The sequence below is a fragment of the Pseudomonas sp. Eth.TT006 genome, from assembly GCF_054456575.1.
In genome coordinates this window covers 516,781-572,463 of record NZ_JBTJEN010000002.1, presented here as the reverse complement: position 1 = coordinate 572,463, position 55,683 = coordinate 516,781, and the positions used below count along the sequence as shown (strand labels likewise).

Below are 55,683 nucleotides of genomic sequence, written 5' to 3'. Positions count from 1 at the left end.
GCGGCAGCGGTTTTCAGTTGTTCATCGCTGCTGACTTTTTCCGGCCATTTGCTGCGGGTCGATTGACCGTAAGCGTCGACGAGATTGCCGTACACCGCGCGGGTCACCGCTTCGCCGTCCTGTACGCCGAAACGTTCGAGCAGCAGGCTCTGCGCCGCTTTCGGCTGATCCATCCACAGACTCACCGACACCACCTGGCTGCGATCCAGTTCACCGCTGCTGCTGGCCAGCAGAATGCGCTGGCCGTCGACGGTCATTGGCATCGGCGGTCCGGCCTTCATGCCCTGGCTCAATGGCGAGGTGGCCACCAGCGGCACCAAAAGGGTTTGCGCAGGACCGGCCGGCAGGTCGACGCGGCTGGTCAGGGTCTGGCCGTTATTGCTCTGGATTTGCACGTAAACCGTGACGGCCCAGTTCATCGCGCTTTGCAGACGCAGGCTCATCATGTCCGACTGCGACCAGTCCCAGGCACCGGTCTGCGGGGTCAGGCGCAGGGTCGGGCGGGCCACCGGGTTGAAGGTCACCCGGCGCAGCACTTCGCCTTCCGGGGTTTGCTCGGCGTTGGCTTGCGGCAGGTCAGTGTTGTCGGTGACGACTTTCACCACGTCGGCCGGGCGAACGAAATTGAACAGGGTCTGCTGCCCGGCAGGCGCCGCCAGCAACGGGGCGGCGAAGATCAAGGCAAACACGGCAGGCAACGAGCGGCGAATCATAAGAACGGAGTTCTCCCTAACGACCAAAGGGCCAATGGAAAAGCATGGCAGAGAGATAGACAACGCGGCGGGCAAAACTGCCCACCGTTGTCTCAGGATATTTCACGACGGAAAGGCGGCAACGCATTGAGGATCGCCTTGCCGTAGCGCTGGGTGACCAGCCGCCGATCGAGCAAGGTGATGGTGCCGCGGTCTTCTTCGGTGCGCAGCAGACGGCCGCAGGCCTGGACCAGTTTCAGCGAGGCGTCGGGCACCGAGATTTCCATGAACGGATTGCCGCCACGGGCTTCGATCCATTCCGACAGCGCGGCCTCAACCGGATCGTCCGGCACCGAGAACGGGATCTTGGCGATCACCACGTGTTCGCAGTACGCCCCCGGCAAATCCACGCCCTCGGCGAAGCTGGCGAGACCGAACAACACGCTGGAATCGCCGCCATCAACGCGCGCCTTGTGCTTGTTCAGGGTTTCCTGTTTCGACAGGTTGCCTTGAATGAACACTTGCTTGCGCCAGTCGCGGTCAAGACCGTCGAACACGTCCTGCATCTGTTTGCGCGAAGAGAACAACACCAACGTACCGCGCGAACCTTCGACCAGATCCGGCAGTTCACGAATGATCGCGGCGGTGTGAGCGGCTGCATCGCGCGGGTCGGCGTTCAGGTCCGGGACCCGCAGCACGCCGGCGTCGGCGTGATGGAACGGGCTCGGCACCACGGCGGTGACGGCTTTTTTCGGCAGGCCGGCGCGCATTCGGAAGCGGTCGAAGGTGCCCAGCGCGGTCAGCGTCGCCGACGTCACCAGACAGCCATAGGCCACGTTCCACAGGCTGCGGCGCAAGGTTTCGGCGGCGAGAATCGGGCTGGCGTTGACCTCGATGTCGAACAGAGAACCGCTTTCCGCCAGCGTCAGCCAGCGGGCCATCGGCGGGCTGTCTTCCGGGTCTTCGGCGGTAAACGCGGTCCACAGTTCCCAGTTGCCCGAAGCACGCGACAACAGGCTGCCGAACAGCGGGTACCACTCTTCGGCCTGATTGCTGGCAATGCCGATGTTGACCTCGCCGTCCATGCCTTCCTTGAGCAGGTCGGTCAGCCGGGTGAACAAATCGTTGAGCCGCGAATAGCCCTTTTTCAGCTCGATGCCCATTTCGCGCATGTGCTCGGGAATCACCCCGCCGACAAAACGATGCCGCGGCCGTTCGCGCCCTTCGACGTCTTCACCGGGTTTGAAATCGGCGATCTGCTCACACGCGGTGAACATGAACTGCTGCTGGGTCTTGATCTCCCGCGCCAGCTCCGGCACCTGCTCGATCAGCTTGCCGAGATCCCCCGGCAACGGATGCTGGGCCAGCAGTTTGGTGAGGTTCTTGGCGGTGGTTTCCAGCCAGTCGGCGGTGGAACGCAGGCGCGTGTAATGGGCGAAATGGCCGATGGCCTTGTCCGGCAGGTGATGGCCTTCGTCGAACACGTAAATGGTGTCGCGCGGATCGGGCAAAACGGCGCCGCCGCCCAAGGCCAGGTCAGCCAGCACCATGTCGTGGTTGGTGACGATCACGTCAACCTTGCCCATGCCTTCGCGCGCCTTATAGAACGCGCATTGGCCGAAGTTCGGGCAATGCCGGTTGGTGCATTGACTGTGATCGGTGGTCAGGCGCGCCCAGTCGGCGTCTTCCAGCGCATTGGGCCAGCTGTCGCGGTCGCCGTCCCATTTATTGCCGGCGAGCTTCTCGATCATGCTGGTGAACAGCTTCTGACTGGCCTCATCGACCTCGATCTTGAAGCCTTCTTCTTCGAACAGCTGTGCGGTGGCGGTTTGCGCGTGGCCTTCCTGCAGCAGCATGTCGAGCTTGGACAGGCACATGTAGCGGCCACGGCCCTTGGCCAGGGCGAAACTGAAGTTCAGCCCGCTGTTGCGCATCAGGTCGGGCAAGTCCTTGTAGACGATCTGCTCTTGCAGGGCGACGGTCGCGGTGGCGATGACCAGACGTTTGCCGGCCAGCTTCGCCGTCGGAATCGCCGCCAGGCTGTAGGCCACGGTCTTGCCGGTACCGGTGCCGGCTTCCACCGCGACAATCGCGGGGTCGCCACTGCGCCGGCCTTCGTCGTCGGTGTCGATATCCCCAAGGACTTTGGCGACTTCGGCGATCATCAGACGCTGGCCGTAGCGCGGTTTGAGGCTCTTGGCTTCAAGAAAACGCGAATAGGCGCCCTGGATCGTGGTTTTGAGTTCAGTGCTGATCATTAAGTGTCGGGGCGCAAAAACGCTGGATAAATTTTCAGTGGTTTCGGATGGCGGCTATCATACCCCGCTAATCAATCCCGCGCAGAACGGAGTGACCCAATGACACCTTTTAGCCTCGTTTATCCACTGCATGTGCTGTCTGCCCTGGTCTGGGTCGGCGGCATGTTTTTCGCCTGGATGGTCCTGCGCCCCGCGGCGGTAAAGGCCCTCGACGGCCCTGCCCGCCTGACCCTGTGGGTGGAAGTGTTTCAAGGTTTTTTTCGCTGGGTCTGGGTCGCGGTGATCCTGTTGCCGATCAGCGGCGTGGGCATGCTGCATTTGCAGCAGATCGGTTTCGAGACCGCGCCGAAGTATGTGCAGGTGATGATGGGGCTCTACGTGGTGATGACCGCGCTGTTTATCCGCATTCAGGGCTTGATGCTGCCGGAATTGCGCAAGGCTGTTGAAGCCAAGGACTGGCCGACGGGTGCGGCGGTGCTGGGGCGGATTCGTCGGGTGGTGGGGATTAATCTGATTGTCGGGCTGGTGTTGGTGGCGATTGCGGCGGCGAGGCCGATGTTCTGACCCAAACCATTTCTAATGCTGTAAACGCTGTTGTGGTGAGGGGATTTATCCCCGATGGGCTGCGGAGCAGCCCCACTTTTGAATAAAAAACGGGACCGCTGCGCAGTCCATCGGGGATAAATCCCCTCACCACAATTGAGAAGTGTCGTGTTTTACAGACGCTGGATGGTCACCGCCCCCGCCGCCCCCACTGGCCCAGGCTGACCATCAGCCCCGGCCTTGCCGTTCTTGCCGCCATCGGCGCGATACACCAGGCATCCTTTGGATTTGCCGCCCTTGCCAGCCTTGCCGCCAACCCCCGCCGGGCCACCGGCACCGCCGGCGACGTTGACCTTGATCAGCTCGGCCGGAAACTCGCGCGGCACTTCCAGGCGCACCAGCGCGCCGGGCGCACCGGGTTGGCCGTCGCTGCCGTTACTGCCGTCAAAACCGTGTCCGGCCGAACCATAGGTGCAGCCCGGGTCTTCACCGTTACCGCCATCGAGGCCGACGAAACCCGGCGCACCGGTACCGCCGCGAGCATCCACAAACAGTTTTGGCGCGTTCAACGCCTTGAACTGCAAATTCAGATTGCGCCCGGCACGGGCGGCTTTTTCATAGGTGCCCGGCGCGCCGCGAGCGGTGATCAGGCTGCCTTCGGACAGTTCGGCACGGCTGACTTTCATGTCCAGCGCCTGTTCGCTCGGAACAATCGCAATGCGCGCTTCATGGCCCAGACGCAATTCGCCGACGCTCAGCTCGGTGACATTGGCCGGAATCAACAAGGTGCCATAGTCGGCCACTTCCAGCCGTTCCAGTTGCAAGGTGCTGGCGGTGTTGGGCAGACGCATCAGCGAGTTGGGTTCGACGCTGACCACTTGGGCACAGGCCAGGGGACTGATGAATGCAGCGAGCAGGCAAAGTTTACGCATGGGAAGTAGCCTCCGGAGCGGCCGGGGCCGGGATGGTTTGCAGGTGGAAAACGCCGAACAGCAGGATTCGCAGACGGTCACGCCACGGATTGGGACGTCCCTTGAGGCGGCAGAACAACATCTCCAGCACGTGCAGCGCCAGCAACAGAGCGCCGGCCAGATTGACCAGAGCATGCAACGGATGCACAAACGGCAGCAGCAGATTGACCACCACCACGCACCAGAACAGCAGGGTCAGCAAACGCCCCAGCCCCCAGAAAACCTTCATACGCTCCCCCGTCTCGGAATTATTCTTTGGGCGCACAGTAACGGCTTAAGCGGGGGATAAGCCAGAGGGGCAAAAGAAAAAACTTTTGTCAGTCGTCGGATGGCTGCCGGTTCGACGATGATCGTCGCCCGGCAGCTCTAGCCTGCGGACTACAGACAAGTCCTAGCGATTGATATGCAACTCCACCCGACGGTTTTTCGCCCGTCCTTCATCCGTCGCGTTGTCGGCTACCGGCTCGCTCTCGCCGCGCCCTTCGCTGGTCAGTTTGCCCGGTTCCAGGCCCTGGCTCAGCAGATAGGCGGCGACGCTGCTGGCGCGGCGCTCGGACAATGCCTGGTTATAGGCATCGGAACCTTTGCTGTCGGTATGACCGATGACCTTGATGCTGACCACATCGGCGTTGCGCAATTTGTCCATCAGCGTATCGAGCTGGGCCTTGGCGGCAGGGGTCAAGTCCGACTTGTCGAAATCGAACAACACATTGCCGGCATCGCTGAGGGTGATGACTTCCGATTGTGGCGCCGGTTCGGGGGCTTTGACGCTGGCCGGATATTGCGGCAACGGGCAACCGCGATGATCGACCGGGGTATTGGCCGGGGTGTCCGGGCAACGGTCGCGGCGGTCGAACACGCCATCGCCGTCCTCATCGCCGTCCTGGGCATAGCAGATCAGCCCGCCAGTCAGAATCCCCAGCGCCGCGCCGCCGCCGGCCCAGCCACCACTTTCAATGGCGCCAAGACCGCCGCCGACCAGCCCGCCGATCAGGCTGCAGATTGGCCACGTACGTTGATTGAGGGGTGCAGTGCCATCGCTGTGCGTGGCGCAGCCGGTGAGCAAGCTGCCCAGCAGCAGCACCGGCAAGACGGACCTTGAGAAAACAGTCATTGTGAAAGCTCCTGTGTCACCGGCCCATACCGGTTACACAGGAGTAAAGACCCGCATCCGCGACTGCACAAGCCGCGGATGCGAGAGGGGCTAGCGGACGATTTTGATTTCGGTACGACGGTTCTGTGCGCGACCGTCAGCGGTTTTGTTATCTGCCACTGGCTGGCTTTCACCCATGCCCGATACCGAGACGAAGCTGGCATGCGGCACACCTTGCTGGATCAGGTATTCCACCACCGAGTGCGCACGACGATCCGACAGTTTCTTGTTGTAGGCATCGCTGCCGACGCTGTCGGTGTGGCCGGTCACAGTCAGTTGCGCCGTGGACGACTCTTGTTTCAGGCGCGTGGCAACTTTATCCAGCACCTGTTTGTCGGAGCCGGTCAGGGTGGCCTTGTCGAACTGGAAGTGCACATCGCGGATCACGATGGTTTCTTCCTTGACCACCACCGCCTCTTCTACCACCGGCGCCGGGGCGGGTGGAGGGCAACCGTTGGCGTCGACCTGCACGCCTTTAGGCGTGTGCGGGCACTTGTCGCGACTGTCCGGCACACCGTCGCCATCTTCGTCGCCATCACCGTGCACCCAGCAATAGGCCGCTGCGGTACCACCGACCAGCAGTGCGCCATAACCGGCCCACGCCGAACTTTCCGTCGCGCCGAGACCGGCACCGACGACACCACCGACCGCCGCACAGGTCGGCCAGTCGGTTTTCTGCAAACCTGCGCAACCAGTCAACACACTGGTTAGCAGAATCAAAGGTAATGCTGTCCGAACTATGCTCATCTGGTTTTCTCCTGAGGGATCGGCTTAGAACCGATTCACGGAGTAAAGACCGGAGTTTTAATCTCCGCCAGCGATAGGCCATCGGCATTTGAGAGCATGTTCACAGTGCTTCGGCACTTTTGCTGCACGCGGCAAATCGGGGTCTAGGCCGGATCCGTCTGGCGCGCTAGTCTTGGCGATCTGATTGAGGAGCTTCGATGAACGTCGCCATTTCTTCGCGCACGCCGCAACAGGCGCTGGCTGCTTTACTGGATCGCTATGCCCCGGCGCGTCTGCTGCTGATCGGCGCCAGCGAATTTCCGGCGCTCGCCGCCTTCAAGCAGGCGCACCCGGACTGCTGCGTCGCCCACGCCGCGCCCGGTGCGCTGCCCGCCGAACTGGCGGCGCGGCGCTTTGACCTGGCGCTGGTGGTCGATTGCCTGGAGCATCTGCCCAAGCGCGACGGTCTGAACCTGCTGGGCGGGATCCGCAACCTCAACGCCAGCCGCATCGCGGTGCTGGCGGACCTGGCGGCCAGCGGTTGGGAGGCCACCGATTTCTACTCGCTGGCGCTGCAGGCCAGCGAGCGCTTCCAGCGCGACGAGCAGGTGCTGACCCTGTTCACCTACGATCTGCTTGATTACAAACAAGTCCCCGACTGGCTCAACTCGCGGTTCTGGGCCAATCCGGAAAACTTCGGGAAATACTGGTGGTAATGCAATGAGTACAGCCATTTGCCCGTGCGGCAGCGGCAACCTGCTGGAAGCCTGCTGCGGCCATTATCACGCCGGCCATCCGGCCCCCTGCGCCGAAGCACTGATGCGTTCGCGCTACAGCGCCTACGTGCTGGGACTGATCGATTATCTGGTGGCCACCACCCTGCCCGCGCAGCAGGCGGGGCTGGATCGCCAATCGATCAGCGCCTGGAGCGCGCAGAGCACCTGGCTCGGCCTTGCCGTGGAAAGTTCGGAAGTGTTCGGCGGCCAGCCCGAGCACGCCTTCGTCACCTTCACCGCACGCTGGCACGACAGCCAGGGCGAACACAGTCACCGCGAGCGTTCGTCGTTTGTGCAGAACAGCGGGCGCTGGTACTTCATTGATCCGACCGTGCAGTTGAAGCTCGGGCGCAATGATGCGTGCCCTTGTACGAGCGGGCAGAAGTTCAAGAAGTGCTGTGCCGGGTATTTCGGCGGGTAAGATCAAAAGATCGCAGCCTGCGGCAGCCCCTACACCGATCCCCTGTAGGAGCTGCCGCAGGCTGCGATCTTTTTAGCGTCTAGACTGGCTGCAAAAGGAGTTCAACCATGCTCGGTCGTTGGCGCACTTTCCAGCTCTTCACCCTGATGCTGATCCTGAACCTCGGCGGTTGCGCCTCATGGTTCAGCGATGACAGCGTCGAGCCGGCCGTGCACCTGGTGAAAGTCGAGGTGGTGCGAGCCAAGCTGCTCGAGCAGAAATTCATCCTGCACTTTCGCATCGACAACCCCAACGACAGCGACCTGACCGTGCGCGGCATGGAGTACCGCGTGCAGCTGGCGGACTTGCTGCTGGCCGAGGGCGAGCATGAGCACTGGATCACCGTGGGCCCGAAAAGCAGCGCGTTCTACCGGATACCGATCCGCACCAATCTTTGGCCGCGTGTGAAAGACGTGGTGAAAATGCTGAAAAGTCCGCAGCAGCAGGTGCCCTATCGACTGCAAGGCGAGATGGAAACCGGTTTATTCATCGCTCACTACGTGCACCTGGAGCGCAATGGCGTGATAATCCCCGCCGATTTAATTCCGGAGCACAACCGATGACTCAGCAACCTCATGTCCATGGCCCTGACTGCAACCACGATCATGACCATCATCACGATCACGACCATGGTCATGTCCACGGCCCGAACTGCGGCCACGCCCACCAGGAACCGGTGCGCAACGCCCTGAAAGACGTCGGCCGCAACGACCCTTGCCCATGCGGCAACGGCAAGAAATTCAAGAAGTGCCACGGCGCCTGATGCGTCGGGCGAAGTTCTTCTTCGCCTGACAGACCGCCATCGCGAGCAGGCTCGCTCCTACAGTTGACCGCGTTCTCCACGTTGAAATGCGCTTAAATTGTAGGAGTGAGCCTGCTCGCGATGGCGGCGGCACATTCATCCCAAAATGCTCAGATCGCCGCCAGAATCTGCTTCGCGCTGACCACCGTCGCATACTCCCCGTGCAAATTCCCCAGCGACATCCCGTGCACTTCCTCAGCCGTACGCGGCGTGCCGAAATATTCAGCCTTGTCAAAGGTGAAGCACGCATCCTCCGCCACCCACGCCTCGAACCCCAGATTGCCCGCCGTGCGCGCGGTGGACTCCACCGAATTGTTGGTTGCCACGCCGACAATGATCAATTGCCTGATCCCCGCTTCACCCAAGCGTGCTTCGAGACCGGTGGCGCAAAACGCATCCGGCACCTGTTTCTTGATCAGCCATTCGCCGGCCTGCGGCAAAAACCGTTGCTGAAACTCCACCCCTGACTGTTCGGGCCAGAACACCGAATCCGGTTCACGCGAAAGGTGCTGCACATGAATCACCGGCCGCCCACTGCGACGCCATGCTCTGAGTAAATCGAGCATGCGCTCCTCAGCCTGCGGGTTATTCCGCCGACCCAGGCGCGGTTCGAGAATCCCTTGTTGCTGGTCGATGATGATCAGTGCGGCGTTGGCCTGGAGCTCCATGGCGATTGTTCTCGAGCGGGGGCAGTGGTTTTTTCGCAGTTCAGCATCACCAGCACTTATTAAGCAAGCCATCAAACACGCCTGATTAAAGCGCTTTGTGGCGAGGGGATTTATCCCCGATGGGCAGCGAAGCGGCCCCAAACCTGCCATCTCGGTGGGTCAGCCCTGTCTCGATTGCAGGAATCAGGGCCGCTTCGCTGCCCATCGGGGATAAATCCCCTCACCACAGGTTCTGTCACACCTCACAAATAAGTGTGCCCCCCGCTTGCGCGGCCACCTCCCGCTCACTAACGTAGCGCCTTTATTGCGCCCCCAGCCTCTACCCCCGCAGGAGCTTTGCCATGGCCTCGCCAGCCCTTACACATTTTTTTCCCCGGTTCGGCGTTGCCGCAGCAGTGACCGGTGTCTTGAGCCTGTCCGGGTGCCAGACCTGGAACGCTCAGGACACCCTCCCGCCGACCTCCGGCGTGCAAGCGCTCAAGGGCCTGGCGCAGAACGTTTCGGTGCGGCGCAATGCCATGGGCATGCCGTTGATCGAAAGCAACAGCTTCCACGACGCGCTGTTCACCCTCGGCTACGTCCACGCCAGCGACCGCATCAACCAGATGGTCACCCTGCGCCTGCTGGCTCAGGGGCGTCTGGCGGAAATGTCCGGTGCGTCGATGCTCGACGCCGACCGCTACATGCGTGCGGTCAACCTGAAGAAAAGCGCCGACGAGCTGTACAAGGCCTCGTCGCCACGCCTCAAGCGTTTCTTTGAAGTCTATGCGCGGGGCGTCAACGCCTACCTGTTCCGCTACGCCGACAAACTGCCGGGCGACCTCGCCGCCAGTGGCTACAAGCCGGAATACTGGAAACCAGAAGATTCGGCGCTGATCTTCGCGCTGCTGAATTTCAGCCAGTCGGCCAACCTGCCGGAAGAGATTTCTTCGCTGGTGCTGGCGCAAACCGTGAACAGCGACAAACTCGCCTGGCTGACACCGTCCGCTCCCGATGAAAACCTGCCGCTGGCCGAGGCCGACAAGCTGCAAGGCCTCAAGCTCAACGGGCAGATCCCCGGCTTGAGCGAACTGAGCAACGCCAGCCAGCAATTGGCGACGCTGAATCCGCTCGGCAGCAGCACGTCGAACAACTGGGCCATCGCCCCGCAACGCAGCCGCAGCGGCAAGAGCCTTCTCGCCAGCGACAGCCACGGCCCACTGACCGCGCCGTCGTTGTGGACTTTCGTGCAGATCCGCGCGCCGAAATATCAGGCCGCCGGCGTCACCGTTGCCGGTTTGCCGATGGTCCTTGGCGGTTTCAACGGCAAAGTCGCGTGGAGCGCCACCAGCGTGCTCGGCGACAACCAGGACCTGTTCCTGGAAAAAATCCGTCGCCAGGGCAGCAGCCTGACCTACGAGGTCAACGGCAAATGGCAGCCACTGGGCGTGCGCAACGAAACCTATTTCGTCAAAGGCCAGCGGCCGATTCGCGAAGCGGTGTACGAAACCCGCCACGGTGCGCTGCTCAACAGCGCCCAGGCCGCAGCGCAAGGCAACGGTTTTGGCCTGGCCTTGCAGACCCCGAGTTTCACTGACGACAAATCGCTGGACGCGTTTTTTGATCTGACCCGCGCGCAGAACGTTGAACGCGCTTCGGACGCCAGTCGTGAGATCCGCGCCATCGCCCTGAACATGGTGTTCGCCGACGCCAGCAATATCGGCTGGCAGGTCACCGGGCGCTTCCCCAATCGTCGCGAAGGCGAAGGCTTGCTGCCATCGCCGGGCTGGGAAGGTCGCTACGACTGGGACGGTTACGCCGACCCGATGCTGCATCCATACGATCAGGACCCGAGCCAGGGCTGGCTCGGCACCGCCAACCAGCGAGTCATTCCTCACGGCTACGGCATGCAGTTGTCCAACTCGTGGGCCGCGCCGGAGCGTGGCGAGCGTCTGGCCGAACTGGCCGGCAGCGGCAAACAGGACGGTCGCAGCGTGATCGCCATGCAGTACGACCAGACCACCACCTTCGCTGCCAAGCTGAAGAAAATGTTCGAAGCGCCGGGCATGAAGCAGCCGCTGAAACAGGCAATCGACGCCTTGCCGGACGCTGACCGCAGCAAGGCGCGCGAGGCGTTCACCCGGTTGATGGCGTTCGACGGCAAGCTCAGCCCGAGCTCCGCCGACGCGGCGATCTATGAGCTGTTCCTGCAGGAAAGCATGAAGCAGATCTTCCTCGACGAACTTGGTCCCGAGTCGAGCCCGGCGTGGAAAGCCTTTATCGCCAATGGCGACTTGTCCTACGCGGCGCAAGCCGACCACCTGCTCGGCCGCGAGGACAGCCCGTTCTGGGATGACTTGCGCACGCCGCAGAAAGAAGACAAAGCGGTGATACTCGCGCGCAGTCTGGCCGCGGCGATCAGCGCCGGCGACAGCCAGTTGGGTGGCGATCACAAGGCCTGGCAGTGGGGCAAACTGCACAGCTACACCTGGACCAACGCCAATGGCCAGAGCGTTCGCGGACCACTCGCCGCCGGCGGCGATCACACCACGCTCAACACCGCAGCGTTCGCCTGGGGCAAGGACTTCACCACCACCCGCGCGCCGTCGATGCGTTTCATCGTCGACTTCAGCCAGAGCGAGCCGCTGATGGGGCAGAACGGCAGCGGCCAGTCCGGCAACCCGGCCAGCCCGAACTACCTCAACGGCATCGATGCCTGGCTCAAGGGCCAGTACATCGGCTTGCCGATGCAGCCGCAGAATTTTGACCGGGTGTATGGCAAGACGCGGTTGACCCTGACACCGGGCAAATAAACACAGCCCCCCTGTAGGAGCGAGCCTGCTCGCGATCGCGGTACAGCAGTGACATTTTCCGTCACTGACACACCGATATCGCGAGCAGGCTCACTCCTACAGGGGCTTTGTATCGTGCTGAAAAAATCGATAGAACTTCCAGACTCGCCCCAGCCTCATAGCTAACAAGCCCTCCATTCTGGTAACGACATGGACCTTGTTATCGCCCGCCCCGAAGGTCTGTATTGCCCTGCCGGGGATTTCTATATTGATCCGTGGCGCCCGGTCGAGCGCTCGGTGATCACCCATGCCCACGGCGACCATGCCCGTACCGGCAACCAGCATTATCTGGCCAGCAGCGCCAGCGAAGGGATCTTGCGCGCACGTCTGGGTCAGGACATCAATCTGCAAACCCTCGCCTACGGTCAGCGTCTGACCCATCACGGTGTCACCCTGAGTTTTCATCCCGCCGGCCATGTGCTCGGCTCGGCGCAAGTGCGCCTGGAATACGGCGGCGAGGTCTGGGTCGCGTCCGGTGACTACAAGGTCGAACCCGATGGCACCTGCGCGCCATTCGAACCGGTGCGCTGCCACACCTTCATCACCGAATCGACGTTCGGCCTGCCGATCTATCGCTGGCAGCCGCAAGCGCAGATCTTCAGCGAGATCAACCAGTGGTGGCAGGCAAACATCGCCGCCGGCAAGGCCAGCGTGTTGTTCTGTTATTCGTTCGGCAAGGCCCAGCGCATCCTGCATGGCATCGACGCCAGCCTCGGGCCGATCCTCAGTCATGGCGCGGTGGAGCCGCTGAATCGGGTCTACCGCGAGGCCGGGGTGTACCTGCCACCAACGATCTACGCCGGCGATGTGAAGAAGTCCGACCCGATCATGCGTCAGGCACTGGTGATCGCCCCGCCCTCGGCCGGCGGCAGCACCTGGATGCGCCGCTTCGGCGACTTCAGCGACGCGTTTGCCAGTGGCTGGATGCGTTTGCGCGGGACTCGTCGGCGGCGTGGCGTCGATCGCGGCTTCGTGCTGTCGGACCACGCCGACTGGCCCGGCCTGCTCTGGGCCATCAACCAGACCGGCGCCGAACGGGTGATGGTCACCCACGGCTCAATCGGCGTACTGGTGCGCCATCTGCGTGAACAAGGTCTGGATGCCCAGGGGTTCAACACCGAATACGGCGACGACGAAGAGGAAAACATCGACGCCCAACCCGTGATCGCCGAGGTGCACGCATGAAAGCCTTCGCCGAGTTGTACGCCGAACTCGACGCCACCACCTCGAGCAACGCCAAACTGGCGGCGATGCAAAACTACTTCGCCCAGGCGGCACCGCAGGACGCGGCGTGGGCGGTGTACTTTCTGTCCGGTGGCCGCCCGCGGCAACTGGTGCCGGTGCGCATCCTGCGCGAATTGGCGGTCGAGGTGTCCGGCCTTGAGCCTTGGCTGTTCGAGGAGAGTTATCAGGCGGTCGGCGATCTGGCGGAAACCATTTCGCTGGTGCTGGCGGAAAATCCGCACAGCTCCGAGGCCGGTCTGGCCGAATGGATCGAAGACAAACTGCTGCCGCTGCGCGGGGAAACCCCGGAATACCTTGCTCGCCAGTTGCCTGCACTATGGGCGCAACTGGACCGGCCAAGCCTGATGCTGTGCATCAAATTGATCACCGGCAGTTTCCGCGTCGGCGTGTCGAAACTGCTGGTCACCCGCGCCCTGGCGTCGATGGCCGGCCTCGACAGCAAACGCGTGGCGCAGCGGCTGGTGGGCTACACCGACCTGTCGAACCGGCCGAACGCCGCCAGTTACCTGAAACTGATCGCGGCGGAATCCGCCGACGAACATGCGCAGCGTGGCGGCCAGCCCTACCCGTTTTTCCTGGCGCATGCCTTGGCGCAGCCGGTCGAAGAGTTCGAAGGGCTGTTGGGGCCAGCGAGTAACTGGCAGGTGGAATGGAAGTGGGACGGCATTCGCGCGCAGGTGGTCAAGCGCGACGGGCGACTGTGGGTCTGGTCGCGCGGTGAAGAACTGGTGACCGAACGCTTTCCCGAGTTCGACACGTTGGTGCACAGTTTGCCTGACGGCACGGTGATCGACGGCGAGATCGTAGTCTGGAAAAGCACCCACCCGACTACCGAAGACGCCTTCGATCCGCAATCCACCGAACCACCCGCCGTGCAACCGTTCGCCCTGCTGCAACAACGCATCGGCCGCAAGACCCTCGATAAAAAGATCCTCGAAGAGGTGCCGGTTGTGCTGCTCGCCTACGACTTGCTGGAATGGCAAGGCGAGGACTGGCGCAACCACCCCCAGGCCGAACGGCGGGCGCAACTGGAAGACGTCATTGCCCGCAGTAACAACCCGGTGTTACTGCCCTCGCCAGTGCTCACCGGCAGCGACTGGTTCGACCTCGCCCGCCAGCGCGAGGCATCCCGGCGACTGGGGGTCGAGGGCATGATGCTCAAGGCCCGCGATGCCTTGTATGGCGTGGGCCGGACCAAGGACATGGGCGTGTGGTGGAAGTGGAAGGTCGATCCGTTCAGCGTCGATGCGGTGCTGATCTATGCCCAGCGCGGGCATGGCCGGCGTGCCAGCCTGTACAGCGATTACACCTTCGCGGTGTGGGACGGTCCGCCCGAGTCCAGCCAACGCACCCTGGTGCCGTTCGCCAAGGCCTATTCGGGGCTGACCGATGAGGAAATGCGCCAGGTCGACAGCATCGTGCGCAAGACCACCGTGGAAAAATTCGGCCCGGTCAGCAGCGTCAAGCCGAGTCTGGTGTTCGAACTGGGTTTCGAAGGCATCGCCCTGTCGCGCCGGCACAAAAGCGGCATCGCCGTGCGCTTCCCGCGCATGCTGCGCTGGCGGCAGGACAAGAGCGTGGATGAGGCCGATAGCCTGGCGACCCTGCAGGATCTGCTGGCCTGACCGGGTTTTCCGGGACACAACACCTTCATTGGATGCCCCCCTGTGGTGAGGGGATTCATCCCCGATCGGCTGCGCAGCAGCCGCAAAACCTCACCTGCCATTTACCCGCAAGATGGCTTAGGGACAGCTTCGCTATCCATCGGGGATAAATCCCCTCACTACAGGCTCTTTCAGCCACGAGGATCAACTGCCCCGAACCAACTTGGTGCACTCTACTTCACCCATACATCTCCACGCACCAATCCCTCTCACCGCTCCCGCCCCCAACCTTTTAAAACACTTGTTCGGGACTCTGGTTCGGAAATTGCTACTTTCTATAGGTCGTACGCGTTGCAGTAACAATAATTCTGCGCCACAAGCGCTCATATTGGTTCTTAGGGATTGAATAATGAAAAAAGCATTGCTTACCCTTTCTGCACTGGCGTTGTGCATGGCCGCCGGCTCCGCGCTGGCCAAGGAATATAAAGAGCTGCGCTTTGGCGTTGACCCTTCCTACGCACCGTTCGAGTCGAAAGCGGCCGACGGCAGCCTGGTGGGCTTCGACATCGACCTGGGCAACGCGATCTGCGCCGAGCTGAAGGTCAAGTGCAAATGGGTTGAAAGCGACTTCGACGGCATGATTCCGGGCCTCAAGGCCAATAAATTCGATGGCGTGATCTCGTCGATGACCGTGACCCCGGCCCGTGAAAAAGTCATCGACTTTTCCAGCGAGCTGTTCTCCGGCCCGACCGCCTACGTGTCGAAAAAAGGTTCTGGCATCACCGCAGACGTCGCGTCGCTGAAAGGCAAAACCGTCGGCTACGAGCAAGGCACCATTCAGGAAGCCTACGCCAAAGCCGTACTCGACAAGGCCGGCGTGAAAACCCAAGCCTATCAAAACCAGGATCAGGTGTACTCCGACCTGACTTCCGGCCGTCTCGACGCCGGTATACAAGACATGCTGCAAGCCGAACTGGGCTTTTTGAAGTCGCCACAGGGCGCTGACTATGACGTGAGCAAGCCGGTCGACAACGAGTTGCTGCCAGCCAAAACCGCTGTCGGTATTAAGAAAGGTAACACTGAGCTGAAAGCGCTTTTAGATAAAGGTATCAAAGCGTTACACGATGACGGCAAATACGCCGAGATTCAAAAGAAACACTTTGGCGATCTGAATCTGTACAGCGGCAAATAATGTCCCGGCGCCCATCCTCGATGGGCGCCTTTTCCATCCGCTCAGGTTGCTGATTTATGTTCGAAAACCTCTTACAAAATCTGGGGCTCTCCGCCTTCAGCCTAAAGGGCTTCGGTCCTTTGCTGCTGGAGGGCACCTGGATGACCATCAAATTGTCGGCGTTGTCGCTTCTGGTGGCCGTGTTGCTCGGTCTGCTCGGCGCCAGTGCCAAACTGTCAAAAATCAAATTGCTGCGCCTGCCCGCCCAGCTCTACACCACGCTGATTCGCGGGGTGCCGGATCTGGTGCTGATGCTGTTGATCTTTTACAGCCTGCAAACCTGGCTGACGAGCCTGACCGATTACATGGAATGGGAATACATCGAAATCGACCCGTTCAGCGCCGGGGTACTGACCCTCGGTTTTATCTATGGTGCTTACTTCACCGAAACCTTCCGTGGCGCAATCCTTGCCGTGCCGCGCGGACAGGTTGAAGCCGCCACCGCGTATGGCCTCAAACGCGGCCAGCGCTTTCGCTTTGTGGTGTTTCCGCAAATGATGCGTTTCGCCCTGCCGGGCATTGGCAACAACTGGATGGTGATGCTCAAGGCCACCGCGCTGGTGTCTATCATTGGCCTGGCCGACCTGGTCAAAGCTGCGCAGGACGCCGGCAAAAGTACCTATCAGCTGTTTTACTTTCTGGTCCTCGCCGCGTTGATCTATCTACTGATTACCAGTGCTTCGAACTTCATTCTGCGCCGGCTCGAACGCCGCTACGCCGCTGGTGCCCGGGAGGCCGTACGATGATCGAACTTCTGCAGGAATACTGGCGCGCCTTCCTTTATACCGACGGCCAGAACATCACCGGTCTGGCGATGACGATGTGGCTGCTCAGTGCCTCGATCTTCTTTGGTTTCCTTGTCTCGATTCCGTTGTCGATCGCACGCGTCTCGAGCCACTTTTACATTCGCTGGCCGGTGCAGTTCTATACCTATCTGTTCCGTGGCACGCCGCTATATATCCAGTTGCTGATTTGCTACACCGGAATCTACAGCCTCGCCGCCGTACGCGCCCAGCCGTTGCTCGACAGCTTCTTTCGCGATGCGATGAACTGCACGATCCTCGCGTTTGCCTTGAACACCTGCGCTTACACTACGGAGATTTTCGCCGGGGCGATCCGCAGCATGAACCATGGCGAAGTCGAAGCGGCCAAGGCCTATGGCCTGACGGGCTGGAAGCTGTACACCTACGTGATCATGCCCTCGGCGCTGCGCCGTTCGTTGCCGTATTACAGCAACGAAGTGATCCTGATGCTGCACTCGACCACCGTAGCGTTCACCGCGACCATCCCCGACATCCTGAAAGTCGCGCGGGACGCCAACTCGGCGACCTTCCTGACCTTTCAGTCGTTCGGCATCGCCGCGCTGATCTACCTGACCATCACCTTTGCGCTGGTCGGTCTGTTCCGCCTCGCCGAACGCCGATGGCTGGCCTTCCTCGGGCCGTCCCACTAGGAATTTTGTAATGCGACACCAGATCCATGACCTGCTGGCCCCGGTGCCGGGGACCGCACGCCAGATCCACAGCTTCCACTTCGGCCCGGAGCAGGCCCAAGGCAAGGTCTACATCCAGTCCTCGCTGCATGCCGACGAACTGCCCGGCATGCTCGTGGCCTGGCACCTCAAGCAGCGCCTGGCGGAGCTGGAAGCCGCCGGGCGCCTGCGCAGCCAGATCGTGCTGGTGCCGGTGGCCAACCCGGTCGGCCTCGAACAAGTGCTGATGGATGTACCGCTGGGCCGCTATGAGATGGAGAGCGGGCAGAATTTCAATCGCTGGTTCATCGACCTCAGCGAAGAGATCGGCAACGACATCGAAGGCCAGCTTGGCGATGACCCGCAACGCAATCTTGAGCTGATCCGCGCCAGCCTGCGCAGCGCCCTCGCCCGCCAGACACCCGCCACGCAACTGCAATCGCAGCGCCTGGCCCTGCAACGGCTGGCGTGCGATGCCGACATGGTGCTGGATCTGCACTGTGATTTCGAATCCGTGGTGCACCTTTACACCACCCCGGAGGCGTGGCCGCAGGTCGAGCCGCTGGCGCGTTACCTCGAGTCCCAGGCCAGCCTGCTGGCCACCGACTCCGGCGGCCAGTCGTTCGACGAATGCTTCACCCTGCTCTGGTGGCAATTGAAGGAGCGCTTTGGCGACCACTTCGAGATTCCACTGGGCAGTTTCTCGGTGACCGTGGAGTTGCGCGGTCAGGGTGACGTCAATCACCCGCTGGCCAGCCGCGACTGCCAGGCACTGATCGATTACCTGATCCAGTTCGACGCCATCGTCGGCGAGACCAAGCCGCAGCCACCCTTGCCGTACCCCGCCACGCCGCTGGCCGGGGTTGAACCGGTGACCACCCCGGTGGGCGGCTTGCTGGTGTACAGCGCCACGGCCGGGCAATACCTGCAGGCCGGGCAACAGATTGCCGAAATCATCGACCCGATCCACGACCGGGTCACCCCCATTTATTGCACTGCCGCCGGCCTGCTGTACGCCCGCTCGCTGCGGCGCATGGCCACTGCTGGCATGGTGATCGCCCACGTGGCGGGCGCCGAAGCCTATCGCAGCGGCTACCTACTTTCGCCTTGAGGATGTCTGTCCCATGTACAAATTGACCGTTGAAGGCCTGCACAAAAGCTATGGCGACCATCAGGTGCTCAAAGGCGTTTCGCTCAAGGCCAAGACCGGCGACGTGATCAGCCTGATCGGCGCCAGCGGCTCGGGCAAAAGCACGTTTCTGCGTTGCATCAACTTCCTCGAACAACCCAACGACGGCGCCATGAGCCTCGACGGCCAGCCGATCCGCATGGCCACCGACCGCCACGGCATGCATGTCGCCGATCCGAATGAGCTGCAGCGCCTGCGTACGCGCCTGGCGATGGTGTTCCAGCATTTCAATCTGTGGAGCCACATGACCGTGCTGGAAAACATCACCATGGCCCCGCGCCGGGTGCTGGGTTGCAGCAAGCAGGAAGCCGAAGAGCGCGCCCGGCGTTATCTGGACAAGGTCGGCCTGCCGGCGCGGGTCGCCGATCAGTACCCGGCGTTTCTCTCCGGCGGCCAGCAACAGCGGGTGGCGATTGCCCGCGCGCTGGCGATGGAACCGGAAGTGATGCTGTTCGACGAACCGACCTCGGCCCTCGACCCGGAACTGGTGGGTGAAGTGCTGCGAGTGATTCAGGGCCTGGCCGAGGAAGGCCGGACGATGATCATGGTCACCCACGAAATGAGCTTTGCGCGCAAAGTCTCCAGCCAGGTGCTGTTCCTGCATCAGGGCCTGGTGGAAGAAGAAGGCGCGCCGGAAGACGTGCTGGGCAATCCGAAAAGCGAACGGCTGAAGCAGTTCCTCAGCGGCAACCTCAAGTAACGCTAATCCCTGTAGGAGCTGCCGCAGGCTGCGATCTTTTGATCTTGGGTTCTATAACCAAAATCAAGATCAAAAGATCGCAGCCTGCGGCAGCTCCTACATTGATTGCGGTGTTTTTAAACCTTTCGCATGTCCGCGTGGTCACTGGAAGAACCCTTCCAGAGCGTGCGCAGCAGGCATGGCGACATCCCCCGACCTCGCAAAAACCTGGTTCAGCGCACGCGGCTGGAAGCCGTTCGCCTTTCAAAAGCAGGTGTGGAGCGCGGTCAAACGCGGTGAATCGGGGCTGCTGCATGCCAGCACCGGTGCCGGTAAAACCTACGCGGTGTGGTTCGCGGCGCTCAACCGCTTCGCACGCCTTAAGCCTCCAGTCGCAGCCCCCAAAAAACGCAAAGCCCCCGCCGAACCGTTGACTGTGTTGTGGATCACCCCGATGCGCGCGCTCGCCGCCGACACCGCCCGCGCCTTGCAAGGGCCGGTCAGCGATTTACAGCTTCCGTGGAGCATCGGCCTGCGCACCGGCGACACCAGCAGCGCCGAACGCGCGCGTCAGGGCCGGCGCCTGCCAACCACGTTGATCACCACCCCGGAAAGCCTGACCCTGCTGCTGGCCCGCGCCGACGCCAAAACCGCGCTGGCGAGCCTGCGCATGATCGTCGTGGATGAATGGCACGAATTGCTCGGCAACAAGCGCGGCGTGCAACTGCAACTGGCATTGGCGCGCCTGCGTCATTGGCAACCCGAGCTGATCGTGTGGGGCGTGTCCGCCACCCTCGGTAATCAATCCCACGCCGAACAGGTGCTGATCCCACAGGGCGGCGGCGTCACCGTGCAGGGCCAAAGCGACAAAACCCTGCAGGTCGACACCTTGATCCCACCGGCCATCGAACGTTTTCCGTGGGCCGGGCATATCGGTCTGAAGATGCTGCCGCAAGTGGTCGCCGAACTGGACACCTGCGCCAGCAGCCTGGTGTTCACCAATACCCGGGCGCAGTCGGAAATCTGGTATCAGGCGTTGCTTGAAGCCCGGCCGGACTGGGCCGGACTGATCGCGCTGCACCACAGCTCACTGTCCCGCGAGACCCGCGACTGGGTGGAACAGGCGTTGAAGGACGGGCTGCTGAAAGCGGTGGTCTGCACCTCGAGTCTGGATCTGGGCGTGGACTTTCTGCCGGTGGAGCGCGTGCTGCAAATCGGCTCAGCAAAAGGCGTGGCGCGGCTGATGCAGCGGGCCGGGCGCTCCGGTCACGCGCCCGGGCGCAGCTCGCGGGTGACGCTGGTGCCGACCCACAGCCTGGAGCTGCTGGAGGCCGTCGCCGCGCGCGATGCCGTGGAGCAAAGGCGCATCGAACCGCGCCTGTCACCGTACAAGCCGCTGGACGTGCTAGTGCAGCATCTGGTCAGCATGGCCTTGGGCGGTGGCTTTATTCCCGAAGATCTGTACGAAGAAGTCCGTGGCGCCTGGGCTTATCGTGACCTGACGCCGGCGGATTGGGCCTGGGCGCTGGCGTTCGTACGCCACGGCGGGTTTTCGCTGACGGCGTATCCGGACTACCGAAGGGTCGAACCGGACGAACACGGCGTGTGGCGTGTCCCCGATGCGCGGCTCGCGCGCCGTCACCGGATGAGCATCGGCACCATCGTCAGCGATGCGAGCATCAATCTGAAGTTCTGGAGCAAGGGTGGCGGCGGCAAGCAATTGGGCAGCGTCGAGGAAGGCTTTATTGCGCGACTGAAGCCGGGCGACGGCTTTCTGTTTGCCGGGCGTCTGCTGGAGCTGGTGCGGGTGGAAAACATGACCGCTTACGTCAAACGCAGCACCGCGAAAAAAGCCGCTGTGCCGCGCTGGAATGGCGGGCGCATGCCACTTTCCAATGAGCTGGCCGCTGCGGTGGTCAGCCGCTTCAGCGCCGCTGCGCAAGGTGAGTTCAGCGGGCCGGAAATGCACGCGCTGCAACCGTTGCTGCACACTCAGGCGCGCTGGTCGGGACTGCCCACCACCGAGAACCTGCTGGCAGAAGTGCTGAAGTCGCGCGAGGGCTGGCACCTGTTTCTCTACCCGTTCGCCGGACGCCAAGTGCACTTGGGGCTCGCCAGTCTGTTGGCATGGCGGGTGAGTCAGCGCCAGCCGCTGACGTTCTCGATCGCGGTCAACGACTACGGCCTGGAACTGCTGAGCGCCACGCCAGTCGATTGGTCCGAACAACTTGATGCCGCGCTGCTCAGCCCGGAGCATTTGCTGGCCGATGTGCTGGCCAGCCTGAATGCAGGAGAGTTGGCGCTGCGGCGCTTTCGTGAAATCGCCCGAATCGCCGGGCTGGTGTTCGCCGGTTACCCCGGCGCGCCGAAAAGCACCCGTCAGGTTCAGGCCTCCAGCGGGCTGTTTTTCGAGGTGTTCAAACAATATGACGCCGACAACCTGCTGCTAGCCCAGGCCGGGGAAGAAGTCCTACGGGAAGAGCTGGATATTCGTCGACTGGAACAGACCCTGGAACGGATCAACCACATGAAACTGGACCTGCACCTGATCAAACGCCCAACACCGCTGGGCTTTCCGCTGCTGGTAGAGCGCATGCGCGAAAGCATGAGCTCGGAAAAGCTCGCCGACCGGATCAGACGGATGGTCGGCGATCTGGAGCAATCCGCCGACAAGGGTAGCGCCTGATGAGCAGCGGTTACCCGGTGCGGCTGGCGGGCGAAGAACTCTGGCTGCTGCCGGAAAAAGCCCTGTACTGGCCGGCACAGGAGGCACTGCTGATTGCCGACGTGCATTTCGGCAAAGCCGCGGCCTATCGCAGTCTCGGCCAGCCGGTGCCGCTGGGGACCACGGCGGCAAACATCGCGGTACTCGACCGTCTGCTGGAGAAATTGCCTTGTCGCCTACTGATATTCCTCGGCGACTTCCTGCACGGCCCCGGCTCGCATGCCCCTGGCACCTTGAATGCGCTGGCGCAATGGCGCGCCCGCCACGCCAATCTGCCGATGACGCTGATTCGCGGCAACCACGACAAACGCGCCGGTGACCCACCCGCCTCGCTGAATATCCGCGTGGTGCCGGAGCCGCTATTGCTGGGGCCATTCGCCTTGCAACACGAACCTGACCCGCATCCCGAACGCCATGTACTGGCAGGCCACGTACATCCGGTCTATCGGCTGCATGGCCGCGGGCGGCAGAGTTTGCGTCTGGCCTGCTTCAGACTCGGCGAGCGCCTGAGTCTGCTGCCGGCGTTTGGCGCTTTCACTGGCGGCTATCAGGTCGAAAAGGATGCGCAGTGCAGGATTTTCGTCATCGGCGATGGCGAAATATGGCCTGTCAGCTGAGGTTTTGCGCAACCACAGCGGACAGGCCATTCATTCAGACGGGATCAGGCGACAGGCGCCGGTGGCGGTTCGTCCGGTAGCACCGGTTCGCCCGGCTCGGTGGGTTGTTCGTTGGGAGTATCGGGATCAGGTTGACCGGGAATTCCGCCGGCCATCTGCATGGCCGGATGCGCCAGCAGGGACCAGGCCAGGACGCCCACCTGATTGGGCTCAAGCCTTGCCAGCTCGGCGGTGATATGCGGATCGATCTTCATGGAACCTCCTCGGCGAAGGCCCGCTTTTGCACAAACAAAAAACGGGCAGTACACCCTCATAGAGTGTCTGCCCGCCAAAGAATTCCCGAAAACCGCCGGATGGATCAGGTCCGCGGCAGGGTCACGCCACGCTGGCCCTGATATTTGCCGCCACGGTCCTTGTAGGAAACTTCGCACTGCTCGTCCGATTCGAGGAACAGCATCTGCGCCACGCCTTCGTTGGCGTAGATCTTCGCCGGCAGGTTGGTGGTGTTGGAGAATTCCAGAGTCACGTGGCCTTCCCACTCAGGCTCGAGCGGGGTGACGTTGACGATGATGCCGCAGCGCGCGTAGGTGCTTTTACCCAGGCAGATGGTCAGGACATTACGCGGAATACGGAAGTACTCGACGGTGCTGGCCAGGGCGAAGGAGTTTGGCGGAATGATGCAGACGTCGCTGTGGATGTCGACAAAGCTGCCGGCGTCGAAGTTTTTCGGATCGACGATCGCCGAATTGATGTTGGTGAACACCTTGAAGTGGTTGGTGCAACGCACGTCGTAGCCGTAGCTCGACACACCGTAGGAGATCACCCGGCTGTCGTCGCTGCCGCGCACCTGGCGCTCGACGAAAGGCTCGATCATGCCGTGTTCCTGCGCCATGCGGCGAATCCACTTGTCCGATTTGATGCTCATGGCGGGGTGTCCTGAATAGCGAGGTGGAAAAAATCTGTCCGGCATCTTACCGGGCGCGCCGCCGGGTTCAAAGTCTGCGCTGCAATTCTCGGCGAACAGCCTGAAAAAACTGGCTCTGACGACGAAACGGCAGACCGCCGATCCTTAAAACAGTTATTCCTTCGCAAGAAGCATTGGCACGTTCCCGAAAAAGGGTTAAGGTGGCGTCACTGTGTTGCTTGTGTCACTGAGAATCTCTACACGATATGTTGAATTTCGATCCAACCATCTACAAGAATTTTTCCTGCTCTTTGCACTCAGTCTCGGCCAGGGTTCTTCCTGAGTCGCAGTTATCTTTGTTCAAGGAGTTACACCATGTCTAATCGCCAAACCGGTACCGTTAAGTGGTTCAACGATGAAAAAGGCTTCGGCTTCATCACTCCACAATCCGGTGACGACCTGTTCGTTCACTTCAAAGCTATCCAATCCGACGGCTTCAAAAGCCTGAAAGAAGGCCAACAGGTTTCTTTCATCGCTACCCGCGGTCAGAAAGGCATGCAAGCTGAAGAAGTACAAGTTATCTAACTTGTAGCTTCTTTAGAAAAGAGCCCCGCCCTCAAAAGCGGGGCTTTTTTGTGGGCGTGTGTTTTTCAGGCACAAAAAAGATCGCCGCCTGCGGCAGCTCTACAAGATGTTGATCTGTAGAAACTGCCGCAGCCGGCGATCTTTTGCTTCGGTCTTACCAGGCCACGCCAAACCCTGCGGTGTAGCGGGTCTTGTTCAAATCCGCATCCTTGGTACCGCTGATAATGTCACGCTCGGCCTTGAGGTTGAGCGACGCCCAGTCGGTAACCTTGTAACGCAGGCCCATCTCGGCATCCAGCGCGTAATTGGCCACGTCGGACAGCGGCTTGCCCAGTTCGCCGTTGGTGAAGAACTCGACCTTCTTGCCGATCAGGTAGCGGTTGTAATCCCACTTCATGGCGACCGAGTAGAAGTTGTCCTTGCCGCCATCGCTGTACTCGTAATCGGTACGGTTGAGCAGCGAACCCAGCGAGAACGCACCCAGCTCGTCATCCCAGAACTGGTAACCCGGACCGGTACCGACCACGCGTTGACGCGACAGCTCTTCGACGTAGTCACGTTTGTAGTTCAGACGCCCCTGCCAAAACCACTTGTCGGTCAGGAAACGGTCGAGGGCATATTCGGCGCGCCAGTTGTTGGTGGTGACCTGCTCGTCCTGCACCTCGCGGTTGTATTCGCCTTCAGCCGTGTGACGCCAGCGACCGTGACGCGCAGTGGTCTTGAAATCGACGTCGTAGTCGTCGGTGTCTTTTTCGGCGCGCTGATAATCCATGGCCAGACCGACGTTGCCCTTCCACACCAGATCCTCGACCACTGGTTTGGGCTTGAGGATCTGCTGGATGCTCGCCAGCTCCACGGTTTTCGGCGCTTCGCCGTTGGCCAGGGTGACCTTGCCGTCATCAGCCGCAGTCAGCGATTTGGCCTTTTCACCGGTGTAGGCGTCTTGCTTGACCAACAACTCCTGATCACTTTCCAGGGTCTTGACCTGTTTCCAGTCGATCGTGACCGCACCCGCGTACTGGGTCTGGATCAGCAATTTGCCGCCATCGAACAGGGAAATTTTGCCGCTGAGTTTGTCACCGTTCTTCAACCAGACGGTATCGGCAAGCAGGGGCGTGGACGCACTGAAGACAGCAAGGCACAGCAGGGTTCTGGACAACATAAGCGAATCGAGGGCTCAAGGTTGCAAAAAAGGGTCGGCATTATCCGTAGGAATAATCCACTGACAAGGACTGACCGAGCGATTTCCATTGAGTTCATTTCTCAATTGGCCCGCCACAGATTAGGCTGAGTGCATCCACAACCCATGTTCAGGAACCGCGCGCGTGACAGAGACAACCCGTGAGCCAGACAGCGAGGCGCAAATCCGACGCACGGCGCTCTACTCGACCCTGGCCCAGGTGCCGGAAGGCAAAGTCGTCAGCTATGGTCAGTTGGCCGAACTGGCGGGGCTGGGGCGTGCCGCGCGCTGGGTTGGCCGGACCCTGAGTCAGTTACCAGGTGACACCAAACTGCCGTGGCACCGTGTTTTGGGCGCCGGCGGTCGGATCAGCCTGCCACTGGGCAGCCCGTCAGGGGACGAACAACGCGCGCGGTTACGGGCTGAAGGCATCACCGTCCTGAACAATCGTGTGGATATTCAGCGCCATGGCTGGCGTCCGGTAGAGCACAGCGGTTAGAGTGCGCGCTTTGTTTTCGCAATTTTGAGGCAGACTTCAGCCCATGCCCCGTAAAACCTGGCGCGCCGCGCTCGCCGCCTATGCCAGTCCTTCGACGCTTGTGCTGTTGTTGCTCGGTTTCGCTGCCGGCCTGCCGTACATGCTGGTATTTTCCACGCTTTCAGTCTGGCTGCGTGAAGCCGGTGTGGCCCGTGAAACGATTGGCTATGCGAGCCTGATCGGCTTGGCGTATGCCTTCAAGTGGGTCTGGTCGCCGCTGCTCGACCAATGGCGCCTGCCTTTATTGGGCAAACTGGGCCGCCGTCGTTCGTGGCTGGTGCTGTCGCAGACGCTGGTGATCCTCGGCCTGATCGGCATGGGGTTCTGTGACCCGCAGAAACACTTGTCGTGGCTGATCGCGATTGCCGTCATCGTCGCCTTCGCTTCCGCGACGCAGGATATTGCGGTAGATGCCTATCGCCTAGAGATTGCTGACGACAGCCGGCAGGCCGCTTTGGCCGCCAGCTACATGTCCGGATACCGCGTCGCCGCCCTGCTCGCTACCGCGGGCGCGCTGTTTTTCGCTGAAGGCTTCGGTTCCACTGGCTTCAATTATCAGCATTCGGCCTGGACCGGAACCTATGCCCTGTTCGGCGTACTGATGGTTCCTGCCCTGCTGACTTCGCTGCTGATGCGCGAACCACCGGTGCCACTGCGCACGCAATTGCAGGCCGGCCGCTACAGCTTCGTGCATCAACTGGCCTCGGTCTTCGTGCTGATCGTGCTGCTGGTGTCCGTTCCGGCCATGTTCACCCAGCTTTACAACACCGATTTCGCCAGCGTGCTGTTCGGCAGCATGAGTCCGCTCGACCTGCTGCTGGAAGACCGAGCCTTCCTGCGCGCCATCCTCTACACCCTGCTCACCGGCCTGTGCCTGTCGACCATGGGCCGTCGCGGTCTGGCGCCGGTGCTGACTCCGGTCAACGACTTCATCGTGCGCTACCGCTGGCAGGCGCTGCTGTTGCTCGGGCTGATCGCCAGCTATCGGATGTCCGACACGGTAATGGGCGTGATGGCCAACGTGTTCTATATCGATCAGGGCTTCACCAAGGACCAGATCGCCAGCGTCAGCAAGATCTTCGGCCTGATCATGACCCTCGTCGGCGCCGGCATGGGCGGCCTGCTGATCGTGCGCTTCGGCATTCTGCCGATCCTGTTCATCGGCGGCGCGGCATCGGCGGCCACCAACCTGCTCTTTGTGATGCTGGCCGACATGGGGCCAAACCTGCAGATGCTGGTGGTGACCATTTCTCTGGACAACTTTAGCTCCGGGCTCGCCACCTCGGCGTTCGTCGCCTACCTGTCGAGCCTGACCAACCTGAAGTTCTCGGCGACCCAGTACGCCCTGCTCAGCTCGATCATGCTGCTGCTGCCGCGTCTGATCGGCGGTTATTCCGGGGTGATGGTCGAGAAGTTCGGCTACCACAGCTTCTTCATGATCACTGCCGCGCTCGGGGTACCGACGCTGCTGCTGATCGCCCTGCACTGGTTCCAGGAAAATCGCCGCGAAGGCCCCAAGCCAACGCCCGAGCCTGCAGCGACCTCTGTCGTGGAAGAGTCGTAGGACATTTCAGATACGGCGGGAGGATTCCCGCCGTTGAGCCTCACCGCAGAGCGCAATCCTGTACGTCGGCAACTCTCGCCGGTACACTGCTCCGTCATTTCCAGTCATAGCAACCGACAACGGCCAACCATGCGCACCAGTCAATTTTTGCTCGCCACACAGAAAGAAACGCCTTCCGATGCGGTCGTGATCAGCCATCAGCTGATGCTGCGCGCCGGCATGATCCGCAAACTCGCTTCGGGCCTGTACACCTGGCTGCCGATGGGCTTGCGGGTAATGCGCAAGGTAGAAGCCATCGTTCGCGAAGAAATGAACGCTGCCGGCTCGCTTGAAGTGTTGATGCCGAGCACCCAGCCGGCCGAGCTGTGGCAGGAATCGGGGCGCTGGGACGAGTACGGCCCTGAGCTGCTGCGCATCAAGGACCGCCACGGTCGCGACTTCTGCGCGGGCCCGACCCACGAAGAAGTGATCACCGATCTGATGCGCAACGAGTTGAGCAGCTACAAGCAGCTGCCGATCAACCTGTACCAGATCCAGACCAAATTCCGTGACGAAATCCGCCCACGCTTCGGCTTGATGCGCGGCCGCGAATTCATCATGAAGGACGCCTACTCGTTCCACGCCGATCAGGCATCGCTGCAGGTCACCTACGACCGCATGCATCAGGCGTACTGCAACGTGTTCACCCGTCTGGGCCTGAAATTCCGTCCGGTCGAGGCTGACAACGGCTCGATCGGTGGTGCCGGTTCGCACGAGTTCCACGTCCTGGCCGAGTCCGGCGAAGACGATATCGTCTTCAGCAATGGCTCCGACTACGCGGCGAACATCGAGAAAGCCGAAGCCGTGCCACGCGAAACCTCGCGTCCAGCGCCGAACGAAGAGCTGCGCCTGGTCGACACCCCGGACACCAAGACCATTGCCGCGCTGGTGGAAAAATTCAATCTGCCGATTGAAAAGACCATCAAGACCCTGATCGTCCACGCCGAGGAAGAAGGCAAGCTGATCGCGCTGGTGGTTCGTGGCGACCACGAACTCAACGAGATCAAGGCTGCCCAGCAGCCAGGCGTGGCCAGCCCGCTGGTCATGGCCTCCGATGCCGAACTGCGTGACGCCATTGGCGCCGGCGCCGGCTCCCTCGGCCCGCTGAACCTGCCGCTGCCGATCATCATCGACCGTTCGGTCGAGCTGATGAGCGACTTCGCCATCGGCGCGAACATCGACGACAAGCACTACTTCGGCGTGAACTGGGAGCGTGATCTGCCGGTTCCGACCGTTGCCGACCTGCGTAACGTGGTGGCCGGCGACCCGAGCCCGGACGGCAAGGGCACCCTGGAAATCAAGCGCGGTATCGAAGTCGGGCACATCTTCCAGCTGGGCAACAAGTACAGCAAGGCGATGAAGTGCGAAGTGCTGGGCGAGAACGGCAAGCCAGTGACCCTGGAAATGGGTTGCTACGGTATCGGCGTATCCCGCGTGGTCGCGGCTGCCATCGAGCAGAACAACGACGAAAACGGCATCATCTGGAGCGACACCCTGGCGCCGTTCCAGATCGCTCTGGTACCGCTGCGCTATGAAACCGAGCAGGTGCGCGAAGCCACCGACAAGCTGTACGCCGAACTGACGGCGGCCGGTTTCGAAGTGCTGCTGGACGATCGCGACAAGAAAACCAGCCCGGGTATCAAGTTCGCGGACATGGAGCTGATCGGCATTCCGCACCGGATCGTGGTCAGCGACCGCGGTCTTGCCGAAGGCAACCTGGAATACAAGAGTCGTACCGAGGGCGAGGCGCAAGCATTGCCTGTGGCCGACGTGCTGTCTTTCCTTCAGGCCCGTATCCGCCGCTGATTCCAGATAGAGACCTCATGTTCAAGCGAAACACCCTGGGCCTCGGAGGCGCCGCCTTGTGCGGCGCCCTGCTGGTCAGCGGCTGTGCCAATCAGATGTCACAGCGCAGCGAGCACGAAGAGCGGGTCGAGCGCAAACTGCTCGATCACAGCCTGCAGATCGATGTCGGTGAGCCCAAGGTGCTTGAGCTGCCGCAGCGCCGCGTGAAAATCAACGAACAGAAGACCTTCGAAGTCACCGAGTTCGAAGTCACCCGTCGTTATGACCGCTACACGCCTTACCAACCCTGGCGGGAAATCTACGAGATTCCGCTGGGCGCCGTGGCCGTGGTGGCGGGTGTCGGTGCGAATGTGGTCAACGTGTTTGCCCTCGGCAACCTGCCGGACAGCGTGACCAAGGACTGGCTGAGCTACGGCATTGCCGGCGTCAACCCGTTCATGAACGTGCCGTCCCATGGTCGTGCGCAACAGAACCTGGCCGGTATCGATGAAGTCCAGCGCGACAAGCGCATGGAGTATTCGAGCCTGCCGTGGAGCGAGCGGCCGGTGCAGGTCAAGGCCGGCAAGCAGACCTTCGACATGACCACCGATCGCAACGGCGTGCTGCGCCTGAACCTGCTGGACAGTCCGTTCGCCGAAAATGACCTCAATCATGTCGGCAAACTGCAGATCAGCGTCGAGGACGGCAAGGACGATGTGCACAGCGACACGTCCCTGACCATCAGCAGCCACCTGCGCAGCAAGCTGCTTGAGGCGCACGGGCTGATTTACGACGACCTGGAAGACGACGAAGTGAGCCAGTGGGTCCACCGGGTCAAACGCCTGTCGGAACTGGGTCTGGAAGAAGAAGCCAGCGAACTGGAACAAAGCCTGATCGAGCTGACACGCAACGATCCTGAGTTGCAGGCCGAGTTTCTAAAGTCGCTGACCAAGGATGCCGGGCGTCTGGTGGCTGATCCGGGACCGAATTAAAGCGAAAAGCTTCGCGAGCAAGCCCGCTCCCACAGTTGATTGCATTCCACTGAAGGAACTCGATCAGTTGTGGGAGCGGGCTTGCTCGCGAAAGCTATCTGAAATTCACCGCTGAACTCAGCGTTCAAACAACTCCATCTGCTCAAACCCGCCGCGCAAGTCTTCCAGCCTGACGCCCACCCCCAACAACCGCACCGGTTTCCCCCCACGGTTGAACGCCTGCGTCAGCATCAATTGATAACTGCCCAAGTCGCGCCCTGCCCCGGCCTGTTCCAGCGTGGTCTGGGTAAAGTCGTGAAACTTCACTTTGACGAACGGCTTACCTGGCCGGTAGCTGCTGTCGATCCGCTCCATGCGGGTTTTCAGGGTATCAAGCAGCTCCGGTAGTTTGTCCAGGCAACTGCGCAGATCCGGCAGATCGACGTCGTAGGTATTTTCTACACTGATCGACTGACGACGGCTGTCGTTGTGCACCAAGCGCTCATCGATCCCGCGAGCCAGACTCCAAAGGCGCTCACCGAAACTGCCGAATTCGCGCACCAGCGCCAACTTGTCCCACTCGCGCAATTGCAGGCAGTCGGCGATGCCGAGCTTGCCCAGCTTGTCAGCGGTGACCTTGCCGACGCCGTGCAACTTGCTCACCGGCAAGCCGCTGACAAAATTCTCGACCTGATCCGGAGTGATCACGAACAAACCGTTGGGTTTCTTCCAGTCGCTGGCAATCTTCGCCAGAAACTTGTTCGGCGCGACCCCGGCAGAAACCGTGATGTGCAATTGATTGGACACCCGCCGCCGAATGTCCTGGGCGATGCGGGTGGCGCTGCCGCCAAAATGCGCACTGTCGGAGACATCGAGATAGGCCTCGTCCAGCGACAGCGGCTCAATCAGATCCGTGTAGTCACGGAAGATCGTGTGGATTTCCTTCGACGCTTCGCGGTAAGCATCCATGCGCGGCTTGACGATGGTCAGGTCGGGGCACAGCTTCAAGGCATGCCCGGAGGACATCGCCGAACGCACGCCATAGGCGCGCGCTTCATAGTTGCAGGTGGCAATCACCCCGCGCCGATCCGCCGACCCGCCCACCGCCAACGGTTTGCCGGCGAGGTTCGGGTCGTCGCGCATCTCGATGGCGGCATAGAAGCAGTCACAGTCGACGTGGATGATTTTTCGCTGGGTCATGACAGAAAAGGAAACATGGCGAGCCGGATCCGCAGTATCTCACTCACACCTGTATATAGCACCAGTAGTCTGAATGTTCTTTTCCTGATGTAGGAAAAGGCCGTTGAATTTATTTTCTCAATCATAGATTGCTCGCCAATAGAGCTGAAACCCTTGCCACACCTGCCCTGCAGCCCCTGCGGCAAAGTTATAAAAGCGCTAACCGATTGAACCGGAACAGATTTATCCGGATTGAAGGTTGACAGCCCGGCAATCCTCTGTAGAATGCCGCCACACAGACGCGGGATGGAGCAGTCTGGTAGCTCGTCGGGCTCATAACCCGAAGGTCGTCGGTTCAAATCCGGCTCCCGCAACCAAACATCAAAAAAGGCTACTCGAAAGAGTGGCCTTTTTTGTGCGCGCCTGTTTTGTAATCCGTCCCGGCATCCACGTCTGGCGACAAACAGGAATTCGTTGCGTTTCCGAAACTTAGCGTTTGCCTACGTCCGTTTGACGCAAATTCACACTTATTTGACCCTTTACGGGATTAGCGGTTGACACCTCGCCGTTCGCCTGTAGAATGCCGCCACACAGACGCGGGATGGAGCAGTCTGGTAGCTCGTCGGGCTCATAACCCGAAGGTCGTCGGTTCAAATCCGGCTCCCGCAACCAAACATCAAAAAAGGCTGCTCGAAAGAGTGGCCTTTTTTGTATCTGTGGAAAAAGTCCTTTCGCAACAATGATCTGTCACGCTGCAGTGAAACGCTCAGGATCGTCAGACCCACCGAGTTGCGACTATGCTTGAGTCGCAGGCAAGACGTCTGCAATCCATGAACCGCCCTCGCCGATCCCGGATGAGAGGCGTAGTATTTTGTGATTATTTTTTTCTACAGGGATTGGTAACTTGGCTGGATACCTCCATCCTGTCGCGCACAATCCAAGAGGTGATTGATGCGCGCCAACTCGTCTGATCCACAAGACACCGTCACAGCAGAACATCCGATCAAACCCGAGCGCCTGCGCGTGCTGGATCGGTTGAGCAAATATCGCCAGCCGATCGGTCTGGCGGTCACATTGCTGCTGTTTGCCATTGCGCTGATTGCCTGTCGCCACCTGCTGAGCGAACTCGATCTGTATGCCCTGCATGACTCGATCCTGGCCGTGCCGAAACCGGCCCTGCTCGGTGCATTGAGCGCGACGGTAGTCGGCTTCATCATCTTGCTCGGTTATGAATGGTCGGCCAGCCGCTACGCCGGCGTTACCCTGCCGCCGCGTACCCTGGCGCTGGGCGGTTTTACCGCGTTTGCGATCGGCAACGCCATCGGTCTGTCGCTGCTGTCCGGCGGCTCGGTGCGCTACCGTTTATATGCACGGCATGGTCTGGGGGCGTCGGAAGTCGCACACATGACCCTGTTCGCCAGCCTGTCGCTGGGTTGCGCCCTGCCACCGCTGGCCGCTCTGGCAACCCTGAGCAACCTGCCCGCGGCCTCCGCTGCCCTGGGCCTGTCGGAAGGCCTGCTCGGAACGATTGCCGCGGTAGTGCTGGGGCTTGGCGCGATTCTGGCGATCGGCATCTATCGCCGTCGCCTGCCGGAGCAGCCGTACCGCGATAACCTGCTGGTCCGCGCCGGTCGCCGCACGCTGCGCCTGCCGGGTCGACGCCTGACCTTTCTGCAACTGATCATCACCGCCCTCGACGTCGCGGCGGCGGCCACCGTACTTTATCTGCTGCTGCCGGAAGCCCCGCCATTCGGCGCGTTCCTGCTGGTGTACCTGCTGGCCCTGGCCGCTGGTGTGCTCAGCCATGTACCCGGTGGCGTCGGGGTGTTCGAAGCGATCCTGCTCGCCGCGTTCGCCGACACCCTCGGCGCCGCGCCACTGGCCGCTGCCCTGCTGCTCTATCGCCTGATCTACGTGGTGCTGCCACTGCTGGTGGCCTGCGTGTTCTTGCTGATCAACGAAGGCCAGCGTCTGTTCCAGACCCAGACCATGCGCGCTGCATCGGGTCTGGCCGCACCGATTCTGGCAGTACTGGTGTTCCTGTCCGGTGTGGTGCTGCTGTTTTCCGGCGCGACCCCGGAGATCGACACGCGCCTGGAACACATCGGCTTTCTGATTCCACATCGCCTGGTCGACGCCTCGCACTTCGGCGCCAGCCTGATCGGCGTGCTTTGCCTGCTGCTCGCCCAAGGCCTGCGCCGCCGGCTGTCGGCGGCGTGGATGCTGACCACCATTCTGCTGCTGGTTGGTGCCCTGCTCTCGCTGCTCAAAGGCTTCGACTGGGAAGAAGCCACGCTGATGACGCTCACCGCCGCGCTGCTGGGGGTGTTCCGCCGTTCGTTCTATCGTCCGAGTCGCTTGACCGAACTGCCGTTCTCGCCGCTGTATCTGGTGGCCAGTCTCTGCGTGTTGGGCGCGTCGACCTGGCTGTTGCTGTTCGCCTACCAGGACGTGCCTTACAGCCATCAATTGTGGTGGCAGTTCACCCTCGACGCCGATGCGCCGCGCGGCTTGCGCTCGCTGCTCGGTGCCGCCGTGCTGTTGCTGGTGATCGCCCTGACCTGGCTGCTGCGCACTGCCCGCCCGGTGATCCACCTGCCGACACCGGACGAGCTGGATCGCGCGGCGAAGATTCTGATGGCCTCGTCGCAACCCGATGGCGGCCTCGCCCTGACGGGTGACAAGGCGCTGCTGTTCCACCCCAACGACGAGGCGTTTCTGATGTACGCCCGCCGTGGCCGCAGTCTGGTGGCGCTGTACGACCCGATCGGTCCGAGTCTGCAACGCGCGGAAATGATCTGGCAGTTCCGCGACCTGTGCGACATCCATCACACTCGCCCGGTGTTCTACCAGGTGCGCGCGGAGAACCTGCCGTACTACATGGACATCGGCCTGACCGCGATCAAGCTCGGCGAAGAAGCCCGGGTCGACCTGCAGCGCTTTGACCTGGAAGCCAAGGGCAAAGAGATGAAGGACCTGCGCTACACCTGGAACCGCGGCACCCGCGATGGTCTGTCGCTGGAAATCTTTGAGCCAGGCCAAGCGCCGATGGACGAGCTGAAAGTGATTTCCGATGCGTGGCTGACCGGCAAGAACGTGCGCGAGAAAGGTTTCTCCCTCGGCCGTTTCAGCGACGATTACCTGAAGCATTTCCGCATTGCGGTGATTCGCTTCGAAGGCCGCCCGGTGGCGTTCGCCAACCTGCTCGAGACCTACAGCCATGACCTGGCCAGTCTCGACCTGATGCGCGCGCACCCGGACGCCCCCAAGCTGACCATGGAATTCATGATGGTCGGCCTGATTCAACACTATAAGAGTCACGGATACGCGCGCTTCAGCCTGGGCATGGTGCCGTTGTCGGGGTTGCAACCCCGGCGTGGTGCACCGCTGACCCAGCGTCTGGGCTCGATGGTCTTCCGCCGTGGTGAGCAGCTGTACAACTTCCAAGGCTTGCGCCGCTTCAAAGACAAGTTCCAGCCTGACTGGGAACCCCGTTATATGGCCGTGCCCGCCGGACTCGATCCGCTGGTCGCGCTGGCCGACACTGCTGCCCTGATCGCGGGCGGCTTGACTGGATTGGTGAAACGCTGATGATTCAACGCTCCCTGAAGTACATCCTGGCCGCACTGCTGGTGCTGGCCGTGATTGCCGGCGGCGGTTACTGGTACCTCAAACGACCCGCCCCTCAACCGACGCTGCAACCGCTGACTGCCGCTGATGGCACGGTGATGACCCGCGTCATCCCGGGCACCCAGCCCAAGGCGCAGGTGCTGGTGGCGGTCAATGACGACCAGAAGCTGACCGACGCCCAACTGAGCACCCTGAGCCGTAGCGCCTCGGCGCAGATCGTTCAGGTGATTCTGCCCAAGGACTGCCTGCAACAGAGCCGCGCCCTGCAAACCGGCCTGCGCGAACTGAATGGCCCGGCCACGCTGGTCAGCGGTATCGGCCCGGGCGCCGTGCTGGCCTGGCGCTGGTTGTCCGAGCAGAAGGACGACAAGGCTCAGGCCATCTCGGTTGACCTCGCCCTGGAAAAACCCGGCTGCACTCACCTGCTGCCGAAGTCCGCCGCCCATGGCCACTGGCTGGTGGCGTGGAACGACAACCCGGACGACACCAGCGCCGGTTTCGTGCGCGATCAACCGAACGCCGAAACCAGCATCAGCGACTACGACATCAACCTGCCGCAAGTGCTGAACAACGAACTGCGCAAGATCCTCGTCGGCGGCGACAAGGCCAACGGCGGTCTGGCGATCCCGGTGGTGGAAGTGCCGGCCGGTCAGGCCAAGGACACGGTGACCCTGTTCCTCTCCGGCGACGGCGGCTGGCGCGACCTCGACCGCGACGTCGCGGGCGAGATGGCCAAGATCGGCTACCCGGTGGTCGGCATCGACACCCTGCGCTACTACTGGCAGCACAAGAGCCCTGAGCAAAGCGCGCTGGACCTGACCGAACTGATGCAGCACTACCGGCAGAAATGGGGCACCAAGCGCTTCATTCTCACCGGTTACTCATTCGGTGCCGACGTCCTGCCGGCAATCTACAACCGCCTGCCGGAGACCGAGCAGCAGCGCGTCGACGCAATCATCCTGCTGGCTTTCGCCCGCACCGGCAGCTTCGAAATCGAAGTCGAAGGCTGGCTCGGCAACGCCGGCAAAGAAGCCGCCACCGGTCCGGAAATGGCCAAGCTGCCTCCGGCCAAGGTCGTGTGCATCTATGGCGCGGAAGAAACCGATGAGAGCGGCTGCACCGACAAGACAGCGGTAGGCGAAGCGGTGAAGCTTCCTGGCGGTCACCACTTCGACGAGAACTACCCGGCGTTGGCCAAGCGTCTGGTGGACTTGATCGAGAAGCGTCAAGCCAAGGATCAGCCGACAGAGTGATCTGACCCGGCGACACGAAAAGCCCCCGCAGCCTTACGGTTGCGGGGGCTTTTTGCATTCCCGAGCATCCCCTATCCCTTTGTAGGAGTGAGCCTGCTCGCGATAGCGGAGTGTCTGTTAGTAAATCATTGGCTGACACTCCGCTATCGCGAGCAGGCTCACTCCTACAGGGGGATTGCGCTGAATTCAGATCAATCATCAGTCCTTGCTGACGTACCGTGCCCGTATTTCGTATCGCAGCCCTCGGCAGCTCCTACCTGGAATGCGAAACCTGTAGGAGCTGCCGAAGGCTGCGATCTTTTGATCTGGATTTTGTGGTGAATGACCGGGCCTCATCGCTGGCAAGCCAGCTCCCACAGGAATTTGTGCTGGATTCAGGGGCTAAGTGCCCAGTCACAAAAAAGCCCCCGCCAGCCGCAAGGCCGACGGGGGCTTTTCAATTGCTGTGGGACTACATTTCGACCTGCGTCCCCAACTCAATCACCCGGTTCAGCGGCAGATTGAAGAACCGCAGATTACCGTTGGCATTCTTCAACATGAACGCAAACAACGCCTCTCGCCAACGCGCCATACCCTCAAGTTTCGAGGCAATGACCGTTTCGCGACTGAGGAAGTAAGTGGTACGCATCGGGCTGAAGTCCAGATCGTCCAGATGGCACAGTTTCAGCGCTTGTGGCACGTCCGGCTCGTCGGTGAAGCCGAAATGCAGGATCACCCGGAAGAAGCCTTCGCCGTGGGCTTCGACTTCGAAACGGCGCGATGGCGGGACGCGTGGGATGTCTTCGTAGACCACGGTCAGCAGCACCACTTGCTCGTGCAGCACCTGGTTATGCAGCAGGTTGTGCAACAGCGCGTGCGGCACCGCGTCGGAGCGCGCGGTGAGGAACACCGCGGTGCCCTGCACCCGGTGCGGCGGTTGCACGCGGATGCTGCTGATGAAGATCGGCAACGGCAGCGCGCCTTCGTCGAGACGATCGACCAGCAGTTGTTTGCCGCGCTTCCAGGTGGTCATCAGCACGAACAGCGCGATACCGGCGATCACCGGGAAGGCGCCGCCCTGCACGATCTTCGGCACGTTGGCGGCGAAGTACAGGCCGTCCACCAGCAGGAAACCGATCAGCACCGGTACAGCAAGGACTGGAGGCCATTTCCACAACAGCAACATCACCGCCGACACCAGGATGGTGGTCATCAGCATGGTGCCGGTCACCGCCACGCCATAGGCCGAGGCCAGCGCACCGGAGGATTCGAAACCGATCACCAGCAGCACTACGCCAACCATCAGCGACCAGTTCACCGCGCCAATGTAGATCTGGCCCTGCTCATCGCTGGAGGTGTGCTGGATGTACATGCGCGGAATGTAGCCGAGCTGGATCGCCTGACGGGTCAGGGAGAACGCGCCGGAAATCACTGCTTGCGAGGCAATTACCGTCGCCAGGGTCGACAGGGCCACCAGTGGAATCAGTGCCCAGCTCGGCGCCAGCAGATAGAACGGGTTGCGCGCGGCATCCGGATTCTCCAGCAGCAGTGCACCTTGACCGAAGTAGTTCAGCACCAGCGCCGGCAGCACCAGGATGAACCACGCACGGGCAATTGGCTTGCGGCCGAAGTGGCCCATGTCGGCGTACAGCGCTTCAGCACCGGTCAGCGCCAGCACCACCGCGCCGAGGATCGCCACGCCCATGCCGGCATGCACCATGAAAAAGCGCACGGCCCACATCGGATTCAGCGCATGCAGCACTTCCGGGGTGTGGCTGATGCCATACACACCGAGGGCCGCGAGCACGAGGAACCAGGTGACCATGATCGGCCCGAACAGAATGCCGATCCGCGCCGTACCGTGGCGCTGGATCAGGAACAAGCCGACCAGTACCACCAACGACAGCGGTACCACCCAGTGATCGATGCCGTCGAACGCCAGCCCCAGACCTTCAATCGCCGACAGTACGGAAATCGCCGGGGTGATCATGCTGTCGCCGTAGAACAGCGCCGCGCCGATCAGTCCGCAGACCACCAGCAATGAGCGCAACCTCTTGCGCCCGCCCGCCGCACGCCGCGCCAGGGCCGTGAGCGCCATGATCCCGCCCTCGCCCTGGTTGTCGGCACGCAGGACGAACATCATGTATTTGATCGACACGACCCAGATCAGCGACCAGAAGATCAACGACAGAATGCCCAGCACACCATCGTGATTGACGGGCACGCCATACGCGCCGGAAAACACTTCTTTAAGGGTGTACAACGGGCTCGTGCCGATGTCGCCGTAAACTACCCCGACTGCCGCGACCAGCATGCTCAGCGGTTTTGCAGCCGAATGCTCGGCGCCCGCCGCCTGACTACTTGCCTGACCCATCCAACACTCCTGATTCTCGAACCGGCTTCTTTGAATGAAGCACTATGCTTTGTGGTGCAGCATGCGCTGTTTTACCTGTTGTTACAGACGTTTTGTTGACTGTAAAAAATCGGTAAAGCTCAACGGCGCGAAGCATAGCGCAGCACTCGTCGTATTTCCCTGCATAAAGCTGGTCAAGTGCGTTGCTCACCGCTAGAATTGCGCACTTTTTGATCAGAGGCGCCCTTCAAGCGCCCGTCCGTCGGTTTCCACACCAGGCAAGCGGCGTCACAAAACACCGAGGTTAGACATGTCCACCACTCCTGCGCCGGCCAATCCCAAGGTTGGCTTCGTATCTCTGGGTTGCCCGAAAGCACTGGTCGACTCCGAGCGCATCCTGACCCAGCTGCGCATGGAAGGCTATGACGTGGTGTCCACTTATCAGGACGCGGACGTGGTGGTGGTCAACACCTGCGGTTTCATCGACTCGGCCAAGGCGGAATCGCTGGAAGTGATCGGTGAAGCGATCAAGGAAAACGGCAAGGTGATCGTCACCGGTTGCATGGGCGTGGAAGAAGGCAACATCCGCGACGTACACCCGAGCGTGCTGGCCGTGACCGGTCCGCAGCAGTACGAGCAAGTAGTCAACGCGGTGCACGAAGTGGTGCCGCCGAAACAGGACCACAACCCGCTGATCGACCTGGTGCCGCCGCAAGGCATCAAACTGACCCCGCGTCACTACGCATACCTGAAGATTTCCGAAGGCTGCAACCACAGCTGCTCGTTCTGCATCATCCCGTCGATGCGCGGCAAACTGGTCAGCCGTCCGGTCGGCGACGTGCTCGACGAAGCTCAGCGTCTGGTCAAATCCGGCGTCAAGGAGCTGCTGGTGATTTCTCAGGACACCAGCGCCTATGGCGTCGACGTCAAATACCGCACCGGTTTCTGGAACGGCGCGCCGGTGAAAACCCGCATGACCGAACTCTGCGAAGCGCTGAGCACCCTCGGCGTCTGGGTCCGTCTGCACTACGTTTACCCGTACCCACACGTTGACGAGCTGATCCCGCTGATGGCCGCCGGCAAGATCCTGCCGTACCTGGACATCCCGTTCCAGCACGCCAGCCCGAAAGTCCTGAAGTCGATGAAACGCCCGGCGTTCGAAGACAAGACGTTGGCGCGGATCAAGAACTGGCGCGAAATCTGCCCGGACCTGATCATCCGTTCGACCTTCATCGTCGGCTTCCCGGGTGAAACCGAAGAAGACTTCCAGTACCTGTTGAACTGGCTGACCGAAGCCCAGCTCGACCGCGTTGGCTGCTTCCAGTACTCGCCGGTAGACGGCGCACCGGCCAACGATCTGGACCTGGAAGTGGTCCCGGACGAGGTCAAGCAGGATCGCTGGGAGCGCTTCATGGCGCACCAGCAGGCGATCAGCTCGGCGCGTCTGCAGATGCGCATCGGCCGTGAAATCGAAGTGCTGGTAGACGAAGTCGACGAACAAGGCGCGGTCGGCCGCTGCTTCTTCGATGCCCCGGAAATCGACGGCAACGTGTTCATCGACAACGGCAGCAACCTCAAGCCGGGCGACAAGGTCTGGTGCAAGGTGACTGACGCCGACGAATACGATTTGTGGGCTGAGCAGATCTGACGCCGCGCCCCTGTAGGAGCTGCCGCAGGCTGCGATCTCTTGATCTTAAAAACAAGATCAAAAGATCGCAGCCTGCGGCAGCTCCTACAGGGATCGTGCTGATAGCAAAAGCCCCGCTCTTTTTACGAGATGCGGGGCTTTTTTACGGCTATCGTTTGCTGTGGGAAGGACTCCCGCTTATTCACCAGAAAAGAGGCAAACGGGCATGCGTCAGCATTCGGTCATTCACACGCCGAAACTCAGCGACTATCAGGAATTGACCCGGGTCTGGGAGGCCTCGGTCCGCGCGACCCATGATTTTCTGCCGGACAGCTACATCGAATTGCTGCGCAATCTGGTGCTCACCCGTTATCTGGATGCAGTGATGCTGATCTGTACCAAGGACGCCAATCAGCGCATCACCGGGTTTGCCGGGGTCGCCGCAGGCAAGATCGAAATGCTGTTCATCGATCCCGAGCATCGAGGCAAGGGTCTGGGCAAGAAACTGCTGAACTACGCCCTGCAGCACCTGAACGCCGACGAACTGGACGTCAACGAACAGAACCCGCAGGCGCTGGGGTTCTACTTCAAGCAAGGTTTCGAAGTGATCGGCCGCTCGGAGGTCGATGGCATGGGTCAGCCGTACCCGTTGCTGCATATGCGTTTGCGCCAGAATCAACAGCGCTCCAGCCACGCCTGACGAAACACACCCTCTGTGGGAGCTGGCTTGCCAGCGATGCAGACGACTCGGTCTGTCAGACATACCGAGGTGATGCCATCGCTGGCAAGCCAGCTCCCACAGGAAATGCGAACACCTGCAAATCGAACCGGGCTTAACCGGCGCCAGGCAGGTACAATGCTCACCCCTTTTTTTGTTACGGCCCTGTCATGACTGACCCGATTCGCCTCTCCAAACGCCTTATCGAACTGGTAGGTTGCTCCCGCCGGGAGGCCGAGCTGTTCATTGAGGGCGGCTGGGTCACCGTGGACGGCGAAGTGATCGACGAGCCGCAGTTCAAGGTCGGCGACCAGAAGGTCGAACTCGACAAGGACGCCAAGGCCACCGCACCGGAGCCGGTCACGATTCTGCTCAACGTGCCGGCGGGCATGGATGTCGACACCGCCATGCAATCGCTCGACGCCGAAACCCTCAGCGAAGAGCACCGCTACGGCAAGCGGCCATTGCGCGGGCACTTCCTGCGCCTGACCGCCAGCGCCGACCTGCAACCCAAGGCCAGCGGCCTGCTGGTGTTTACGCAGGACTGGAAAATCCTGCGCAAGCTCACCGCCGACGCGGCGAAGATCGAGCAGGAATACGTGGTCGAGGTCGAAGGCGAGATGGTGGCTCACGGCCTCAATCGCCTGCAGCACGGCCTCACCCACAAGGGCAAGGAGCTGCCGCCGGTCAAGGCCAGCTGGCAGAACGAAAACCGCCTGCGCTTCGCCATGAAGAACCCGCAGCCGGGGATCATCGCCCAATTCTGTGAAGCGGTTGGCCTGAAGGTCGTCGGTATTCGCCGGATCCGCATTGGCGGCGTGTCGATCGGCAAGGTCCCGGTCGGCCAATGGCGCTACCTGTCCGGCAAAGAGAAGTTCTGAGACTTCCACTGCCGCCACACATTCCGGCAGCGCCCGTGCGCGCTGCCCACAACGCATCAGGATTATCCACATGGTTCATAACGACGTACTGCGCAGCGTGCGCTACATGCTCGACATCAGCGACAAGAAGGTAGTCGAGATCATCAAACTCGGCGGCATGGACGTAACGCTCGCCGACGTAGTGACCTGGCTCGACAAGAAAGAAGAAGACGAAGAAGGTTTCGTGCGCTGCCCGGACGAAGTGATCGCACACTTCCTCGACGGCCTGGTGATCTTCAAGCGTGGCAAGGACGAAAGCCGTCCGCCGCAGCCGATCGAAGTGCCGGTGACCAACAACATCATCCTGAAGAAACTGCGCGTGGCCTTCGAGCTGAAAGAAGACGACATGCACGCGATCCTCAAGGCCGCCGAGTTCCCGGTATCCAAGCCTGAGCTGAGCGCGCTGTTCCGCAAGGTCGGCCACACCAACTACCGCCCATGCGGCGACCAGTTGCTGCGCAACTTCCTCAAGGGCCTGACCCTGCGCGTTCGCGGCTGATCATCTGCTCAGGAACTGAGTCGGCGCCGCGCCCTTCGCGGGCAAGCCACGCTCCCACAGGTTTTGTGACCAATGCAAAATCTGATTTCAACGGAAATCCCTGTGGGAGCGGGCTTGCCCGCGAAGACGCCGGCCGTGTCAGCCCCGTCTTGAAGCCCTCCGGGTTATCATCCCCACCCCGCTCCCGCCTCGATTCCAGACCATGACCTACAACGTCTCCCCCATCGGCTTCGTGCGCTCCTGCTTCAAGGAGAAGTTCGCCATTCCGCGCCAGCCACAACTGGCCCCCGCCGCCCGTGGCGTGCTGGAACTGGTGGCGCCGTTCGATCAGGGTGAGGCCGTGCAAGGTCTGGAGCAGGTCAGCCATGTCTGGCTGCTGTTCCTGTTTCATCAAGCGCTGGAGGAAAAGCCGCGCCTGAAGGTGCGGCCGCCACGGCTGGGGGGCAACAAGTCCATGGGCGTGTTCGCCACCCGCGCCACCCACCGTCCGAATGGCATCGGCCAGTCAGTGGTGAAGCTGGACAAGGTCGAGGCCAATCGGCTGTTCATCTCGGGTATCGATTTGCTCGACGGCACGCCGATTCTCGACATCAAACCCTACGTGCCTTACGCCGACATCATCCCCGACGCCGTCAATAGCATCGCCAGCGCCGCGCCGCTGCTGATCGACGTGCAGTGGAAGGATGCCGCGCTGCAACAGGCTCAAATGCATGCCCAGCGCCTTGCCGAGCCTTTGGTGGAGTTGATCGAGCAGTGCCTGGCGCAGGATCCGCGCCCGGCGTATCAGACGCCGGCGCCGGAGCGCGAGTACGGCGCGCAGTTCTGGGATCTGGACGTGCGCTGGCACTATCCGACGCCGGAGCGGATATGCGTGCTGGAAGTCATCCCGGCCTCAGCCTGAAACACTACCCCCCTGTAGGAGCTGCCGCAGGCTGCGATCTTTTGATTTTGATCTTAAAAGCAAGATCAAAAGATCGCAGCCTGCGGCAGCTCCTACATGGATTGTGGCAGGCATGAAGGAAATGTTTCGGGCATAAAAAAGCCCCCATTGCCTGCACAGGCAATGGGGGCTTTTTCGTGCTGCTTACTTCTCGACGAACGCACGCTCGATCAGATAATCACCCGGCTCGCGCATCCGCGCCGAGATCTTCAGACCGAAGCTGTCGAGCACTTCGCTGGTCTCGTCGAGCATGCTCGGGCTGCCGCAGATCATTGCGCGGTCGTCCTGCGGGTTGATCGGTGGCAGACCGATGTCGCTGAACAGCTTGCCGCTGCGCATCAGGTCGGTCAGACGGCCCTGGTTCTCGAACGGCTCGCGGGTCACGGTCGGGTAGTAGATCAGCTTGTCACGCAGCGCTTCGCCGAAGAACTCGTTCTGCGGCAGATGCTCGGTGATGAATTCGCGGTAGGCGACTTCGTTGACGTAACGCACGCCGTGCACCAGGATCACTTTTTCAAAGCGCTCGTAGGTTTCCGGGTCCTGGATCACGCTCATGAATGGCGCCAGACCGGTGCCGGTGCTCAGCAGATACAGATGCTTGCCCGGATTCAGGTCGTCCAGTACCAGGGTGCCGGTAGGCTTCTTCGAGATGATGATCTCGTCGCCTTCCTTCAAGTGCTGCAACTGCGAAGTCAGCGGACCATCTGGCACCTTGATGCTGAAGAACTCGAGATGCTCTTCCCAGTTTGGGCTGGCGATCGAGTAAGCGCGCATAAGCGGGCGGCCGTTGGGCTGTTGCAGGCCGATCATCACGAACTGACCGTTCTCGAAGCGCAGGCCCGGATCGCGGGTGCACTTGAAGCTGAACAGAGTGTCGTTCCAGTGGTGAACACTGAGGACACGCTCGTGGTTCATGTTGCTCATGTACGTGGGACTCCTGGATATTGGGTCTGCGCTCGCCTTTGCGGCCGACAGTGCGCAATTGCAACGCATTCTAATAGCGACGACAATATCTGTTAACTGGATTATTAAGATAAGGGTTATCGGTTATATCGATATGCGATTTACTCTTCGTCAACTGCAAGTCTTCGTCGCCGTCGCCCAGCAGGAAAGCGTATCCCGTGCTGCGGGTCTGCTCAACCTTTCGCAATCGGCGGCGAGCACTTCGATCACCGAACTGGAGCGCCAGTCCAGCTGCCAGCTGTTCGATCGCGCCGGCAAACGCCTGAGCCTCAACGCGCTCGGCAAACAGCTGTTGCCGCAAGCGGTGGCCCTGCTCGACCAGTCCAAGGAAATCGAAGACCTGCTCAACGGCAAATCCGGCTTCGGCTCGCTGTCGGTGGGCGCGACCCTGACCATCGGCAATTACCTGGCAACCCTGTTGATCGGCAGCTTCATGCAGCGCCATCCGGAAAGCCAGGTGAAACTGCACGTGCAGAACACTGCCAATATCGTGCACCAGGTCGCCCACTACGAAATTGATCTGGGTCTGATTGAAGGCGATTGCAGCCACCCGGACATCGAAGTGCAGAGCTGGGTCGAGGATGAGCTGGTGGTGTTCTGCGCGCCGCAGCATCCGCTGGCCAGACGCGGCAGCGCGACCATGGAAGAGTTGACCCACGAAGCATGGATTCTGCGCGAACAAGGCTCTGGGACGCGGCTGACCTTCGATCAAGCCATGCGCCACCATCGCAGTGCGCTGAATATCCGTCTCGAACTGGAACACACCGAAGCGATCAAACGCGCAGTGGAATCCGGGCTGGGGATTGGCTGTATTTCGCGGCTGGCGCTGCGTGATGCGTTTCGCCGTGGCAGTCTGGTGGCGGTGGAAACACCTGATCTGGATCTGGCCCGGCAGTTCTACTTCATCTGGCACAAGCAGAAGTACCAAACCTCGGCCATGCGCGAATTTCTCGATCTGTGCCGCGCTTTCACCGCCGGGGTGCAGCGCAGCGACGAGATCGTGTTGCCGAGTATCGCTTAAAGCAGAATCACCGCCCACACCAGGGCAATCATGCTCAGGGCCACGAATTGCGCGGCGCTGCCCATGTCCTTGGCGTTCTTCGACAGCGGGTGCAGTTCCAGCGAGATGCGGTCGATGGCCGCTTCTACCGCCGAGTTCAGTAGCTCGACGATCAGCGCCAGCAGGCAGACCGCGATCAGCACCGCTTGTTCGACACGGCTGACATTAAGGAAGAACGTCAGCGGAATCAGCACCACATTCAGCAGTACCAGTTGGCGGAACGCTGCTTCGCCGGTGAAGGCTGCGCGCAGGCCGTCCAGCGAATAACCGGAGGCGTTGAGGATGCGTTTAAGGCCGGTCTGGCCCTTGAAAGGTGACATAAAGTAGAAACCAGCCAAAAAGGAGTGGGAAAGCTAGAGCAACAAAAGTCAAAAAAGCGTGAAGACGCCAGCGATTATTGGCTCGGAATTGACTCAAGTTGTTGCAGAAGGAGTGCCGCCTGGGTCCGGGTGCGCACGTTCAGCTTGCGAAAAATCGCCGTGACATGGGCTTTGATGGTCGCCTCGGACACATTCAACTCATAGGCAATCTGCTTGTTCAGCAAACCTTCACAGACCATGGTCAGGACGCGGAACTGTTGCGGAGTGAGGCTGGCCAGGCCGTCGCTGGCGGCTTTGGCTTCGTCGGAGACGCTGACTGCTTCGAACGCCTGCGGCGGCCAGAACACGTCGCCATCGAGCACTTTACGCACCGCTTGCTGAATCACGCTCAGGTCGCTGGACTTGGGAATGAAGCCACTGGCGCCGAACTCCCGCGACTTGACCATCACCGAAGCTTCTTCCTGCGCCGAGACCATCACCACAGGAATCTGCGGATATTGTCCCCGCAGCATGACCAACCCGGAAAATCCGAAAGCGCCGGGCATGTTCAGGTCGAGCAGGACCAGATCCCAGTCAGCCTTTTCGGTCAGGCGTGCTTCCAGTTCGGCGATGCTCGCCACCTCCACCAGACGCACGTCCGAGCCGAGGCCCAGGGTCACCGCTTGATGCAGTGCGCTACGAAACAGCGGGTGATCATCGGCAATCAGGATGTCGTATGTGGCCATTTTTCAAATGATCCTGTTTTTGATGGCAGACCCGGTGCATTCCGGTCTGGCCAAAACAACTCAAGATGCCGCTTGAAGCGGAATCCACAGGGGCACGTTCAACGCCAATCAACAGCAAACACGGCGTTTCAAACCTTGGCCGCACCCTAATCGGCGCCAAGCATGCCCAGCGCAGCCGGGGTGGTCAAGCAGCACGGCTGCGGGCTTGTGCAGTATGGGCCACTATTGAGCCAACTCCGGCTGCGGCTTTCGTATATAGGGCAGCAACTCGGCATGGGCCGGCGTCGATTCATTCATGTCCAACTGCTGTTTGGCACCGAGGTAATGCTGGCTGAACACATCGAAATAAGCGTCCAGCGCTGACGCCGCGTCGCTGTCCCCGGCCAGTTCCAGGCACAACGCCGCGACTTCGGCGGTGCACAGGTGCTCGCTGCGGGTGGAGCGACGCAGGCGATAGCGCGAAAGTTTGTCCGGCAGCAGGCTGAGAATCGGCAAGCGGTCAAAATACGGACTCTTGCGGAAGATCTTGCGCGCCTCGGTCCAGGTCGCATCCAGCAGAATGAACAGCGGACGTTTGCTGGTATCGGGTGTGACGGTGTTGGTCACCCGCGACGGTTCAACGTATTCGCCAGGAAACACCAGATACGGCTGCCATTGCGGGTCGTCAAGCAGCGCCAGCATCTGCGGATCCGGCTCGGTACGCGACCAGATGAAGGCATGGTTGTCACGCACCACATCGGCAATCAGCCAACCAGTGTTGCTCGGCTTGAACACTTCCTTGCCGGTCATGATCAGGCACACGCCAGACCGGGTTTCCACCGTCGGCCGCCAGGCGCACAGGCAATGGCTGATGATCACCCGGCAGTCGCGGCAACGCTCGGAGCGAAAACCACGGGCCTGAATCGGCTTGATACCCTCGTCCTCGCGCTGATCGCGCAAGCGGGCTACGGCGTTGGGGGCATGATGGCTCACGGGCAACGCCTCACGGCAGGAAAACTCGACACGCACAGCACTCGGCAAGGCAATAAAGGCCGGCAGTCTAGCAGAGCGGCGAGCGCAAACCTGTACCGTCCCGACCGGCTCCCCTATAATCCGGCGCCACTGAACGCACAGCCACGGGGCTGGTCGAACCACCAGTCACTGAATCAGGAGAGTTTCATGCTGCGCCTTATCGTACCTACCGCGGCCATCGCACTGGCGTTGTCCTTCAGCGCCCAAGCGGCGTCCCTGAAAGAGCAGAATCTGAACAAAGAACTGCGCAACATCGCCGAGCAAAGCAGCGTTGGCACACCACGGGCGATCAACGAAGACATTCTCGATCAGGGCTACACCGTTGAAGGCGTTACCCTGATCAACCACCTGAGCGTGCAGGCCAGCCACGCCGAAAAGATGCGCGCGGACCCAAAAGCCGTGTATTTCCAGCTGGGCGCTTCGGTGTGCAATAACCCGTCGTACCGCAAGCTGATGGCCAAGGGCGCGATCATGCGTTACGACTTCTCTGAATATAAGACCAACAAAGCCATCGGCTCGGCCAGCTATCAGGATTCCGACTGCCCGAAAGCGGCTCCGGCGAAGAAGAAGTAATCATCCGGCTTTGGCGCGCCGCTGTTCATCCTCGGCGCGCAACTCGGCCACCAGCGCCTGCAAGTAGCGAGAACGTCGTTCTCCACCTGCCAACCGACGGCAGCACTCCTCTTCGAGACTCACTTGATTGGCCTCGGCTGATGCCTTGAGCATCCGATACAGCTGCGTATCGATTTCCAGAACCACTCTGGCCATCTCTCCCGCCTCCTTGCTGTTACCCGCGAATCCTTGAAAAGCGCGCACCTTGTGTACGGTTGCTGATTTATAGCTGTCGTACAGTGCCTGTAGATCAGTAAATCAGAGTGATTGCTCTATGGCGGACCTTCGGACGAGCGGTGAATAGCCGTTGGCTGTCCAATAAGTGATGATTGCCAGAACAGACTTCATGGCGTAATGATCAAGGCTGCGTAATGGCTCATGAGGGTCTAGATTCAAAGTATTTCCGATTACCCGTTCACGGCAGAAAAGGACTGCCGAGTGTTTGTTTTTGCAGCGCGGCACTGACGCCGCATGTCAGGGCCACAAGCTCTGTGCAGAAGGAGACGTTGAATGCCTTACCAACCGAATGACCTGCTCAGCCGGCATTTCCAGGAAAGCGGCCCCGACCTCATCAGCAAGGTCGAAGAACAGCTCAAGCAGATTTCCCCCGACAGCCCGAACCTGCCGATTTATCGCGACATGATCCTGACCGTGCTGCGCATGGCCCAAGAGGATCACAACCGCTGGAACGCCAAGATCACTTTGCAGGCTCTGCGTGAGCTGGAGCAGGCGTTCCGGGTGCTGGAACAATTCAAGGGTCGGCGCAAGGTTACAGTGTTTGGCTCGGCGCGCACGCCGGTCGAGCATCCGCTGTATGCCATGGCCCGCGAACTCGGCGCCGCCCTGACACGCTCGAACATGATGGTCATCACCGGCGCTGGCGGCGGCATCATGGCCGCCGCGCACGAAGGGGCCGGGCGCGATCACAGCCTCGGGTTCAATATCACCCTGCCTTTCGAACAGCATGCCAACCCGACCGTGGACGGTACCGGCAATCTGCTGCCGTTCCATTTCTTCTTTACCCGCAAATTGTTCTTCGTCAAGGAAGCCGATGCACTGGTGCTGTGCCCCGGCGGGTTCGGCACCCTGGACGAAGCACTGGAAGTGCTGACATTGATCCAGACCGGTAAAAGCCCCTTGGTGCCGGTAGTGCTGCTGGATACGCCAGGCGGAACGTTCTGGCAGGGCGCGCTGGACTTTATTCGTCAGCAACTGGAAGACAACCGCTACATCCTGCCCACTGACCTGAAGCTGATGCGGTTGGTCTACAGCGTCGACGAGGCGGTGGCAGAGATCAACCAGTTCTATAGCAACTTCCACTCCAGCCGCTGGCTCAAGCGCCAGTTCGTGATCCGCATGAATCACCCGCTCAGCGACCAGGCGTTGGCGCATATGCAGGCGGCTTTCGCCGACTTATGCTTGAGTGACCAGTTCCATCAACACGCCTACAGCGGCGAGGAGCACGACGACGCGCAATACAGCCATCTGGTGCGACTGGCCTTCGCCTTCAATGCCCGGAATCATGGGCGACTCAGAGAACTGGTGGATTACATCAACCTGCCGGAAAACTGGGCGCACACCCGACCGCAGACCACACAACGCGCACGCGAGCCCTCGAAAGTTATTTGAAGGCAAAAAAAAACGGCCCGCTATTTTCATAGCGGGCCGTTTTTTATTTAAACCGACTTAATCGTCCATCCCTCTGCCGCTGAACAAGCGATTGATCATCTCCATCGAAAAGCCCCGATACGCTAGGAACCGGCCCTGTTTGGCCCGCTCCTTGGCATCAATGGGCAAATGCCCGGAGAACTTGCGCTGCCACGTATCGCGCAGTTGCTCCTGCCAGTCGATACCGCTTTCACGCAGGGCGAGTTCGATATCGGCGCGTTGCAAACCACGCTGACCCAGCTCTTCGCGAATGCGCAAAGGGCCGTAACCGGAACGGGCACGATAGGAAACAAAACTTTCCAGATATCGGGCTTCGGAAAGCAGCCCCTCTTCCGTCAAACGGTCAAGGGCTGTTTCGATCATCTCCGCCTCGGCGCCGCGCTGACGCAGTTTACGCGTCAGCTCGACTCGACCGTGCTCGCGTCGAGCGAGCAGGTCCATGGCGGTTCGCCGCACCGCGACGAGGGTATCAAGTACGGCGGTGGTCATCGCTGCTATCAGATATCAGCGTCAGCCAGGTCGTCTTCAGTCTCTTTGACTGCAGAAGCCTTGGAGTCCGCGATCACGGCTGGCGACAACAGTTTGTCACGCAGCTGCTTCTCGAGCTTGGCAGCAACTTCCGGGTTGTCCGCCAGGAACTTGGCCGAGTTGGCCTTGCCCTGACCGATCTTGGTGCCTTCATAGGCATACCAGGCGCCGGATTTCTCGACGAAACCGTGCAACACGCCCAGGTCGATCATCTCGCCGTTGAGGTAGATGCCCTTGCCGTAAAGAATCTGGAACTCGGCCTGACGGAACGGCGAAGCCACCTTGTTCTTCACGACTTTGACGCGGGTTTCGCTGCCGACCACTTCGTCGCCTTCCTTCACCGCGCCGGTACGGCGGATGTCGAGACGGACCGAGGCGTAGAACTTCAGCGCGTTACCACCGGTGGTGGTTTCCGGGCTGCCGAACATCACGCCGATCTTCATGCGGATCTGGTTGATAAAGATCACCAGGCAGTTGGCGTTCTTGATGTTACCGGTGATCTTGCGCAGTGCCTGGGACATCAGACGGGCTTGCAGGCCCACGTGCATGTCACCCATTTCGCCTTCGATTTCAGCCTTCGGCACCAGTGCAGCCACGGAGTCGACGATGATCACGTCGACGGCGTTGGAGCGCACCAGCATGTCGGTGATTTCCAGAGCCTGTTCACCGGTGTCCGGCTGGGAAACCAGCAGGTCATCGACGTTGACGCCCAGCTTGCCGGCGTACTCAGGGTCGAGGGCGTGTTCGGCGTCGACGAAGGCGCAGGTCGCACCGGCTTTTTGAGCCTGGGCGATCACCGACAGTGTCAGTGTGGTTTTACCGGAGGATTCAGGACCGTAGATTTCAACAATACGGCCTTTTGGCAGACCGCCGATGCCGAGTGCAATGTCCAGACCCAGAGAGCCAGTGGAAATGGATGGGATCGCCTGACGGTCCTGATCGCCCATACGCATTACGGCACCCTTGCCGAATTGACGTTCGATCTGACCCAGGGCCGCAGCCAAGGCTTTCTTCTTGTTGTCGTCCATTAAAGTCCTCACGTAATCAATAAGGCCTGACGGCCAACACCTGTATAAGTAGCCAGTATTATTCCACAGCGTTCGCGGATCGCCTACCCCTGATTTTCGATTTCTCGTGCCGCTAGTCGCAGCAGCCCCTCTAGCGCGGCCTTCACCGTTTGTCGGCGGACCTCGTCGCGGTTGCCGGGGAAGTGCTGGACATCGCTGGAAACCGCCTCGCCTACTCCCCAGGCAAGCCATACGGTGCCCACCGGTTTGCTCGGTGTCCCGCCGTCGGGCCCGGCCACGCCGCTGACTGCCACGGCAAATCGCGCCAGGCTGTTCTGCTGCGCACCCCGCACCATCGCCTCGACCACCTCGCGACTGACCGCCCCGACCGTGTCGAACAATTCGGCGGGCACATTCAGTTGCCGGGTTTTCTGTCGGTTGGAGTAGGTCACGTAACCGGCCTCGAACCACGCCGAACTCCCGGGAATCCGCGTGATCGCCTCGGCGATCCCGCCACCGGTGCAGGATTCGGCAGTGGTGACGTGCGCGTTGAGCAATTGCAGACGTCGGCCAAGCTCGGCAGCCAGTTGAGTGATCTCTTTCACGGTGCGCTCCGGATCAGGTGGAATGACGACCACCGTACACGACCCGGGTGCGCTTTCAATACACAGACTCATTCAAAATGTTCGGGCGCCAGCGCTCTGACATAGGCCTGACACGCCTGCAGGGCAATCAGTCCGCGGTCGCCGCTGTCGGTGATGGCGATAATTCGTTGAGCATGCGCCGGGTCAAGTCGGGCGCGTATGGCTGCATGATCCACGCCGCTGGCGCCGGCGGTGGCTGGCACCCCGCAGCCCTGGGCAGCGTCGCCAGCGTCGATGAGGACTGACAGGCGCAGATCAGCAGTGGCAAGACGATCGCGCAGGCGATCCTGATCACGTTGGGCATCGCTCATGGCTCGATAGTGGGTTTGTTCACTGGCCGCGAGCCGTTGCTCGAGGGCCAGACGTTTATCCTGCTCGACCTGCTGCGCACTGGCGGCGGCCACATTCAACTGATTGAGGGTGTCGGCATTCAACCGCGCCTGCTCGGCCAATCGCTGCCCGTAGCGCCAGTCCTGGAACTGCCACGCCAGCGCCGCGCCAACCAGGGCCAGCAACAACGCGCCGATTACGCGCCAGGAGCCGGACATAGCACCGCCCTCGCCCGCGCCCAGATATCCAGGCGATCCTGCAGGCCATTCAACCCGCCGTTGATCCGGCGTGTGATGCTGTTGAACTGGTCACGATCAGCCAGATCGTTCAAGCCGTTCTGTTCCCAGAACCATGCCGCAGACTCGGCGGCCCATTGCGGTTGCTCCAGCAGCTCGGGCAACGACAACAGACGCTCATCACCGAACAGACCGAGGCTGCACTGACGGTAATTCGAACGGCCGGTAATCTGAATCAACCCGCGCCCGCGATATTTTTGTCCGTCGCCATCTGCCTCAGGTGTGTTACCCAGCCGCAAAGCCAAAGTGCCAGTGTCGTATTTGCTCAAGTATTGGTTGTTGCCCAGTTCACGCACATAACGCAATTGACCCGACTCGTGCCCGACTTGCGCGAGGAACGCCGCGATGCGTTTGGGCGAGTCGATGTAGCGGCGAGCCATGGCGCTGTTGAGTGCAGAAACAAAAACGCCCGCTTGGGTGCGGGCGTTGGGCATGATGTCGATCAGGTCTTTTTCAGTAATTTGCATAATGCTTGATCCTCCCTGGATATTGCCCTGATTGAATCATGGTTGAAGGCCAATACCTGTAAGCCATTTTTTTGCCAGAGTTTTCAGGGGGCCGTCGGGCGTATGTTCTTCAGGTAGTGCAAACACCCAACCGAGGGTGCCAAAGTTGGCGGTCCAATCGATTTGCGGTGCTGGAGTGATTTCAGTGATGTCGACCCAGAGCAGATCCGGGTGAAACATCTCTTCCATGTTGCCGCCAGTGGAGAACAATTCGACTACGGTGTTGTTGACGATGCGTGCGTAGGTTTTCATCAGGCGTACTCGTAGATGATCACGGCGCCTGAAGCACCTGCGCCACCTGGTCTGCCAGGTTGGTTGGGGGCGTTGGCGATTCCTCCCGCACCGGAACCGAAACCGGAACCTGGTGCGGCCAGAGAGCCTGCTGCGCTGTTGCCAAAACCTCCACCGCCCAACGGCGAGCTGCCACCGTGTCCAGCAAGGGTTGAGCCGGCGACAGATATCCCGGGGGCACCCGCATTTCCCGCACTATTGACGATGTTGCCGCCACTGGCCGTCTGACCGGGATAGCCTCCGGTATAAAGCCCCATGCCCTGATTCGCGACAAATCCAATCCACGGCGACCCTCCACCACCGGTAGCAGAAACCAGCGAGCCAAAAGAACTGGTACCGCCACTTCCGGCATTCGCCGCTGCGAGTCCCGCGCTTCCGCCAGCCCCCACCGTAACAACCTGACGAGAACCAATCGTGTCGGAAGACAGCCATGCTTCAGCATAACTTCCGGATGCGCCGCCACCCACGGTTGCATACTGGGAGGTTGTAGTCGCACCCACTCCTGCACTTCCGCCACCGCCAGCCAACACCTTGACCAGTACATGCTTCATTCCGGCTGTCGGCTCATAGGTGCCGGATGCGGTAAATGTCTTCACCCCCAACAACCGGCCGCTTGCAGCATTACCGCCGCTGGCGTAAACCAGCACCCAACTGTCCAATGCAGCGCTGTACACCACCGAACAGATGCTACTGGCGACAATCTCCGCTTGCCGCAAAGCACTCAGCCCCAGGCTCAGTAGCGGCTTGGGCAGCAACCCGTTCGGCGCGAACGTGCTCGCTCCAGTGTTGGCATTACCAGCAGTAAAGCGCAGCGCCAGACCGTCCTTCAACGTACTGATGGCCGGCACGTAGTTGGCCATGTACAGATTGGCGGCTCCGATATCGATCGCATGTTTGTCCTCACCGGCCTGACTGATTTTTTTCAGCGCCTGCAACAGCTGCGTGACATCGGTTTCATTGGGTTCAAGACCCGCAGACCTGACGACGTTCAACAACTCATCGGTAACGCTGTTGCCCCAGGTCGCCGGGATCAACGATCCGGGCAATCCCGCGACGACGTCTTCATTGACGAATTTGCCATTCACCAGCCCGACACTGGGAACGCTTTTTGGATAGTCCATTTCACCCCCCCTGAATGACTTACAGCGCAGCAGCCAACCACTTTGGCGCAACCGGCCGATGCTCACTGAACGGAAAAAAGGAACCCTGCGGCCAGTCCCGCAATTCACGGCGATAGGTTTGCAATTCGGCGTACTGTTCGGTGGTCAATGTGGTGCCGCCGCCGTCCTCCAGTTCATCGCGATCACGGGCCACCAGACCGTCGGTGGCGGCGAGTTGCGCCGTACGCCACGGGCGCTCGATGTCAGCAGCTTCATCCGGTGAAGGTGGCGGTGGATCGACGAGAATTGGATAGCCGTTATCGGCACGCACGCCGATCACTTTCGGGATGACCGCCATCTGCTGCAGCAGAGAGATCCAGTAACCCTGAGGAATTTCGATAACGTCGTCGGGAATATCCATTGAATTGATACCCGGTACATAGACGCCCCGGGTACTGGCGCTGAACAAAACATTGAACGGATTCATTCAATAGCCCTTTGCAAGGTAAAAAACACCCCAGTTCGCACTGAAGTCACCGGTGTAGCTGCGGACCTTCAGCCGGCAGCCCTGTTTCGTCGCAGAGTTGGAGTACATGATGACCATCGCGCTGTCGCCCCCATTGTGGATGGCCACGATCGATGAAAACGCGTTGGGAAAAGAGACAGGAAAGCTGATATTTACGTCGCCTTTGGCATCCGTGGTGCCAACGCCCCACTGGTCGATGTTACCGCTGGGATAGCGTTGATAACCGACGTTACCTACGACACCGGAATGCGCTGTCGCGTACCTGTCGCTGACCGATCCCCCATATAAACGCCACTGATTGCTCAGCTTGATCAAATAAGCGGAATCACCAAGATCCAGCTTTAGCGGTCCGAATGTGCCATTACAGGTTTCGATCTGTTCATTGGCTGCCGGACTGATCGTCAGAATACCGGTGCCGGCGTTGATCACGTGAAGGGTGCTGGCGTGGGCAATTCCGTTGATTGAAGGCAAAGTCGCGGTGATCGGCGAGTTACTAGAAAAGCTGGCGACTCCACCGATATTGGCAGCACTCAGAACTGTGCTCGCGCCATAGGACCCGAAACCGGAAAACTGCAAACCTGCTCGGGTTACAAATTCAGTTGTTGCAACCGATTTGCCGCTGTCGAATTGTGGTGCAGTCACAAATAACCTGTTACTGCGTAAAGCCCCCAACAACTGATCATTGGCGGACTCTGCAGGTGTAAGACCGGCAGTCTGGATGACCTTCAGTAATTCCTGCGTGACGCCGTTTCCCCAACTCGCCGGAATCAACGATCCTGGTTTACCCGCTA

Annotated in this window: 56 protein-coding genes and 2 tRNA genes (2 of these 58 cut by a window edge); 32 read left to right on the top strand and 26 right to left on the bottom strand. The window is 60.8% G+C overall.

The window, feature by feature from the left end; genetic code table 11:
* Both ACXR0M_RS05835 and dinG read right to left on the bottom strand, forming a co-directional pair.
* Positions 1-713, bottom strand: the 5' portion of a protein-coding gene (locus ACXR0M_RS05835) for a beta-galactosidase (protein ID WP_458830753.1). Its footprint begins 1,642 nt before the window's first position; the window shows 713 of its 2,355 coding nt (coding positions 1-713); its start codon is at positions 711-713; the stop codon falls past the left edge of the window.
* A 92-nt stretch (positions 714-805) separates the two neighbouring features.
* On the bottom strand, positions 806-2,950 hold the full coding sequence (gene dinG, locus ACXR0M_RS05830) for an ATP-dependent DNA helicase DinG (protein WP_458830751.1): 2,145 nt from the start codon (positions 2,948-2,950) through the stop codon (positions 806-808).
* A 99-nt stretch (positions 2,951-3,049) separates the two neighbouring features.
* Between dinG and ACXR0M_RS05825 the strand changes: the two genes are divergently transcribed.
* On the top strand, positions 3,050-3,514 hold the full coding sequence (locus ACXR0M_RS05825; RefSeq protein ID WP_458830749.1) for a CopD family protein: 465 nt from the start codon (positions 3,050-3,052) through the stop codon (positions 3,512-3,514).
* Positions 3,515-3,666: 152 nt separating this feature from the next.
* On the opposite strand, the gene ACXR0M_RS05820 is transcribed toward ACXR0M_RS05825, so the two are convergent.
* The 4 genes from ACXR0M_RS05820 to ACXR0M_RS05805 form a co-directional block, all read right to left on the bottom strand.
* Positions 3,667-4,425, bottom strand: coding sequence for a collagen-like protein (locus tag ACXR0M_RS05820; RefSeq protein ID WP_458830747.1), 759 nt, complete (start codon positions 4,423-4,425; stop codon positions 3,667-3,669).
* Positions 4,418-4,693, bottom strand: a complete 276-nt coding sequence (locus tag ACXR0M_RS05815; RefSeq protein ID WP_458830746.1) for a DUF1145 domain-containing protein — start codon at positions 4,691-4,693, stop codon at positions 4,418-4,420. The genes ACXR0M_RS05820 and ACXR0M_RS05815 overlap by 8 nt, the downstream gene beginning before the upstream one ends.
* A 162-nt stretch (positions 4,694-4,855) precedes the next feature.
* The gene (locus ACXR0M_RS05810) at positions 4,856-5,578 is read right to left on the bottom strand and encodes an OmpA family protein (protein ID WP_458830744.1); all 723 of its coding nucleotides are present in this window, start codon (positions 5,576-5,578) and stop codon (positions 4,856-4,858) included.
* A gap of 90 nt (positions 5,579-5,668) precedes the next feature.
* Complete coding sequence (locus ACXR0M_RS05805) at positions 5,669-6,364, bottom strand: OmpA family protein (protein ID WP_458830742.1); 696 nt, start codon at positions 6,362-6,364, stop codon at positions 5,669-5,671.
* 197 nt (positions 6,365-6,561) lie between these two features.
* Between ACXR0M_RS05805 and ACXR0M_RS05800 the strand changes: the two genes are divergently transcribed.
* From ACXR0M_RS05800 to ACXR0M_RS05785, 4 genes are all read left to right on the top strand, one after another.
* Positions 6,562-7,059 (top strand): DUF6231 family protein, encoded by a 498-nt coding sequence (locus ACXR0M_RS05800; RefSeq protein ID WP_458830740.1) that lies wholly within the window; start codon positions 6,562-6,564, stop codon positions 7,057-7,059.
* Between the two features lie 4 nt (positions 7,060-7,063).
* Entirely contained in the window at positions 7,064-7,540 is a 477-nt protein-coding gene (locus ACXR0M_RS05795; RefSeq protein WP_458830738.1) for a YchJ family protein, read from the top strand.
* Between the two features lie 107 nt (positions 7,541-7,647).
* Positions 7,648-8,142 (top strand): LEA/WHy family protein, encoded by a 495-nt coding sequence (locus tag ACXR0M_RS05790; protein WP_458830736.1) that lies wholly within the window; start codon positions 7,648-7,650, stop codon positions 8,140-8,142.
* Positions 8,139-8,342 carry an SEC-C metal-binding domain-containing protein gene (locus ACXR0M_RS05785; RefSeq protein WP_003198420.1) on the top strand — a complete coding sequence of 68 codons (204 nt, stop codon included), beginning with the start codon at positions 8,139-8,141 and terminating at the stop codon, positions 8,340-8,342. The genes ACXR0M_RS05790 and ACXR0M_RS05785 overlap by 4 nt, the downstream gene beginning before the upstream one ends.
* A gap of 149 nt (positions 8,343-8,491) precedes the next feature.
* Here the strand turns inward: ACXR0M_RS05785 and ACXR0M_RS05780 are convergent, their stop codons facing one another.
* Positions 8,492-9,049, bottom strand: coding sequence for a cysteine hydrolase family protein (locus ACXR0M_RS05780; protein WP_458830733.1), 558 nt, complete (start codon positions 9,047-9,049; stop codon positions 8,492-8,494).
* A gap of 341 nt (positions 9,050-9,390) precedes the next feature.
* On the opposite strand from ACXR0M_RS05780, the gene ACXR0M_RS05775 reads away from it, so the two are divergent.
* The 10 genes from ACXR0M_RS05775 (at position 9,391) to pdeM (ending at position 22,641) form a co-directional block, all read left to right on the top strand.
* The gene (locus ACXR0M_RS05775) at positions 9,391-11,841 is read left to right on the top strand and encodes a penicillin acylase family protein (protein WP_458830731.1); all 2,451 of its coding nucleotides are present in this window, start codon (positions 9,391-9,393) and stop codon (positions 11,839-11,841) included.
* 189 nt (positions 11,842-12,030) lie between these two features.
* A complete protein-coding gene (locus ACXR0M_RS05770) occupies positions 12,031-13,065 on the top strand; it encodes a ligase-associated DNA damage response exonuclease (RefSeq protein WP_458830729.1) in 1,035 nt (344 codons plus the stop codon).
* Complete coding sequence (locus ACXR0M_RS05765) at positions 13,062-14,750, top strand: ATP-dependent DNA ligase (RefSeq protein ID WP_458830727.1); 1,689 nt, start codon at positions 13,062-13,064, stop codon at positions 14,748-14,750. Before ACXR0M_RS05770 ends, ACXR0M_RS05765 begins: the two co-directional genes overlap by 4 nt.
* A gap of 388 nt (positions 14,751-15,138) precedes the next feature.
* Positions 15,139-15,921 (top strand): transporter substrate-binding domain-containing protein, encoded by a 783-nt coding sequence (locus tag ACXR0M_RS05760; protein WP_008083900.1) that lies wholly within the window; start codon positions 15,139-15,141, stop codon positions 15,919-15,921.
* A gap of 56 nt (positions 15,922-15,977) precedes the next feature.
* Complete coding sequence (locus tag ACXR0M_RS05755; protein WP_458830725.1) at positions 15,978-16,706, top strand: ABC transporter permease; 729 nt, start codon at positions 15,978-15,980, stop codon at positions 16,704-16,706.
* Positions 16,703-17,413, top strand: a complete 711-nt coding sequence (locus ACXR0M_RS05750) for an ABC transporter permease (RefSeq protein WP_458830723.1) — start codon at positions 16,703-16,705, stop codon at positions 17,411-17,413. The genes ACXR0M_RS05755 and ACXR0M_RS05750 overlap by 4 nt, the downstream gene beginning before the upstream one ends.
* Positions 17,414-17,423: 10 nt before the next feature.
* The gene (locus ACXR0M_RS05745) at positions 17,424-18,542 is read left to right on the top strand and encodes a succinylglutamate desuccinylase/aspartoacylase family protein (protein ID WP_458830721.1); all 1,119 of its coding nucleotides are present in this window, start codon (positions 17,424-17,426) and stop codon (positions 18,540-18,542) included.
* 13 nt (positions 18,543-18,555) lie between these two features.
* Positions 18,556-19,320, top strand: coding sequence for an ABC transporter ATP-binding protein (locus tag ACXR0M_RS05740; protein WP_458830718.1), 765 nt, complete (start codon positions 18,556-18,558; stop codon positions 19,318-19,320).
* Between the two features lie 178 nt (positions 19,321-19,498).
* The gene (locus ACXR0M_RS05735; protein ID WP_458830716.1) at positions 19,499-21,985 is read left to right on the top strand and encodes a ligase-associated DNA damage response DEXH box helicase; all 2,487 of its coding nucleotides are present in this window, start codon (positions 19,499-19,501) and stop codon (positions 21,983-21,985) included.
* Positions 21,985-22,641: a ligase-associated DNA damage response endonuclease PdeM gene (pdeM, locus tag ACXR0M_RS05730; protein ID WP_458830714.1), complete on the top strand. Its 657-nt coding sequence runs from the start codon at positions 21,985-21,987 to the stop codon at positions 22,639-22,641. Before ACXR0M_RS05735 ends, pdeM begins: the two co-directional genes overlap by 1 nt.
* Positions 22,642-22,685: 44 nt before the next feature.
* Here the strand turns inward: pdeM and ACXR0M_RS05725 are convergent, their stop codons facing one another.
* Together ACXR0M_RS05725 and dcd are read right to left on the bottom strand one after the other, a co-directional pair.
* Entirely contained in the window at positions 22,686-22,895 is a 210-nt protein-coding gene (locus ACXR0M_RS05725) for a hypothetical protein (protein ID WP_458830712.1), read from the bottom strand.
* Positions 22,896-22,999: 104 nt separating this feature from the next.
* A complete protein-coding gene (gene dcd / locus ACXR0M_RS05720; RefSeq protein WP_003222308.1) occupies positions 23,000-23,566 on the bottom strand; it encodes a dCTP deaminase in 567 nt (188 codons plus the stop codon).
* 354 nt (positions 23,567-23,920) lie between these two features.
* Between dcd and ACXR0M_RS05715 the strand changes: the two genes are divergently transcribed.
* Entirely contained in the window at positions 23,921-24,130 is a 210-nt protein-coding gene (locus ACXR0M_RS05715; protein WP_002554837.1) for a cold-shock protein, read from the top strand.
* Positions 24,131-24,284: 154 nt separating this feature from the next.
* Here the strand turns inward: ACXR0M_RS05715 and ACXR0M_RS05710 are convergent, their stop codons facing one another.
* On the bottom strand, positions 24,285-25,292 hold the full coding sequence (locus tag ACXR0M_RS05710; RefSeq protein ID WP_458830707.1) for a DUF481 domain-containing protein: 1,008 nt from the start codon (positions 25,290-25,292) through the stop codon (positions 24,285-24,287).
* A gap of 133 nt (positions 25,293-25,425) precedes the next feature.
* Here ACXR0M_RS05710 and ACXR0M_RS05705 point away from each other — a divergent pair, with 133 nt between their 5' ends.
* From ACXR0M_RS05705 to ACXR0M_RS05690, 4 genes are all read left to right on the top strand, one after another.
* Positions 25,426-25,809, top strand: coding sequence for an MGMT family protein (locus ACXR0M_RS05705; RefSeq protein WP_458830820.1), 384 nt, complete (start codon positions 25,426-25,428; stop codon positions 25,807-25,809).
* Between the two features lie 43 nt (positions 25,810-25,852).
* The gene (locus ACXR0M_RS05700; protein ID WP_458830706.1) at positions 25,853-27,412 is read left to right on the top strand and encodes an AmpG family muropeptide MFS transporter; all 1,560 of its coding nucleotides are present in this window, start codon (positions 25,853-25,855) and stop codon (positions 27,410-27,412) included.
* Between the two features lie 129 nt (positions 27,413-27,541).
* Positions 27,542-29,257, top strand: coding sequence for a proline--tRNA ligase (locus ACXR0M_RS05695; protein ID WP_458830704.1), 1,716 nt, complete (start codon positions 27,542-27,544; stop codon positions 29,255-29,257).
* A 17-nt stretch (positions 29,258-29,274) separates the two neighbouring features.
* Positions 29,275-30,228, top strand: a complete 954-nt coding sequence (locus tag ACXR0M_RS05690) for a hypothetical protein (protein WP_458830702.1) — start codon at positions 29,275-29,277, stop codon at positions 30,226-30,228.
* A gap of 117 nt (positions 30,229-30,345) precedes the next feature.
* On the opposite strand, the gene dinB is transcribed toward ACXR0M_RS05690, so the two are convergent.
* Positions 30,346-31,407 carry a DNA polymerase IV gene (dinB, locus tag ACXR0M_RS05685; RefSeq protein ID WP_458830700.1) on the bottom strand — a complete coding sequence of 354 codons (1,062 nt, stop codon included), beginning with the start codon at positions 31,405-31,407 and terminating at the stop codon, positions 30,346-30,348.
* 279 nt (positions 31,408-31,686) lie between these two features.
* Between dinB and ACXR0M_RS05680 the strand changes: the two genes are divergently transcribed.
* The 4 genes from ACXR0M_RS05680 to ACXR0M_RS05665 all read left to right on the top strand — a co-directional run bounded on the left by ACXR0M_RS05680 (position 31,687) and on the right by ACXR0M_RS05665 (position 36,269).
* Positions 31,687-31,763: transfer RNA gene (locus tag ACXR0M_RS05680), tRNA-Met, on the top strand.
* A gap of 218 nt (positions 31,764-31,981) precedes the next feature.
* A tRNA-Met gene (locus tag ACXR0M_RS05675) sits at positions 31,982-32,058 on the top strand.
* A 279-nt stretch (positions 32,059-32,337) separates the two neighbouring features.
* Positions 32,338-34,977: a bifunctional lysylphosphatidylglycerol flippase/synthetase MprF gene (gene mprF / locus ACXR0M_RS05670; RefSeq protein ID WP_458830699.1), complete on the top strand. Its 2,640-nt coding sequence runs from the start codon at positions 32,338-32,340 to the stop codon at positions 34,975-34,977.
* A complete protein-coding gene (locus ACXR0M_RS05665; protein WP_458830697.1) occupies positions 34,977-36,269 on the top strand; it encodes a virulence factor family protein in 1,293 nt (430 codons plus the stop codon). Before mprF ends, ACXR0M_RS05665 begins: the two co-directional genes overlap by 1 nt.
* A 451-nt stretch (positions 36,270-36,720) precedes the next feature.
* Here the strand turns inward: ACXR0M_RS05665 and ACXR0M_RS05660 are convergent, their stop codons facing one another.
* On the bottom strand, positions 36,721-38,562 hold the full coding sequence (locus ACXR0M_RS05660) for a potassium transporter Kup (RefSeq protein ID WP_458830818.1): 1,842 nt from the start codon (positions 38,560-38,562) through the stop codon (positions 36,721-36,723).
* A gap of 349 nt (positions 38,563-38,911) precedes the next feature.
* Between ACXR0M_RS05660 and rimO the strand changes: the two genes are divergently transcribed.
* From rimO to tsaA, 5 genes are all read left to right on the top strand, one after another.
* A complete protein-coding gene (gene rimO / locus ACXR0M_RS05655) occupies positions 38,912-40,249 on the top strand; it encodes a 30S ribosomal protein S12 methylthiotransferase RimO (RefSeq protein WP_458830695.1) in 1,338 nt (445 codons plus the stop codon).
* 205 nt (positions 40,250-40,454) lie between these two features.
* On the top strand, positions 40,455-40,928 hold the full coding sequence (locus tag ACXR0M_RS05650) for a GNAT family N-acetyltransferase (RefSeq protein ID WP_458830693.1): 474 nt from the start codon (positions 40,455-40,457) through the stop codon (positions 40,926-40,928).
* Positions 40,929-41,116: 188 nt separating this feature from the next.
* Positions 41,117-41,827 carry an rRNA pseudouridine synthase gene (locus ACXR0M_RS05645; RefSeq protein ID WP_458830691.1) on the top strand — a complete coding sequence of 237 codons (711 nt, stop codon included), beginning with the start codon at positions 41,117-41,119 and terminating at the stop codon, positions 41,825-41,827.
* 70 nt (positions 41,828-41,897) lie between these two features.
* Positions 41,898-42,365: a YehS family protein gene (locus ACXR0M_RS05640; protein ID WP_458830689.1), complete on the top strand. Its 468-nt coding sequence runs from the start codon at positions 41,898-41,900 to the stop codon at positions 42,363-42,365.
* 202 nt (positions 42,366-42,567) lie between these two features.
* Positions 42,568-43,266 (top strand): tRNA (N6-threonylcarbamoyladenosine(37)-N6)-methyltransferase TrmO, encoded by a 699-nt coding sequence (gene tsaA, locus ACXR0M_RS05635; protein WP_458830687.1) that lies wholly within the window; start codon positions 42,568-42,570, stop codon positions 43,264-43,266.
* Positions 43,267-43,449: 183 nt separating this feature from the next.
* Here tsaA and fpr read toward each other — a convergent pair whose 3' ends face one another.
* On the bottom strand, positions 43,450-44,229 hold the full coding sequence (gene fpr / locus ACXR0M_RS05630; protein ID WP_003222277.1) for a ferredoxin-NADP reductase: 780 nt from the start codon (positions 44,227-44,229) through the stop codon (positions 43,450-43,452).
* A gap of 133 nt (positions 44,230-44,362) precedes the next feature.
* Between fpr and ACXR0M_RS05625 the strand changes: the two genes are divergently transcribed.
* The gene (locus ACXR0M_RS05625; protein WP_458830684.1) at positions 44,363-45,289 is read left to right on the top strand and encodes a LysR family transcriptional regulator; all 927 of its coding nucleotides are present in this window, start codon (positions 44,363-44,365) and stop codon (positions 45,287-45,289) included.
* Here the strand turns inward: ACXR0M_RS05625 and ACXR0M_RS05620 are convergent.
* From ACXR0M_RS05620 to ACXR0M_RS05610, 3 genes are all read right to left on the bottom strand, one after another.
* Positions 45,286-45,648, bottom strand: coding sequence for a diacylglycerol kinase (locus ACXR0M_RS05620; RefSeq protein WP_042607041.1), 363 nt, complete (start codon positions 45,646-45,648; stop codon positions 45,286-45,288). The genes ACXR0M_RS05625 and ACXR0M_RS05620 overlap by 4 nt on opposite strands.
* Before the next feature lie 74 nt (positions 45,649-45,722).
* Positions 45,723-46,373, bottom strand: a complete 651-nt coding sequence (gene erdR, locus ACXR0M_RS05615) for a response regulator transcription factor ErdR (protein ID WP_458830681.1) — start codon at positions 46,371-46,373, stop codon at positions 45,723-45,725.
* A 222-nt stretch (positions 46,374-46,595) separates the two neighbouring features.
* On the bottom strand, positions 46,596-47,345 hold the full coding sequence (locus ACXR0M_RS05610; RefSeq protein ID WP_458830679.1) for a tRNA-uridine aminocarboxypropyltransferase: 750 nt from the start codon (positions 47,343-47,345) through the stop codon (positions 46,596-46,598).
* Between the two features lie 186 nt (positions 47,346-47,531).
* Between ACXR0M_RS05610 and ACXR0M_RS05605 the strand changes: the two genes are divergently transcribed.
* Positions 47,532-47,957 carry a PA3611 family quorum-sensing-regulated virulence factor gene (locus ACXR0M_RS05605; protein WP_027611088.1) on the top strand — a complete coding sequence of 142 codons (426 nt, stop codon included), beginning with the start codon at positions 47,532-47,534 and terminating at the stop codon, positions 47,955-47,957.
* Here ACXR0M_RS05605 and ACXR0M_RS05600 read toward each other — a convergent pair whose 3' ends face one another.
* Positions 47,958-48,152, bottom strand: coding sequence for a hypothetical protein (locus tag ACXR0M_RS05600; RefSeq protein ID WP_458830677.1), 195 nt, complete (start codon positions 48,150-48,152; stop codon positions 47,958-47,960).
* Between the two features lie 354 nt (positions 48,153-48,506).
* Between ACXR0M_RS05600 and ACXR0M_RS05595 the strand changes: the two genes are divergently transcribed.
* Complete coding sequence (locus ACXR0M_RS05595) at positions 48,507-49,625, top strand: LOG family protein (protein ID WP_458830675.1); 1,119 nt, start codon at positions 48,507-48,509, stop codon at positions 49,623-49,625.
* 57 nt (positions 49,626-49,682) lie between these two features.
* Here ACXR0M_RS05595 and recX read toward each other — a convergent pair whose 3' ends face one another.
* From recX to ACXR0M_RS05550, 9 genes are all read right to left on the bottom strand, one after another.
* A complete protein-coding gene (recX, locus tag ACXR0M_RS05590; RefSeq protein ID WP_041072226.1) occupies positions 49,683-50,153 on the bottom strand; it encodes a recombination regulator RecX in 471 nt (156 codons plus the stop codon).
* Positions 50,154-50,161: 8 nt separating this feature from the next.
* Positions 50,162-51,220: a recombinase RecA gene (gene recA / locus ACXR0M_RS05585; RefSeq protein ID WP_085683314.1), complete on the bottom strand. Its 1,059-nt coding sequence runs from the start codon at positions 51,218-51,220 to the stop codon at positions 50,162-50,164.
* Between the two features lie 83 nt (positions 51,221-51,303).
* A complete protein-coding gene (locus ACXR0M_RS05580) occupies positions 51,304-51,804 on the bottom strand; it encodes a CinA family protein (protein ID WP_458830672.1) in 501 nt (166 codons plus the stop codon).
* 68 nt (positions 51,805-51,872) lie between these two features.
* Positions 51,873-52,391, bottom strand: coding sequence for a lysis system i-spanin subunit Rz (locus ACXR0M_RS05575; RefSeq protein ID WP_458830670.1), 519 nt, complete (start codon positions 52,389-52,391; stop codon positions 51,873-51,875).
* Positions 52,370-52,936: a glycoside hydrolase family 19 protein gene (locus tag ACXR0M_RS05570; protein ID WP_458830668.1), complete on the bottom strand. Its 567-nt coding sequence runs from the start codon at positions 52,934-52,936 to the stop codon at positions 52,370-52,372. The genes ACXR0M_RS05575 and ACXR0M_RS05570 overlap by 22 nt, the downstream gene beginning before the upstream one ends.
* A gap of 36 nt (positions 52,937-52,972) precedes the next feature.
* Entirely contained in the window at positions 52,973-53,227 is a 255-nt protein-coding gene (locus ACXR0M_RS05565; RefSeq protein ID WP_458830666.1) for a hypothetical protein, read from the bottom strand.
* A complete protein-coding gene (locus ACXR0M_RS05560; RefSeq protein ID WP_458830664.1) occupies positions 53,227-54,387 on the bottom strand; it encodes a glycine-rich domain-containing protein in 1,161 nt (386 codons plus the stop codon). The genes ACXR0M_RS05565 and ACXR0M_RS05560 overlap by 1 nt, the downstream gene beginning before the upstream one ends.
* 19 nt (positions 54,388-54,406) lie before the next feature.
* Positions 54,407-54,853, bottom strand: a complete 447-nt coding sequence (locus tag ACXR0M_RS05555) for a tail fiber assembly protein (protein ID WP_458830662.1) — start codon at positions 54,851-54,853, stop codon at positions 54,407-54,409.
* Positions 54,854-55,683, bottom strand: partial view of a gp53-like domain-containing protein gene (locus ACXR0M_RS05550; protein WP_458830660.1) — the 3' portion only. Its footprint extends 67 nt past the window's final position; 830 of the gene's 897 nt are visible here — the last part of the coding sequence; its start codon lies off the right edge, out of view; it ends in the stop codon at positions 54,854-54,856.

Excerpts from the sequence above, each read along its gene's own strand:
- dinG (WP_458830751.1), bottom strand. The coding sequence starts at position 2,950 with ATGATCAGCACTGAACTCAAAACCACGATCCAGGGCGCCTATTCGCGT.
- ACXR0M_RS05825 (WP_458830749.1), top strand. The coding sequence starts at position 3,050 with ATGACACCTTTTAGCCTCGTTTATCCACTGCATGTGCTGTCTGCCCTG.
- ACXR0M_RS05820 (WP_458830747.1), bottom strand. The coding sequence starts at position 4,425 with ATGCGTAAACTTTGCCTGCTCGCTGCATTCATCAGTCCCCTGGCCTGT.
- ACXR0M_RS05815 (WP_458830746.1), bottom strand. The coding sequence starts at position 4,693 with ATGAAGGTTTTCTGGGGGCTGGGGCGTTTGCTGACCCTGCTGTTCTGG.
- ACXR0M_RS05810 (WP_458830744.1), bottom strand. The coding sequence starts at position 5,578 with ATGACTGTTTTCTCAAGGTCCGTCTTGCCGGTGCTGCTGCTGGGCAGC.
- ACXR0M_RS05805 (WP_458830742.1), bottom strand. The coding sequence starts at position 6,364 with ATGAGCATAGTTCGGACAGCATTACCTTTGATTCTGCTAACCAGTGTG.
- ACXR0M_RS05800 (WP_458830740.1), top strand. The coding sequence starts at position 6,562 with ATGAACGTCGCCATTTCTTCGCGCACGCCGCAACAGGCGCTGGCTGCT.
- ACXR0M_RS05795 (WP_458830738.1), top strand. The coding sequence starts at position 7,064 with ATGAGTACAGCCATTTGCCCGTGCGGCAGCGGCAACCTGCTGGAAGCC.
- ACXR0M_RS05790 (WP_458830736.1), top strand. The coding sequence starts at position 7,648 with ATGCTCGGTCGTTGGCGCACTTTCCAGCTCTTCACCCTGATGCTGATC.
- ACXR0M_RS05785 (WP_003198420.1), top strand. The coding sequence starts at position 8,139 with ATGACTCAGCAACCTCATGTCCATGGCCCTGACTGCAACCACGATCAT.
- ACXR0M_RS05780 (WP_458830733.1), bottom strand. The coding sequence starts at position 9,049 with ATGGAGCTCCAGGCCAACGCCGCACTGATCATCATCGACCAGCAACAA.
- ACXR0M_RS05775 (WP_458830731.1), top strand. The coding sequence starts at position 9,391 with ATGGCCTCGCCAGCCCTTACACATTTTTTTCCCCGGTTCGGCGTTGCC.
- ACXR0M_RS05770 (WP_458830729.1), top strand. The coding sequence starts at position 12,031 with ATGGACCTTGTTATCGCCCGCCCCGAAGGTCTGTATTGCCCTGCCGGG.
- ACXR0M_RS05765 (WP_458830727.1), top strand. The coding sequence starts at position 13,062 with ATGAAAGCCTTCGCCGAGTTGTACGCCGAACTCGACGCCACCACCTCG.
- ACXR0M_RS05760 (WP_008083900.1), top strand. The coding sequence starts at position 15,139 with ATGAAAAAAGCATTGCTTACCCTTTCTGCACTGGCGTTGTGCATGGCC.
- ACXR0M_RS05755 (WP_458830725.1), top strand. The coding sequence starts at position 15,978 with ATGTTCGAAAACCTCTTACAAAATCTGGGGCTCTCCGCCTTCAGCCTA.
- ACXR0M_RS05750 (WP_458830723.1), top strand. The coding sequence starts at position 16,703 with ATGATCGAACTTCTGCAGGAATACTGGCGCGCCTTCCTTTATACCGAC.
- ACXR0M_RS05745 (WP_458830721.1), top strand. The coding sequence starts at position 17,424 with ATGCGACACCAGATCCATGACCTGCTGGCCCCGGTGCCGGGGACCGCA.
- ACXR0M_RS05740 (WP_458830718.1), top strand. The coding sequence starts at position 18,556 with ATGTACAAATTGACCGTTGAAGGCCTGCACAAAAGCTATGGCGACCAT.
- ACXR0M_RS05735 (WP_458830716.1), top strand. The coding sequence starts at position 19,499 with ATGGCGACATCCCCCGACCTCGCAAAAACCTGGTTCAGCGCACGCGGC.
- pdeM (WP_458830714.1), top strand. The coding sequence starts at position 21,985 with ATGAGCAGCGGTTACCCGGTGCGGCTGGCGGGCGAAGAACTCTGGCTG.
- ACXR0M_RS05725 (WP_458830712.1), bottom strand. The coding sequence starts at position 22,895 with ATGAAGATCGATCCGCATATCACCGCCGAGCTGGCAAGGCTTGAGCCC.
- dcd (WP_003222308.1), bottom strand. The coding sequence starts at position 23,566 with ATGAGCATCAAATCGGACAAGTGGATTCGCCGCATGGCGCAGGAACAC.
- ACXR0M_RS05715 (WP_002554837.1), top strand. The coding sequence starts at position 23,921 with ATGTCTAATCGCCAAACCGGTACCGTTAAGTGGTTCAACGATGAAAAA.
- ACXR0M_RS05710 (WP_458830707.1), bottom strand. The coding sequence starts at position 25,292 with ATGTTGTCCAGAACCCTGCTGTGCCTTGCTGTCTTCAGTGCGTCCACG.
- ACXR0M_RS05700 (WP_458830706.1), top strand. The coding sequence starts at position 25,853 with ATGCCCCGTAAAACCTGGCGCGCCGCGCTCGCCGCCTATGCCAGTCCT.
- ACXR0M_RS05695 (WP_458830704.1), top strand. The coding sequence starts at position 27,542 with ATGCGCACCAGTCAATTTTTGCTCGCCACACAGAAAGAAACGCCTTCC.
- ACXR0M_RS05690 (WP_458830702.1), top strand. The coding sequence starts at position 29,275 with ATGTTCAAGCGAAACACCCTGGGCCTCGGAGGCGCCGCCTTGTGCGGC.
- dinB (WP_458830700.1), bottom strand. The coding sequence starts at position 31,407 with ATGACCCAGCGAAAAATCATCCACGTCGACTGTGACTGCTTCTATGCC.
- mprF (WP_458830699.1), top strand. The coding sequence starts at position 32,338 with ATGCGCGCCAACTCGTCTGATCCACAAGACACCGTCACAGCAGAACAT.
- ACXR0M_RS05665 (WP_458830697.1), top strand. The coding sequence starts at position 34,977 with ATGATTCAACGCTCCCTGAAGTACATCCTGGCCGCACTGCTGGTGCTG.
- ACXR0M_RS05660 (WP_458830818.1), bottom strand. The coding sequence starts at position 38,562 with ATGCTGGTCGCGGCAGTCGGGGTAGTTTACGGCGACATCGGCACGAGC.
- rimO (WP_458830695.1), top strand. The coding sequence starts at position 38,912 with ATGTCCACCACTCCTGCGCCGGCCAATCCCAAGGTTGGCTTCGTATCT.
- ACXR0M_RS05650 (WP_458830693.1), top strand. The coding sequence starts at position 40,455 with ATGCGTCAGCATTCGGTCATTCACACGCCGAAACTCAGCGACTATCAG.
- ACXR0M_RS05645 (WP_458830691.1), top strand. The coding sequence starts at position 41,117 with ATGACTGACCCGATTCGCCTCTCCAAACGCCTTATCGAACTGGTAGGT.
- ACXR0M_RS05640 (WP_458830689.1), top strand. The coding sequence starts at position 41,898 with ATGGTTCATAACGACGTACTGCGCAGCGTGCGCTACATGCTCGACATC.
- tsaA (WP_458830687.1), top strand. The coding sequence starts at position 42,568 with ATGACCTACAACGTCTCCCCCATCGGCTTCGTGCGCTCCTGCTTCAAG.
- fpr (WP_003222277.1), bottom strand. The coding sequence starts at position 44,229 with ATGAGCAACATGAACCACGAGCGTGTCCTCAGTGTTCACCACTGGAAC.
- ACXR0M_RS05625 (WP_458830684.1), top strand. The coding sequence starts at position 44,363 with ATGCGATTTACTCTTCGTCAACTGCAAGTCTTCGTCGCCGTCGCCCAG.
- ACXR0M_RS05620 (WP_042607041.1), bottom strand. The coding sequence starts at position 45,648 with ATGTCACCTTTCAAGGGCCAGACCGGCCTTAAACGCATCCTCAACGCC.
- erdR (WP_458830681.1), bottom strand. The coding sequence starts at position 46,373 with ATGGCCACATACGACATCCTGATTGCCGATGATCACCCGCTGTTTCGT.
- ACXR0M_RS05605 (WP_027611088.1), top strand. The coding sequence starts at position 47,532 with ATGCTGCGCCTTATCGTACCTACCGCGGCCATCGCACTGGCGTTGTCC.
- ACXR0M_RS05600 (WP_458830677.1), bottom strand. The coding sequence starts at position 48,152 with ATGGCCAGAGTGGTTCTGGAAATCGATACGCAGCTGTATCGGATGCTC.
- ACXR0M_RS05595 (WP_458830675.1), top strand. The coding sequence starts at position 48,507 with ATGCCTTACCAACCGAATGACCTGCTCAGCCGGCATTTCCAGGAAAGC.
- recX (WP_041072226.1), bottom strand. The coding sequence starts at position 50,153 with ATGACCACCGCCGTACTTGATACCCTCGTCGCGGTGCGGCGAACCGCC.
- recA (WP_085683314.1), bottom strand. The coding sequence starts at position 51,220 with ATGGACGACAACAAGAAGAAAGCCTTGGCTGCGGCCCTGGGTCAGATC.
- ACXR0M_RS05575 (WP_458830670.1), bottom strand. The coding sequence starts at position 52,391 with ATGTCCGGCTCCTGGCGCGTAATCGGCGCGTTGTTGCTGGCCCTGGTT.
- ACXR0M_RS05570 (WP_458830668.1), bottom strand. The coding sequence starts at position 52,936 with ATGCAAATTACTGAAAAAGACCTGATCGACATCATGCCCAACGCCCGC.
- ACXR0M_RS05565 (WP_458830666.1), bottom strand. The coding sequence starts at position 53,227 with ATGAAAACCTACGCACGCATCGTCAACAACACCGTAGTCGAATTGTTC.
- ACXR0M_RS05560 (WP_458830664.1), bottom strand. The coding sequence starts at position 54,387 with ATGGACTATCCAAAAAGCGTTCCCAGTGTCGGGCTGGTGAATGGCAAA.
- ACXR0M_RS05555 (WP_458830662.1), bottom strand. The coding sequence starts at position 54,853 with ATGAATCCGTTCAATGTTTTGTTCAGCGCCAGTACCCGGGGCGTCTAT.